General features: G+C 62.5%; 54 protein-coding genes, 1 tRNA gene and 1 riboswitch (2 of these 56 cut by a window edge). Of the genes, 19 read left to right on the top strand and 36 right to left on the bottom strand.

The annotated features are described in order from the left end of the window. On the top strand, positions 1-169 hold the final stretch of the coding sequence (gene tnpC / locus H2LOC_RS13445; RefSeq protein ID WP_246206786.1) for an IS66 family transposase. It extends 1,418 nt beyond the left edge of the window; 169 of the gene's 1,587 nt are visible here — the last part of the coding sequence; its start codon lies beyond the left edge, outside the window; it ends in the stop codon at positions 167-169. Between the two features lie 501 nt (positions 170-670). Here the strand turns inward: tnpC and H2LOC_RS13440 are convergent. From H2LOC_RS13440 to H2LOC_RS13395, 10 genes are all read right to left on the bottom strand, one after another. Then, positions 671-967 carry a hypothetical protein gene (locus H2LOC_RS13440; protein WP_136496846.1) on the bottom strand — a complete coding sequence of 99 codons (297 nt, stop codon included), beginning with the start codon at positions 965-967 and terminating at the stop codon, positions 671-673. Positions 968-1,017: 50 nt separating this feature from the next. Next, entirely contained in the window at positions 1,018-1,476 is a 459-nt protein-coding gene (locus H2LOC_RS13435; RefSeq protein ID WP_136496845.1) for a hypothetical protein, read from the bottom strand. Between the two features lie 125 nt (positions 1,477-1,601). After that, positions 1,602-2,804 (bottom strand): tyrosine-type recombinase/integrase, encoded by a 1,203-nt coding sequence (locus tag H2LOC_RS13430; protein WP_136496844.1) that lies wholly within the window; start codon positions 2,802-2,804, stop codon positions 1,602-1,604. 180 nt (positions 2,805-2,984) lie between these two features. Beyond that, positions 2,985-3,074, bottom strand: a tRNA-Ser gene (locus H2LOC_RS13425). Positions 3,075-3,186: 112 nt separating this feature from the next. After that, the gene (locus tag H2LOC_RS13420) at positions 3,187-3,885 is read right to left on the bottom strand and encodes a fumarylacetoacetate hydrolase family protein (RefSeq protein ID WP_136496843.1); all 699 of its coding nucleotides are present in this window, start codon (positions 3,883-3,885) and stop codon (positions 3,187-3,189) included. 43 nt (positions 3,886-3,928) lie between these two features. Beyond that, positions 3,929-4,924, bottom strand: coding sequence for a heparan-alpha-glucosaminide N-acetyltransferase (locus tag H2LOC_RS13415; protein ID WP_246206834.1), 996 nt, complete (start codon positions 4,922-4,924; stop codon positions 3,929-3,931). A gap of 7 nt (positions 4,925-4,931) precedes the next feature. Then, positions 4,932-5,933, bottom strand: coding sequence for a hypothetical protein (locus tag H2LOC_RS13410; protein WP_136496842.1), 1,002 nt, complete (start codon positions 5,931-5,933; stop codon positions 4,932-4,934). Positions 5,934-6,008: 75 nt separating this feature from the next. Beyond that, positions 6,009-7,811 (bottom strand): hypothetical protein, encoded by a 1,803-nt coding sequence (locus H2LOC_RS13405; protein ID WP_136496841.1) that lies wholly within the window; start codon positions 7,809-7,811, stop codon positions 6,009-6,011. Further along, positions 7,808-8,287: a GtrA family protein gene (locus H2LOC_RS13400; protein ID WP_246206833.1), complete on the bottom strand. Its 480-nt coding sequence runs from the start codon at positions 8,285-8,287 to the stop codon at positions 7,808-7,810. The genes H2LOC_RS13405 and H2LOC_RS13400 overlap by 4 nt, the downstream gene beginning before the upstream one ends. Positions 8,288-8,289: 2 nt before the next feature. Beyond that, on the bottom strand, positions 8,290-9,786 hold the full coding sequence (locus H2LOC_RS13395) for an NAD(P)/FAD-dependent oxidoreductase (RefSeq protein WP_136496840.1): 1,497 nt from the start codon (positions 9,784-9,786) through the stop codon (positions 8,290-8,292). 240 nt (positions 9,787-10,026) lie between these two features. Here H2LOC_RS13395 and mepA point away from each other — a divergent pair, with 240 nt between their 5' ends. Together mepA and H2LOC_RS13385 are read left to right on the top strand one after the other, a co-directional pair. Next, positions 10,027-10,914: a penicillin-insensitive murein endopeptidase gene (gene mepA, locus H2LOC_RS13390; protein WP_343040027.1), complete on the top strand. Its 888-nt coding sequence runs from the start codon at positions 10,027-10,029 to the stop codon at positions 10,912-10,914. Between the two features lie 146 nt (positions 10,915-11,060). Continuing rightward, positions 11,061-11,504, top strand: coding sequence for a hypothetical protein (locus tag H2LOC_RS13385; RefSeq protein WP_136496838.1), 444 nt, complete (start codon positions 11,061-11,063; stop codon positions 11,502-11,504). A 104-nt stretch (positions 11,505-11,608) separates the two neighbouring features. Here the strand turns inward: H2LOC_RS13385 and H2LOC_RS13380 are convergent, their stop codons facing one another. The 4 genes from H2LOC_RS13380 to H2LOC_RS13365 all read right to left on the bottom strand — a co-directional run bounded on the left by H2LOC_RS13380 (position 11,609) and on the right by H2LOC_RS13365 (position 13,595). Continuing rightward, positions 11,609-12,031, bottom strand: a complete 423-nt coding sequence (locus tag H2LOC_RS13380) for a bactofilin family protein (RefSeq protein WP_246206832.1) — start codon at positions 12,029-12,031, stop codon at positions 11,609-11,611. Positions 12,032-12,418: 387 nt separating this feature from the next. Then, complete coding sequence (locus H2LOC_RS13375) at positions 12,419-12,709, bottom strand: DUF2795 domain-containing protein (protein ID WP_136496836.1); 291 nt, start codon at positions 12,707-12,709, stop codon at positions 12,419-12,421. A gap of 153 nt (positions 12,710-12,862) precedes the next feature. Continuing rightward, on the bottom strand, positions 12,863-13,093 hold the full coding sequence (locus H2LOC_RS13370; protein WP_136496835.1) for an Em GEA1 (EM1): 231 nt from the start codon (positions 13,091-13,093) through the stop codon (positions 12,863-12,865). 94 nt (positions 13,094-13,187) lie between these two features. Next, positions 13,188-13,595, bottom strand: coding sequence for a KGG domain-containing protein (locus H2LOC_RS13365; RefSeq protein WP_136496834.1), 408 nt, complete (start codon positions 13,593-13,595; stop codon positions 13,188-13,190). 676 nt (positions 13,596-14,271) lie between these two features. Here H2LOC_RS13365 and H2LOC_RS13360 point away from each other — a divergent pair. The 6 genes from H2LOC_RS13360 (at position 14,272) to H2LOC_RS13335 (ending at position 24,068) form a co-directional block, all read left to right on the top strand. After that, positions 14,272-15,843: an efflux transporter outer membrane subunit gene (locus H2LOC_RS13360; protein WP_246206831.1), complete on the top strand. Its 1,572-nt coding sequence runs from the start codon at positions 14,272-14,274 to the stop codon at positions 15,841-15,843. Between the two features lie 31 nt (positions 15,844-15,874). Further along, positions 15,875-17,080 carry an efflux RND transporter periplasmic adaptor subunit gene (locus tag H2LOC_RS13355; RefSeq protein WP_202620460.1) on the top strand — a complete coding sequence of 402 codons (1,206 nt, stop codon included), beginning with the start codon at positions 15,875-15,877 and terminating at the stop codon, positions 17,078-17,080. Next, on the top strand, positions 17,077-20,247 hold the full coding sequence (locus H2LOC_RS13350) for an efflux RND transporter permease subunit (RefSeq protein ID WP_136496831.1): 3,171 nt from the start codon (positions 17,077-17,079) through the stop codon (positions 20,245-20,247). Before H2LOC_RS13355 ends, H2LOC_RS13350 begins: the two co-directional genes overlap by 4 nt. A gap of 643 nt (positions 20,248-20,890) precedes the next feature. Next, on the top strand, positions 20,891-21,823 hold the full coding sequence (locus H2LOC_RS13345) for a hypothetical protein (RefSeq protein ID WP_136496830.1): 933 nt from the start codon (positions 20,891-20,893) through the stop codon (positions 21,821-21,823). Then, positions 21,807-23,240 carry a hypothetical protein gene (locus tag H2LOC_RS13340; RefSeq protein ID WP_136496829.1) on the top strand — a complete coding sequence of 478 codons (1,434 nt, stop codon included), beginning with the start codon at positions 21,807-21,809 and terminating at the stop codon, positions 23,238-23,240. Before H2LOC_RS13345 ends, H2LOC_RS13340 begins: the two co-directional genes overlap by 17 nt. A 36-nt stretch (positions 23,241-23,276) precedes the next feature. Continuing rightward, positions 23,277-24,068, top strand: coding sequence for an ABC transporter permease (locus H2LOC_RS13335; RefSeq protein ID WP_136496828.1), 792 nt, complete (start codon positions 23,277-23,279; stop codon positions 24,066-24,068). Positions 24,069-24,143: 75 nt separating this feature from the next. Here the strand turns inward: H2LOC_RS13335 and H2LOC_RS21595 are convergent, their stop codons facing one another. The 4 genes from H2LOC_RS21595 to H2LOC_RS13325 form a co-directional block, all read right to left on the bottom strand. Next, a complete protein-coding gene (locus H2LOC_RS21595) occupies positions 24,144-24,527 on the bottom strand; it encodes an ISAs1 family transposase (RefSeq protein ID WP_202620459.1) in 384 nt (127 codons plus the stop codon). Continuing rightward, positions 24,487-24,738 carry a hypothetical protein gene (locus tag H2LOC_RS21590; RefSeq protein ID WP_202620596.1) on the bottom strand — a complete coding sequence of 84 codons (252 nt, stop codon included), beginning with the start codon at positions 24,736-24,738 and terminating at the stop codon, positions 24,487-24,489. Before H2LOC_RS21590 ends, H2LOC_RS21595 begins: the two co-directional genes overlap by 41 nt. Continuing rightward, positions 24,656-25,081, bottom strand: coding sequence for a transposase family protein (locus H2LOC_RS22115; protein WP_202620458.1), 426 nt, complete (start codon positions 25,079-25,081; stop codon positions 24,656-24,658). Before H2LOC_RS22115 ends, H2LOC_RS21590 begins: the two co-directional genes overlap by 83 nt. A gap of 630 nt (positions 25,082-25,711) precedes the next feature. Beyond that, positions 25,712-26,431, bottom strand: a complete 720-nt coding sequence (locus H2LOC_RS13325; protein ID WP_136496827.1) for a methyltransferase domain-containing protein — start codon at positions 26,429-26,431, stop codon at positions 25,712-25,714. A gap of 1,459 nt (positions 26,432-27,890) precedes the next feature. Here H2LOC_RS13325 and H2LOC_RS13320 point away from each other — a divergent pair. From H2LOC_RS13320 to rsmA, 4 genes are all read left to right on the top strand, one after another. Beyond that, positions 27,891-31,589 carry a glycosyltransferase gene (locus tag H2LOC_RS13320; RefSeq protein WP_136496826.1) on the top strand — a complete coding sequence of 1,233 codons (3,699 nt, stop codon included), beginning with the start codon at positions 27,891-27,893 and terminating at the stop codon, positions 31,587-31,589. A gap of 327 nt (positions 31,590-31,916) precedes the next feature. Further along, positions 31,917-32,720, top strand: a complete 804-nt coding sequence (locus H2LOC_RS13315; protein ID WP_136496825.1) for a coiled-coil domain-containing protein — start codon at positions 31,917-31,919, stop codon at positions 32,718-32,720. A 204-nt stretch (positions 32,721-32,924) separates the two neighbouring features. After that, the gene (gene pdxA, locus H2LOC_RS13310) at positions 32,925-33,932 is read left to right on the top strand and encodes a 4-hydroxythreonine-4-phosphate dehydrogenase PdxA (protein ID WP_136496824.1); all 1,008 of its coding nucleotides are present in this window, start codon (positions 32,925-32,927) and stop codon (positions 33,930-33,932) included. Then, positions 33,929-34,795, top strand: a complete 867-nt coding sequence (gene rsmA, locus H2LOC_RS13305) for a 16S rRNA (adenine(1518)-N(6)/adenine(1519)-N(6))-dimethyltransferase RsmA (protein ID WP_136496823.1) — start codon at positions 33,929-33,931, stop codon at positions 34,793-34,795. The genes pdxA and rsmA overlap by 4 nt, the downstream gene beginning before the upstream one ends. Positions 34,796-34,798: 3 nt before the next feature. On the opposite strand, the gene fabI is transcribed toward rsmA, so the two are convergent. The 9 genes from fabI to H2LOC_RS13260 form a co-directional block, all read right to left on the bottom strand. After that, a complete protein-coding gene (gene fabI / locus H2LOC_RS13300) occupies positions 34,799-35,620 on the bottom strand; it encodes an enoyl-ACP reductase FabI (protein WP_136496822.1) in 822 nt (273 codons plus the stop codon). A 51-nt stretch (positions 35,621-35,671) separates the two neighbouring features. Next, on the bottom strand, positions 35,672-36,895 hold the full coding sequence (gene fabB, locus H2LOC_RS13295; protein WP_136496821.1) for a beta-ketoacyl-ACP synthase I: 1,224 nt from the start codon (positions 36,893-36,895) through the stop codon (positions 35,672-35,674). 61 nt (positions 36,896-36,956) lie between these two features. Next, complete coding sequence (fabA, locus tag H2LOC_RS13290; RefSeq protein WP_136496820.1) at positions 36,957-37,478, bottom strand: 3-hydroxyacyl-[acyl-carrier-protein] dehydratase FabA; 522 nt, start codon at positions 37,476-37,478, stop codon at positions 36,957-36,959. A 243-nt stretch (positions 37,479-37,721) separates the two neighbouring features. Further along, positions 37,722-38,330 (bottom strand): thiamine phosphate synthase, encoded by a 609-nt coding sequence (locus H2LOC_RS13285; protein WP_136496819.1) that lies wholly within the window; start codon positions 38,328-38,330, stop codon positions 37,722-37,724. Then, entirely contained in the window at positions 38,327-39,118 is a 792-nt protein-coding gene (locus tag H2LOC_RS13280; protein ID WP_136496818.1) for a thiazole synthase, read from the bottom strand. The genes H2LOC_RS13285 and H2LOC_RS13280 overlap by 4 nt, the downstream gene beginning before the upstream one ends. A 3-nt stretch (positions 39,119-39,121) precedes the next feature. Then, complete coding sequence (gene thiS / locus H2LOC_RS13275) at positions 39,122-39,319, bottom strand: sulfur carrier protein ThiS (RefSeq protein WP_136496817.1); 198 nt, start codon at positions 39,317-39,319, stop codon at positions 39,122-39,124. Beyond that, entirely contained in the window at positions 39,303-40,298 is a 996-nt protein-coding gene (locus H2LOC_RS13270) for an FAD-dependent oxidoreductase (protein ID WP_136496816.1), read from the bottom strand. Before H2LOC_RS13270 ends, thiS begins: the two co-directional genes overlap by 17 nt. Before the next feature lie 38 nt (positions 40,299-40,336). Beyond that, positions 40,337-40,471, bottom strand: a riboswitch (TPP riboswitch). A gap of 129 nt (positions 40,472-40,600) precedes the next feature. Beyond that, on the bottom strand, positions 40,601-40,816 hold the full coding sequence (locus H2LOC_RS13265) for a hypothetical protein (RefSeq protein ID WP_136496815.1): 216 nt from the start codon (positions 40,814-40,816) through the stop codon (positions 40,601-40,603). A gap of 111 nt (positions 40,817-40,927) precedes the next feature. Next, the gene (locus tag H2LOC_RS13260; protein WP_246207182.1) at positions 40,928-44,080 is read right to left on the bottom strand and encodes a bifunctional diguanylate cyclase/phosphodiesterase; all 3,153 of its coding nucleotides are present in this window, start codon (positions 44,078-44,080) and stop codon (positions 40,928-40,930) included. Between the two features lie 497 nt (positions 44,081-44,577). Between H2LOC_RS13260 and ffh the strand changes: the two genes are divergently transcribed. The 4 genes from ffh to trmD are packed head-to-tail and all read left to right on the top strand — an operon-like array spanning position 44,578 to position 47,805. Beyond that, complete coding sequence (ffh, locus tag H2LOC_RS13255; protein WP_154331666.1) at positions 44,578-46,119, top strand: signal recognition particle protein; 1,542 nt, start codon at positions 44,578-44,580, stop codon at positions 46,117-46,119. Positions 46,120-46,167: 48 nt separating this feature from the next. Beyond that, positions 46,168-46,515 carry a 30S ribosomal protein S16 gene (gene rpsP, locus H2LOC_RS13250; RefSeq protein ID WP_154331665.1) on the top strand — a complete coding sequence of 116 codons (348 nt, stop codon included), beginning with the start codon at positions 46,168-46,170 and terminating at the stop codon, positions 46,513-46,515. Then, positions 46,512-47,075 carry a ribosome maturation factor RimM gene (gene rimM, locus H2LOC_RS13245; RefSeq protein ID WP_246206829.1) on the top strand — a complete coding sequence of 188 codons (564 nt, stop codon included), beginning with the start codon at positions 46,512-46,514 and terminating at the stop codon, positions 47,073-47,075. Before rpsP ends, rimM begins: the two co-directional genes overlap by 4 nt. 40 nt (positions 47,076-47,115) lie before the next feature. After that, positions 47,116-47,805, top strand: a complete 690-nt coding sequence (gene trmD / locus H2LOC_RS13240) for a tRNA (guanosine(37)-N1)-methyltransferase TrmD (protein WP_154331664.1) — start codon at positions 47,116-47,118, stop codon at positions 47,803-47,805. A gap of 55 nt (positions 47,806-47,860) precedes the next feature. Here the strand turns inward: trmD and H2LOC_RS13235 are convergent, their stop codons facing one another. Beyond that, a complete protein-coding gene (locus H2LOC_RS13235; RefSeq protein WP_136496812.1) occupies positions 47,861-48,103 on the bottom strand; it encodes a hypothetical protein in 243 nt (80 codons plus the stop codon). A gap of 259 nt (positions 48,104-48,362) precedes the next feature. Here H2LOC_RS13235 and H2LOC_RS13230 point away from each other — a divergent pair, with 259 nt between their 5' ends. Further along, positions 48,363-48,680 (top strand): hypothetical protein, encoded by a 318-nt coding sequence (locus tag H2LOC_RS13230; protein ID WP_136496811.1) that lies wholly within the window; start codon positions 48,363-48,365, stop codon positions 48,678-48,680. A gap of 47 nt (positions 48,681-48,727) precedes the next feature. On the opposite strand, the gene H2LOC_RS13225 is transcribed toward H2LOC_RS13230, so the two are convergent. From H2LOC_RS13225 to H2LOC_RS13190, 8 genes are all read right to left on the bottom strand, one after another. After that, on the bottom strand, positions 48,728-49,609 hold the full coding sequence (locus tag H2LOC_RS13225) for a 3-hydroxybutyryl-CoA dehydrogenase (RefSeq protein WP_154331663.1): 882 nt from the start codon (positions 49,607-49,609) through the stop codon (positions 48,728-48,730). Positions 49,610-49,772: 163 nt separating this feature from the next. Continuing rightward, on the bottom strand, positions 49,773-50,717 hold the full coding sequence (locus H2LOC_RS13220) for an electron transfer flavoprotein subunit alpha/FixB family protein (protein WP_136496810.1): 945 nt from the start codon (positions 50,715-50,717) through the stop codon (positions 49,773-49,775). Positions 50,718-50,719: 2 nt separating this feature from the next. Then, positions 50,720-51,466, bottom strand: a complete 747-nt coding sequence (locus H2LOC_RS13215) for an electron transfer flavoprotein subunit beta/FixA family protein (RefSeq protein ID WP_136496809.1) — start codon at positions 51,464-51,466, stop codon at positions 50,720-50,722. A 105-nt stretch (positions 51,467-51,571) separates the two neighbouring features. Next, positions 51,572-52,306 (bottom strand): rhomboid family intramembrane serine protease, encoded by a 735-nt coding sequence (locus H2LOC_RS13210; protein WP_136496808.1) that lies wholly within the window; start codon positions 52,304-52,306, stop codon positions 51,572-51,574. Positions 52,307-52,690: 384 nt separating this feature from the next. Next, positions 52,691-54,088, bottom strand: coding sequence for an NAD(P)(+) transhydrogenase (Re/Si-specific) subunit beta (locus tag H2LOC_RS13205; RefSeq protein WP_136496807.1), 1,398 nt, complete (start codon positions 54,086-54,088; stop codon positions 52,691-52,693). Between the two features lie 5 nt (positions 54,089-54,093). Then, positions 54,094-54,546, bottom strand: a complete 453-nt coding sequence (locus H2LOC_RS13200) for an NAD(P) transhydrogenase subunit alpha part 2 (protein WP_136496806.1) — start codon at positions 54,544-54,546, stop codon at positions 54,094-54,096. 35 nt (positions 54,547-54,581) lie between these two features. After that, positions 54,582-55,718, bottom strand: coding sequence for a Re/Si-specific NAD(P)(+) transhydrogenase subunit alpha (locus tag H2LOC_RS13195; RefSeq protein WP_136496805.1), 1,137 nt, complete (start codon positions 55,716-55,718; stop codon positions 54,582-54,584). 76 nt (positions 55,719-55,794) lie between these two features. Further along, the gene (locus H2LOC_RS13190) at positions 55,795-55,929 is read right to left on the bottom strand and encodes an aa3-type cytochrome c oxidase subunit IV (RefSeq protein WP_136496804.1); all 135 of its coding nucleotides are present in this window, start codon (positions 55,927-55,929) and stop codon (positions 55,795-55,797) included. A 345-nt stretch (positions 55,930-56,274) separates the two neighbouring features. Here H2LOC_RS13190 and H2LOC_RS13185 point away from each other — a divergent pair, with 345 nt between their 5' ends. After that, positions 56,275-56,671, top strand: partial view of a hypothetical protein gene (locus H2LOC_RS13185; protein WP_136496803.1) — the 5' portion only. The gene runs 269 nt beyond the window's last position; 397 of the gene's 666 nt are visible here — the first part of the coding sequence; its start codon is at positions 56,275-56,277; its stop codon lies beyond the right edge, outside the window.

Genomic DNA, 56,671 nt, shown 5'->3' with positions numbered 1-56,671 from the left:
TTCCGACGGTGGTGGCCGGACGTGGGCAACTTTGGCGACCCTGCTGACCACCGCGAAAATGAACGGCGCCGATCCATTCGCCTGGCTCAAGCAAACCCTCGAGCGCATCGCCAACGGCTGGCCAAACCGCGACATCGAGGCTCTCATGCCCTGGAATTACGTCGCCTAAACGGCCTCGGCTTTGCGCTTACCTTGTGCCGACCCTCCTGTTCTGTGGCAGCTTTCTCCACGAAAGCATTGAGCATTCCAATTCCTCTGGATGCTGCGTTGAGAGCGCCATTCAGTGTCTCTGCGGTCGTGACCACAGTGCCGAGCACAGAGCCGAGAGCGTGACGAGTGGTAGCCATGGTAGTTCTCCAGTTACTGGGCAAGATTACCCACACCATGCGAAGCATGGGGATGTGTACTGAAGTCTAGCCAAGTGTACCGGGGGGGGTGGTTGGTGTAGAGAGAGTGTAAAGAGTGTACACTGCCACAAGACATAACTAAAAAATGCGCCTAAAAGCTTTCGATCTACAAATATAATATTGAATATTTTCTCTATATCGCTGGTACATTTGAAGTGGCTTATTGGATTATTCCTGAAATTATTAATGAAGCTTCGCATCACTTAGTTTAGAATAGGAGAGACACAAGGGGAAGTGTGGTGCTTCCCCTCACTGGTTCAGCGTTATGCGTCTCGGTGCTTCAGCTTTCTCCAACCACTGCGGAATACGGGGAGAAGGATTGCTGCAAGGCAGGTCTGAACAACGAGTGATGGAGCAGGGCTAATGCCCTCACCGTTCGGGATGATAAAGAGGGCAGCTACTGCGCAGAAAGCAAGAGCAGAGCCGACCCATACCTTGGCAAAAGGGTTCATCAAAAAGCGCTTTAGCAGAACCCATTCAATGAGGCGGCTGAGGAGGTAGAGAACAAGCATGACTCCAAGAATGCCTCCTGCATGGTAGGCGATATTGTCTATAAGCAATTGGGGTCTTCTTTCCTGGTTCAAAGGCTGCCGATAGGCATGGCTTCTTTTCAGAATGGGATATCGCCACTCCGAACGATAAAGTGTTGGCGCTCCTCACTAGGCAGGCCCTGCCACATCTCTACCACCTTTTTGCCAACTGAGTCCTGCTGCTCGATGAAGGAAGCGCCTTCGGCTTCCATTGCTCCAGCGTAGCGCAACAAGATTTCGAACTGGCTCGCCGACATAACCGCGTGGGAAAATGCGAACGGAACGCCGTGTCTTTCGGCGGATTTCTGAACTACCTCAATGAAAATGAGAACCTCGCCTCGATCCTTTATCCAGGAAGGGAAACGTCCACCGCCAGATTTAATAGCCTTTTCAGCGTGGCGCTCGTTGGCGTAATGCATCCTCGCTCTGGCTCGAATGTAAGCGTGGACGAAAAAATACACCGCATACGCCAATAGCGAGAGCCCTGACGTTGGGATCGCGAAAAGCAGCGCCACCAAAAACAGAAGAGTTAAGCCCATAATTTTTCTGCCTCTATTTCTACAAAAACCACATTGACGCTAGCGCAAGCCCTGGAAGGGTGCCCTGCAGAATTGCTGGCTGGATACCCTGTACAATGCGCTCCGTTCCGGCTGACTGACAGTTATTAAACCGCCCGCGCGTGCCTGATCGGCACAATCTTCGTCAGTGAGGTATCATTGGTGCAATATGCGCCCCATGCCTGCATCAACTTCCGGCGCTTATCGAGCAAGCCGCCCCGCTGATAGGCGCGCTCAACCTCGTTGGGGTTCTGGTGCGCCAAAGCTGCTTCCGCCACCTCTCCGGAGAAAGTCGTAGCCTCGGCTACCCATGTGCGGAACGAGGAGCGAAAGCCATGCACCGTTACCGGCTCCTCCATCCGGCGGAGAACGGCCAGCAAGGTCATGTCAGACATGGCGCGGCCGTTCGAGCCGGGAAATACAAGATCGGTTGTAGTCAGCCGGACAGCCGCCACGCTTCGCAGTACGGCCAAGGCTTCCGGCGATAGTGGCACGATGTGCTCACGCTTCATCTTCATGTGCTCGGCCGGGACGGTCCAGAGGCCGCTTTCAAGGTCGAACTCATTCCATGTCGCCAACCGTACTTCCTGCGAGCGGGCGGCGGTCAAAATGACGAATTCCAATGCCAGCCTTCCCCACACCCCGCCGCTTGCTCTGAGCCGCGTTAGGAAGGCCGAAACTTCAACGTAGGGCATGGCGGGATGGTGTTTGCCGCCCGACTGCTTGGGCAGGCTCTTGCCGGCAACAAGGGAGCGGGTCGGGGCTTCAGTCGTCCGCCAGCCGCGAGCATGGGCATAGTCCAACACGGTGCATATCCGCTGACGCACGCGCCGCCCGGTTTCAGGCTTGGCCGTCCATACCTCGGAGATTGCCGCGATAATGTCACCGGCAGATATGCTACCGACGTGCTTGGAGCCAAGCGTGCGGAAGGCGTACGTTTCGAGTGTGCTGATCCATTGTTCGCCATGCTTGGCGTTGGCCCATTGGTCCTTATGCACCTCAAGATAGGCCAATGCCGCTTCCCGAAAGGTGACAGCTTCCGCCTTAGCCTTGCGCTTCTCGGCAACAAGGTCGCGCCCGTCTTCGCGGGTTGCCTTGCGGGCTTCTGCTGCTTTTGCCCGCGCGGCTGCCAGTGTAACCAGCTTGGCGCTGCCCAATCCCAAATCCCGGCGCTTGCCTTCATGTTGGACGCGCAAGAGCCAGCTTGCGCCCCCGCTCTTGCTCACCTTCAGGAAAAGGCCGTCGCCGTCGCCATAGGTTCCGGGTTTCGCGAACGCTGCCTTAACTTCGTTTGCCGTCAGCTTTCCCATGCCCGCCCCGCATCTTGGGGCAGCCCTTCCCCACACTTGGGAACTTCCCCACGCCATTCCCCACATAATAACGCGGTTGCAGGCGTCCGGCAACGAACAGCAGCGGACTGCTACGATTAACTCATCCGTGGAAATTCAGGGCGTTAGGCGATTAAGGGCGAAGGCTGGTGAACGGGAGACTGGCGGAGGAGGCGGGATTCGAACCCGCGATACGGTTTCCCGTATACACACTTTCCAGGCGTGCGCCTTCAACCACTCGGCCACCCCTCCGCGAATTCCCTGCCCGGCGCGCCGGGCGGAATCGAGGGGCAATATATTCAGAAGCCGGCAAGTTGCAAATGATTCTACGCGCCTGTCAGAATATGCCCCGGATTTTTTGGTTTTACGACGCTATGGCCAGCGACGCGGCGCCTACCCCGGCGATCTCTCCCTCGATGCGGTCGCCCGGCCGCAGCGGGCCGACGCCGGCGGGCGTTCCGGTGAAAATCAGGTCTCCCGGCGCGAGGCGCACATATTTCGAAATCTCGGCGATCACCTCGGCGACGCCGAGGATCATGTCGGAGAGATCTCCCGCCTGGCGGGGCTCTCCATTGACCGAAAGCGCGATTCGCCCGCTTTGCGGATGGCCGATGCGGGCGGCGGGGCGCAAGGCCCCGATCGGCGCGGACTGGTCGAAGCCCTTGGAGAAATCCCACGGCTTGCCTTCGTCCCGCGCCTTTTTCTGCAGGTCGCGCTTGGTCAGGTCGATGCCGGCCGCATAGCCCCAAACATGTCCGAGCGCCTCTTCTACGGGAATGTCGGCGCCGCCGGAGCCGAGCGCCGCCACCAGCTCGATCTCGTGGTGCAAATTGCCCGTCATCGAAGGGTAGGGGATGGTCGCGCCGCTCTCGACCACCGCATCGGCGGGCTTGGTGAAGAAAAACGGCGGCTCCGCGCCGGGGTCCTTGCCCATCTCGCGGGCATGGTCGGCGTAATTCAGCCCCACGCAGAAAATCCGCCGCACCGGGAAGCGAAGGCTTCCGCCTTCCACGGCGACGCTCGGGACAGGGGGCGGGGCGAAGACGAATTCGGAGCGGTTCATGTCGATCCTATGCGGTTTGGGGGAGCATGCTTTCTTGAAGCGCTCAGCGCGCCAGCCTGTCGGAGAGGCAGGCCTGCGCCAGACGATTGACGATCAGCGCGCGTTCGCCCTCGTCGGCCGCCAAGGCGAGAGACGCGTCTCGCGACGCCTTCTCCTCCGTGCAGGAGCAAATGTCCCGGCAAGCCGTCTTTTCGCCTCCGCCCTTTTCGCACTGGGCGGAGCAGGCTTCAAGGAAGCCGCCGGAAACCCGCGCGGCGGGCGCAGCGCCCAGCAGCGCGAGGAGGCCGAACAGCGCGAACAGCGCCGGCTGATGCAGGAGATAGACCGCAAGGCTGCGGCGCCCGAGCCAGCAGGCGGCGCCTAGCGTGTTTTCGAGCGAAGCGGGCGCCGCTTCGCGCGACGAGAACACCGACGAGTCGGGATCGCCGGAGAAACGGGCGCTCCAGAACTTCGCCGCGGCGACGCCGGCGAAAAGCGCTGCGGCCCAGGGCGCGAGCGGCTGATAGTCGTTGGTGAGAGGCTCCACGCCGGCGAAGCCGATCCAGGCCAGCCAGCGGGTGTTGAAGATCGGGCTGCTGTAGAGGAGGGGCGCGAGGCCGAATGCGAGCGCGGCGGCGGCGGCGGCCGGCCAGGGCGCCGTCAGCAGGGGCGCGGCGAGCAGGCTCGCGGCCGCAATGCAATGAAGTATCCCGAAAAAGACGAAAGCCTGCGGATAGGCCAGCCAGGTGCCGAGCGAAACCAGCGCGGCCGCGCCGGATATGATGAAGAGCCGGCGCCGAAAGGGACGCCATCCCGCCTTTTGCCGGTGCGCCAGCACCAGGGAAACGCCCGCGATGAACAGAAAGCTCGTCGCTATGGCGTGGCCGATCAGCTTGAAGCCGGGCGAAAAGGGGATGTCGGGATCGATATAATTGAAATTGCCGAGGTCCCAGACGAGGTGAAAGGCCACCATGGCGACCACCGCCGCTCCCCGCGCGGCGTCGAGCGCCGCGACGCGAACGGCGGCGCTCGTCTTTTGTTCACCCGGCGACGTCGCCACGCGCCGCCTACCGGGCGTCCGTGCGGGCGGCGACGGCGGGAGGCCCCTGGAACTTGCCGAAGACCATGTCGGGCGCCGAGAGATTATGGCGGGACGGCAGATGGCGGCCGACCCATAATTCGGTGGCGTTGGCGCCGGGGAAGCCGATCACCTCGGCCTCCTGCCAATTGGCGCCGCGCTTGGTGCGCCAGGCGACGCGCGCGGCGTCGCTCATCGTCTGCATCGCGTACATCGAACGCAGCGAAGCGAAAGGCAGATCGTCGGGCATCGCGCCGCTGTAGCTGACGTCGAGCGCGATCCGCTCCTGGTCGATCTTGTCCAGCCGGATGCGAGCCGAGCCGCCGCCCCGCTTGAACTTGAGGACGAAGGTGCGGGTCTCTGGCTCGAACGCGATTTCCTGGAAATCGACGATCGGGCGCTGCTGGACCTCGACGGGGCCCACGAGAAAGGAGGAGCCGTATGCGGTCCAGCGCATGTCTTCGAAAGGCAGCGGCCGGGCGCGCCAATAGCCGTCCGGCGGGTAGAACACCAGGATCTCCTCCGCCCGCTCGCGGTAGCTCATCCAGAGCTGGACGAGATGGAAGCCGGTCTCCACGCGATCGCCGACCCGCACCGGAACCGCATTGGGACGCCAGAAGCTCGGGAAAGTATAGCCCGTGAGCCAGAATTCGGGCGTTTCCCAAAAGGTGAGGCGGCGCGCCTGGGCCGCGAATTTGGGGTCATGGGAAAGATCGCAGCTCGACCAGTCGGGGGCGTAGCGGTCGGTGCCGATCATGCTGATGTAGGACGGGTGGACGGCCTGGATCTGCATCCGGCGCAGCCGCTCGGAGAAGAAATCGAGCTCGATATTGTCCTTCTCGGCGCAGAGCTCGGGGACCGAATTGTTCTCGATCCGGATTTGCAGTTCCTCCTCGGCCTCGGTCGCCGTCGGCGACGCGAAAGCCTTCGGGCCGGCGAGCGCGGCGCTCGCCGCGCCGAGCATGAAGTGACGGCGGCCAATCTGCGTCATCTGGATTTATGTCCTTTGGGTTCGACTTTTCCGGCGGGCCGCGCGAGGAGGCCGGCTCCGGGCGCGCTATACATCTTACGGCCGTAGGGCGAAAACAAGGAGGCGTTCGCTCGTTTGCGGCAGGGGAGCGAGCCAGGAGGGGATTTCCCCGCGCGCAAGCGCGGCGCCGAGGCCGTCCGGCGCCTTTTTGGCGAAGCCGCCCGGCTCATAGTGGCACCAGAGCAGGAGGCGGGCGCCCGCCGCGCGCAGGATGCGCTCCGCCTGGTCCGGCGGCGCAAGGAAGGCGTCGATGACGATGCGGTTGCCGTGATTGTCGCGGTGATAGGGGCCGGCGAAGGCGCTGTGCGGCGTGTAGGCCAGCAGATAGGGGCCGAGATCGAAGGGCGCGGCGACGGGCGCCGGATCGAGCGCGGCGAGCGGCTCCAGCGTTTTGGGCTGGAGACAAGCGGCTTTGCTCTTTTGCTGCTCCGCCATTTCCGCGGTCCCCTCGCCGACGGGGAGAGCCGCAGCGACGCCCATGGGCGAGACCGCGAAGCAGATGATGGCTGCGGTCAGTCCGCGGGTGACGGCGCTGAAACCCCGCGTGAGGAAGCCGGCGACGGCGCCCGCCGTTCCCGCAAGGGCGATCATCGCGATGGGCATGGTGGAGGTGAACACGCGAACCTGCCACAGACCGGCCGCGAAACCGGCGGCTATGACGCCGGCGAGGACGAGCCGGCGTCGCCGCGCCGCCGCCTGTTTCGCCGAGAACGCCTCCCACAAAGTCGCCGCCAGACCAATTGCGACCGGGAGCGCGATCATAATCACGACATTCGATTCGCCGTCCCGGAATTTCAGCAGCGGCGTGGCTTCGGTCACATGGGACAGCCAAAATTCGCGGACCAGGGGGTCGATGCCGGCGAGCGGATCGCCGAGGCATTTCGGCGCAACGGCAGCCATCGTCGCGACGACCGCTGCGCCGGCCGCCGCCGCCGCCGCGGCGCGCGCCGCCGGCGTTCGGGCGTAGGGCGCAAGGGCGGCCAGCGCGGCGAGGCCGAGGAGGCCCGTGAACGCGGCGGCGAGATAGACCCATGAATAAGCGTCGCAGGCCGAGACGAGGTAACGCGCGGGCGCGACGGTCGCACCGTAGAGTAGCGGAAAGCAAAGGAGCCCGCTTGCGGCGAACCACGCCAGCGGTGCGCGCATTCTTTCGCCGTCGACGACGAAGAGCGCTGGAAGCGCCGCCAGCATGACTGCGAAGAAGGGCGCGTTCTCGAGGCTGATTGCGATGGAAACGCTCATTGCGAGGCTCGCCCCCGCCATGGCGCGCGCTTTCTCAGCTTCGATTCCTTTCAGGAAGAGGCCCAGCGCGGTCAGCAGCAGGACGATCTGGGGCGCATGATGGTCGATCCGGCCGGGAATGAATTGGGTCAGTGCGGCGCCGGACAGAAAGGCGAGCAGCACCGCGAGATGCTGCGAGGCCGAAGGCGCGAGAATATAGGAGAGCCACGCCGCGAGCCGCAGCAGGGCGGCGAGCAGGGCCAGCGGAAAAAGCAGCCGGACGATCCGCTCGGCGTATTGCGGCGCGAGGAAGAGGCGAAAGAAAGATTCCAGCGCCGCGAGCGGAGCGTCGACGACGCGGGACCAATGGCTGACGACCCCGTTGGGAGGATCCAGTCGCCAGGCCGTCATGTCGAACCAGGACTGGCCCGCGAGCAGGTCGCGGACCTGCACCGCGCGCATAGCGTCGTCGGAATCGAAAAAGGCGCCGCTGCGCCAGATTTCCAGCGCACGGGACCAGGTCAACGCCACAGCGCACAAAAGCGCCAGCGCGACGCTCGCCCAAATCGGGAAACCCCTGGCGGGGGAGTGAGCCGGTTCCGCCCCGGGCGCCGTCACGGCCGGGGCTCGCGGCCCGCCGCGCGCGGCTTGGCCTTCTGCGAGAAAAGCAGAGTGCGGCGCGCGGTGAAATTGAACAGAAACACAATGCCTGCCGTGGGAATCTTGGCGAGGGCGACGGCAAGCCCGACATGCTCGACGAAGACCAGCATCAGCACGTGGTTGATTAGCAGACCGGCGAGGCCGGTGAGGAGAAAACCCATCGCCTCCTGCGACGGACGAAGCACGCGGCTGTCGTTGAAGACATATCTGACGCTCAGAACGTAGATCAACGCCAGTCCTGCGCTGAAACCGGCCGCGGCGGCGACGAGATAATGCACGCCGAGGAGCTTGTTGAGAATCAGCAGCGTCGCCGCGTCGAGAGCGAGCGCAAAGGCGCTCGCCGCGCCATATTTCATCAGATCGAGACAGAGTCTGCCGATCCGGCCGTATCGCGAACGAACGAGCAGAAGGCGCGCGTCAAGCGAATGCGTCACTTTCAGGCCACTTTCCGAGGCGTGAGGCGTTCGCTGGACAGGGCCTCCCGAGCGCCCGACATGCCGGCCTCGGAATATTCGGCGTCCTCGTTAACGTTCCAGACGTCGTATAGATCGGCTCCCGCCATGATGTTGAGCGCGGTCAGCATTCCCGTCATCATGGCGTGGTCCTGGTTGTTGTATTTGTGCATGCCGTTGCGGCCGATCAGACGCAGGCCCGGAAAGCGGGTCGCGATCTCGCGTCTGATCGATTGTACGTTCTGCGCATAGGAGTCGTCATAGACCGGATAGGCTTTCGGCTGGCGAACGACGCAGGCGTCGAAGACGTCGGAGGGGTTCATCAGTCCGATCTTGCCGATTTCGTCCTTGGCGAGAGCGATCAGCTCGTCGTCCGGGGAATTCCACAAGCCGTCGCCCTCAAAGCAGAAATATTCGAGCCCGAGGCAGGTCGAAACCCCGTCGGCGATCATCTCCGGGGACCAGGAGCGGAAGTTCTGCACGCGGCCGACCTTGACGGAAGGGTCATGGATATAGACCCAATTGTCGGGCAGCTCCTTCTGAGGGCGTCCAATCAGCACGACCGTCAGGAAGTCTCGGTATTTCAGGGCGCGGGCGTTGAACAGCGTCAGCGGCTTGGGCTCTATGGCGCTGATCAGTTCGCGCATCGGCGCCGAGGACAGGACGTTGCGGGCGGTAAAGGTCTCGACGGCGCCGTCGCCGCATCTCGCCGTGACCGTCCAGAGTTTGCGCGCCTCGTCGAAGTGGAGCTTTTCGACAGTGCGCCCCATCAGCAGTTCGCCGCCGAAAGCCTGGACCTTGCGGGCCGCGGCCTCCCACATCATGCCGGGCCCGCGCCGCGGATAGCGGAAGGATTCGATCAGCGTTTTGGCGCCGCCTTCGCCGGAGCCTTTGCGTATGCCGAGCGAGCGGCGCAGGCCGTCGACGACGGCGGCGCCGAGGCTGAGGCCCTTGATGCGTTGCGCGGCCCAGTCGGCGGATATCTCGTCGCATCCCATGCCCCACACTTTCTCGGTGTAGGTCTTGAAGAAGATGCCGAACAAGCGCTCGCCGAACTGATTGCGGACCCACTGGTGAAACGAGCGGGGGTCCTTGATCGGGAAAAGCTTGGCGAGGCCGAAGGAGGCGACGCAGCGGGCGCTTTCCGCCAGGCCGAGGTTCCTCAGGGCTTCGAAGGCCTTGAGCGGATAAGCGTAGAACCTGCCGCGATAGAAGATGCGCGAGAGCCGCGGCCGCTCGAGGAAGTCGTCGGGCAGGATCTCGTTCCACAGATCCACGATCTCCTTCGACTTCGAAAAGAAGCGATGGCCGCCTATGTCGAACAGAAAGCCTTTGTAGTTCGCCGTTCGGCTGATGCCGCCGACATAAACCGGATCATGTTCCAGGACGAGCACGTCGCGACCATTCTTGGCCAGCGTATAGGCGGCGGTGAGGCCGGCGGGGCCGGCTCCAATGACGAGCGTTTCGTATATGTCGCGCATGTAAGCCCTAATGGCGGAGCTGTTGCTGCCAAGCTTCGCTTCGTGTCCGACCTTGAAGCAGGGAGGTTAATTTCGCACTTACGGCGCCTCTTCCGCCGTCCCGCCGCCCTAATTCCGCCGCGCCTGGGCCCTGAATTACGGGCGCGGACATGGTTGACAGCCGTCTCAGAATCAGACCGCATAATTCCTCCAACAGTCGCCAAGTCAGAGCCGATGCATCTTCCAAAGCTCGTTCCGCTCATGCTCGCATTAATTCTGGCGCCGCCGGCGGCTGCGCAGGAGAAGGGGACCCTCAATCCGAGGCCGCTGCCGCCTCTTGCGAACCCGTCGGACCCGAAAACGCCGGCCAAGGAGCTGTTCGGCCGCGCCAGGGAGCCGGCGGCGCTGGAAGCGGAGCCGATCGGGTTCTATTCCAAAGGCTGTCTCGCCGGCGGAGTCGCATTGCCGGTCAACGGGACCAACTGGCAGGTGATGCGCCTTTCGCGCAATCGGAACTGGGGCCATCCCGCGCTGGTGGCCTTCCTCAAGCGCTTCGCGCCAGCGGCGGCTCAGGCTTCGGGCTGGCCGGGAATATTGATCGGCGACATGTCCCAGCCGCGCGGCGGTCCGATGATCAGCGGGCACGCCTCGCACCAGATCGGACTCGACGCCGACATATGGCTGACGCCGATGCCCGCGCGCGATCTCAGCCGGGAGGAGCGCGAGGAAATGTCCGCAGCCGACATGGTGCGGGAGGACAGGCTGGACGTCATCTCGGACGTATGGACTCCGGGCCACCTCGCCGTGGTGCGCGCCGCAGCCGAAGATCCGGCGGTGCAGAGAATATTCGTCAACGCAGCGATCAAGCGCGCCATGTGCCGCGTCGCGGCGGGCGAATCCTGGATGCACAAGGTCCGGCCCTATTACTCGCACAACTATCATTTTCACGTCAGGCTGTTCTGCCCGAGAGGCGCGGAAAGCTGCAAGGATCAGGATCCGACGCCGACGGGCGACGGCTGCGATTCCTCTTTGGCGTGGTGGTTCAGCGACGAAGTGCTGCACCCGAGGAAAACGCCCGCCAAATCATGGCCTCCCATGACCATGGACAAGCTGCCGTCGGAATGCCGCGAGGTGCTCAAGTCGGAGTAGGGCGGCGGGCGCGCAGCGGCGCAAAATGCGGCAGGCCTTCGTTTACTCGTTCTTAAAGGCTGAAGGCTCAGTTTGCCAGAAAATGGGGCGCATTTTCGGAGAAGCTCGCGAAAAAGCACAGCATGCCCCGCGCGCGAGAGGCGGCAATGCCGAGTTTTGGGGCGATACGTCGTGATTTGGAGAAGCAGGCGGCTTCAACAAACGCCGTCGACGCCGCCGCTTGCGCCGACCGGTGGATTGCTTGCCTCGAGGAATTCGAGCGCTCGACGCCCCAGGGACGTTTTCAGCAGGTGCAATGGCTGCGCGCGCTGGCCAAGCTGGTCGGAAGGATGGGGGTCCCCACTGCGCCGGAGGCGGCGGACCTCGCCGAACTGTGCCGTCGCGCAATGATCGCGTTGCACCGCGGCGCGCCGGAGGCCGGCCATTTGATCCGGCTGGCGGGCGCCGCCACTCCGATATTGGCCCCGGGGTGCCTGAGCGCGCGCTCCATCGCCGAACGCCTTTCGCAAAGCCTCGGCCCCACTGCCCGGCTGCAGCAGCGCGGCGATGGAAAAGCCTTTGACGCGACGAGAGCAGGCGGGCGATACTGAGCGAAACGTCGCGAAAGTCACAGGCTTTTGCGATTCAGGCGCTCCCGATAGGAGCGATCGCCCGAACAATCTGGTTCGACCGCAGAACGCGCCGCCCTCTTTTTTTAAACGAGCTTCCTGCGCTCGCGAAGGGTGCGGCTGGCCACACTGGCGACGCGCAGGTTCGCGGCCTCGACCTCGTCTTCCTCTTCGGCGCGCGCGTTCACGACGGAAACGCGCGAGACGCTCTGTTCTTCTTCCTCGAAAAGGAGACCGGTCGATTCGCCCTGGCCGGAGAGGACTCCGCCCTTTTCGACTTCGATTTCGCCATAGCCCCATTTTCCTTCGACGCGGCCGGTGGCGCGCACCACGAGCAATTGCTTCACGGTGATCTCGCTGCCGACTTTGCCGTGGATGTCCGCGTCCGTAACCGCGACGGTTCCCTGCACGACTCCGGTGGGCCCTATCACGAGACGCTCGCAGGCGATTTCGCCCTCGACGATCCCGTCGACGACAACGGTGTCCTCTGCGCTGATGACACCCGTCACTCTAACTCCTTCGCCAATATATACAGCGTTTTTTTCTTCAGGTCTGAAGTCCGACATTTCCAAATCCTTGACTTTTTAGATGACGCAGGCTGCGACCTATAGCCGCAGGCCGCATGGCCAAGCCACCCCTTGCCAACATGGTCTGGAGTTCAAGTCAAGACAAATCGACGATGGGCGTCCGGGCGGCGGAACCCCCTGATTGCGCCGGGCGACGCATCCCCTTGCCGAGACGATGCTTTTCAATTTGCTGGTCTAACACCCACACCCTAGGCGCTTTCTGGCCCCGAAGGCGCTTCGGGCCCTCGTCGCCCGCGACCCGCTCGCACGAAACGCGCGGGCCTCATGCCCGCGCGGATTGCGGCGTTCCAGCCGGTGTGCGCTCGACGATCAATCGCTTCCGCTATGGTGGGATTCCGAGACCGCCGAAGCCACTTCCGCAACCGAAGCGAACTCTTCCTGAGGCAAGCGCCCGAGTATGTCGGATAGATGCTCGGTGCTCTCCTTCGTCCAATGGACCTCCGCCTTGCCGTGCTTGCGCTGGAGCTCCTTCTTTGAAATGGGAAAGCTCACTCCCGCCAGCGCCTGCGTGACCGAAGCCACGCCGAAGGCGAAGCCCCGCGCCGGCCCCCTGTGGCCGCTGCCGCGCCCTTCGCCGGTGTTTTCGCTTCTGCTGATCATGCTCGTCCCTCCGGCGGATTTGACGAAAAGCCGGGATTGCGTCCTTGCCCGGGACGCTCGGGGCGCCGTGTTGCGGCGAGGGAGTCGCCGGAGCGGACCCGCTCCACCGGGTCCACTCCCGCTTCATCACGAGAGCCGCGACAGGAGTCCGACTCACTCTTCCTCGCCCGGCTCGCCCTCGTCTCCGATGTCCTGGCCTTCGGCGCGCTTGCCTTCCTCGATCAGTTCCTTGACGCGCTGCCCGCCCTTGTGTCCGAGTTCGGAATAGCCTTCGGGACCAAGCTGCTCCTTCCGGGTTTCACCGCCTATTTTTCCGGCTTCCTGAACCGTCATTTTTCCGGGTTGCCGCGCGGGTTCCTTCGAATGTTCCCTTGTCTGCGCCATGATCGTCTCCTGCTGCAGTCCTGCCGGAGAGCGCTTCAGGCAAAAGCCACCCGGGCTCCCGCGATGAAAATGCGCTCCCGGAAAAGCGGGCCGGCTAATGCTTGCCGCGTCCTCCGCCGCTCTTGCCTTCGGTCTCGCCTTCGGCGCGCTTGCCTTCCTCGATCAGTTCCTTGACGCGCTGTCCGCCTTTGTGTCCGAGTTCGGAATAGCCTTCGGGACCAAGCTGCTCCTTGCGCGCCTCTCCGCCCATCTTGCCGATTTCGGAGTAGCCTTCGGGACCGAGCTGTTCCTTGCGCGCTTCTCCGCCACGCTTTCCGAGTTCGGAATAGCCCTCGTGTCCGAGCTGCTCCTTGCGGGTCTCCCCGCCCATCTTGCCGATCTCGGAGTATCCTTCGTGGCCGAGCTGCTCCTTGCGTATTTCGCCGCCGAGCTTCCCTGCTTCCTCGACCGTCATGCTCCCTTTGTGTTTCTTCGTTTCCTGCTCATGTTTTCCGCGTTCCATGACGTCCTCCCTGGAAATCGCGCACTCACGGCGTCGGCGATCGGGACCTCCATCGAACCGGGCAGTCGCCGATCATTCTTGATCGTTTCTAGGTGGCACAAGCGGCGATGGTGGGAAGGCGTCGAGAAAATTATTTTTAAACATAGGTTTAGGTAAATCTGAGCCTCAGTCGTTCGGGTTGGTCGGGAGGCTTCGACCGATCGCGGGAAAAGAGCGCCGGATGTGATTTCAGCAACCTGGGGCGCGCTTGCCCGCTCGCCTAATTCCCGCTGAAACATGTCGTCTATTCGCGATTTCCGCCGCCGCGGCACGCGACGTTCTTTTGTGATCGCGACGAAAACATCTCGATGCGCAAGGATCGCGCGGAGAGGCGCCGGATCGGCCTTCCCGATCGACGAGAGGCTTCGGAAAACGGGAGAAGGATTTGAGAATTACGGCGTTTAGGCCGGTGCGGGCGCAGCACGCATGTTGTAAGCTGAAGCCGGAGAGTCGACTCGGGCGATTCGCTTTTATCATGCGCGGCGGAAAGCTTGCCGGAAGGAAGTTGATCTTCGGTTAAGGGCCGGACTTCGGGGCTGCGGCGCAGCCTCGATTCGCCGTAAAGCTTTGTGCGGTCGGAACTGGGGTCTCAATGGGGGCGGTTGAAGCGAAGAGCCGGGGCGCGGCTTGTTTCGCGATGATCCTTTCATCGATGCTGGCGGGATGCGCCGTTGGGCCTGACTTCGCCGCGCCGCAAGCGCCGGTCGCCGACGCCTGGATTGAATGGCGCAACCGGTCGCTGAAATCCGGTCCCGGGGAATATCGGGACTGGTGGCGGGTGTTTCACGATTCTGCGCTCGACCGGCTCATAGACGCCGCCTACGCCCAAAACCTGACTCTGCTGAGCGCCGGGACGAAAGTGCTCCAGGCGCGCGCCGAGCTGGGCGTCGCGATCGGCGAACTGTATCCCCAGCAGCAAATCGCCTCCGCGTCGACTTCCTGGGTCCGCTCCAGCAACGCGACGACGCCGTCCCAGGGCGGAAGCTCGTCGAGACTCGGAAATTTCTGGGTCGACGGCTGGGGCGCTTCCGCGGTGTGGGAACTCGATTTCTGGGGGAAGTTCCGGCGCGGCGTGGAATCCGCCGACGCCGCCTATCTGGCCTCGATCGCGACCTACGACGACGTGCTCGTCACTTTGCTGGGGGATGTGGCGCAGACCTATATCGGCATTCGCACGCTCGAGCGCCAGATCGCCATCGCCCGCGAAAATATCGTGCGGCAGCGTGAGGCGGTCCGCATCGCCCGCGATCGTTACAAGGGCGGCGCCGCCACCATGCTCGACGTGCATCAGGCGGAGAATGTGCTCGCCACCACCGAGGCGAGCGTGCCGCAGCTGACGCTGCAGTTGCGCATGGGGCAAAATGCACTGGCCGTGCTCCTCGGCCTGGCGCCGGGCCAGTTGGGCGGCCTGCTCGCCTCTTCCAGCGGCGGAATTCCCGCCGCTCCAGGCAAGGCGGCAGTCGGCGTTCCGGCGGATCTGTTGCGCCGCAGGCCCGATATTCGCGCCGCCGAACTGAAGGCGGCCGCGCAAAGCGCGCAGGTCGGCGTGGCGCAGGCGGAGCTCTTTCCGGCGATCAGCATAACCGGCAGCTTCGGCGGGCTCGCGTCGACCGCCGGCGGGCATAATCTGGCCCAGGCGTTCCATCCCATCGGCAGGGCGTTCGCGGTTGGTCCGGCGTTCAAGTGGAACCTGCTCAACTACGGCCAGATCACGAACAACGTGCGTCTTCAGGACGCGACCCTGCAGCAATATCTGATCGACTATCAGAACGCCGTGCTCAAGGCCCAACAAGAGGTCGAGGACGGCATATCCAAATTCACCCTGTCCAGGGAGCAGGCGCACTATCTCGCGCGAAGCGTCTCGGAGGCTCGTGGAGCAGTCGAAATTTCTCTGCTGCAATATCAACAAGGGACGCAGGACTTCACCACGGTCCTCACCTCGGAAGAAAATCTTCTGTCCGCCGAAAACAACCTCGCCGCGGCGAACGGCGCCGCCGCGACCGGATTGGTCGCGGTCTTTCGCGGTCTCGGCGGCGGCTGGCAAATCCGCGAGGGCAGAGGATTCGTCAACGAAGCGACCGCGTCGGAGATGCGCAGCCGGACGAATTGGGGCGAGCTGTTGTCGCCGGCGGGAGAAACGCCGCCGCCGCACGTCGGTCTGCCTGGGCCCGAGGATAAAGGCCCTGCGGTCCGCCCGCCGGAATGGTGAAGGCGACATGGGAATGCAAGGGGCGATTGCGATGAAGACGATTTTTCATCTGGCGCGAAGCGCCGGCCGCTTCTCCGCGCGCAGGGGGGCGCCGCATACCGGGGCGGCGCTGGCTGTCGCCGTCGCGCTGCTCGGAGGATCGGCGCAACCCTGTTCGGCGGGATCGGATGCGGCCGCTCCCCCGGTCCCGGTGGCGCTGCCCAAGATCCAGAAGGTGACCGAATATATCCAGCTCACCGGCAACGCCACCGCGATCAATACGGTCAACATCATCGCCCGCGTCGAAGGCTATCTGGAGAAGATCCATTTTCTCGACGGGCAGATCGTGAAGAAGGGCGACCTTCTGTTCACGATTCAGCAGCAGCAATACAAGGATCAGCTTCAACAGGCCGAAGCCCAGGTCCGCGCGCTGGAAGCGGCGCTGGTCTATGCGAAGATAGAAGCCGCACGTTACAGCGCCTTGCAGAAGAAGGGCGCAGCGGCGCAGGTCGTCGTCGATCAGTGGAATTTCCAGACCAAGAAGACCGAGGCCGACCTCGCCTCCGCCAGGGCTCAGGTCGACATCGGCAAGCTCAACCTCAGCTACACCGAGGTTCGAGCCCCTTTCGACGGCCAGATGAGCAAGCATTACGTCGATCTCGGCAATACCGTCGGGGGCACGGGCCAGCGCACCGTCCTCGCCGACATCGTCCAGCTCGATCCGATCTACGTCGTCGCCAATCTCAGCGAAACGGAATATCTCACGATCCGAAAGAACCTGAACCAGCGCATGCCCAACCTCGCGGAACTCCTGCAGGTTCCCGTCGAGGTCGGGCTGGAGAACCAGGACTCTTACGCCTACCGCGGGACCATTCAATATGTCGCGCCCGGCATCGATCCCAAGACGGGGACCCTGTTCGTGCGCGGAGTCCTCGACAATCCCGACCACAGGCTGCTGCCGGGCTTCTTCGTGCGGATTCGTCTGCCCAAGGCCCGGATATTGCCGGGGGCGTTGCTGGTGCCCGATCGCGCCGTGCAGTCCGACCAGGTCGGGCGCTTCCTGTTCGTGCTCAACCAGGAAGACGCGGTCCAGCAGCGCTATGTTCAGCTCGGCGAACGGGACGGGGCCCTTCGCGTCATTCTCTCCGGCATTCAGAGCGGAGATCGCGTTGTCGTCGGGGATTTCTGGCGGGTCTCGGCCGGAGCGAAAGTCGCGCCCAGGCTGACGGCGATCGAGGGGAGCGCCGATCAGCAATGATGTCGAAATTCTTCATCGAGCATCCCATTCTCGCAAACGTCATCGCGATCGTGATCGTGGTTATCGGGCTCGTCGCGATAAAGAGCCTGCCGGTCTCCCAATATCCCGATATCGTTCCGCCGACCGTCGTCGTCTCGGCGAGCTATCCCGGCGCCAGCCCGCAAACCGTGATCGACAATGTCGCCCTGCCGATCGAGTTGCAGGTCAACGGCGTCGACAACATGCTCTATATGTCCTCGACCTCCGCGGCCGACGGCAGCTACCAGCTGACCGTCACCTTCAAGATCGGCACCGATCCCGATACGGCGCAGGTGCTGGTTCAGAACCGGGTGTCCAATGCGATGGCGTCGCTTCCTCTCTCCGTGCAGTCTCAGGGCTTGACGGTTCGGAAGAGATCGACCGCGATATTGCAAATCATCACGCTGGATTCGCCGAAGGGAAGCTTCGACGCCTCTTTCCTGAGCAATTACGCGACGATAAATCTCGTCAACGAGCTCTCGCGTCTGAATGGCGTAGCCAATGTCACCGTATTCGGCGCCGCCAAATACGCCATGCGGGTCTGGATGGATCCGCGCAAGCTCTATGCCTTCGGGCTTGTTCCCCAGGACATCATCGACGCCGTCAAGCAACAAAGCCAGATCGTGGCCGCCGGTCAGGCAGGCATGCCGCCGGCAGCCAAAAATCAGGATTTTCAATACACCGTCGACATCCAGTCCCGCTTCGACGATCCCGAGGAATTCGCCAATATCATCGTAAAGTCCGAAGACCTGGGCCAGGGCGGCCGCCTCGTGCGCGTGAAGGATATCGGCAGAGTCGAACTCGGTTCGCAGAACTATTCGCAGCAATGCAGGCTGGACGATCGCCCCGCCGGCTGCATCGCGATCTTTCAGGCCCCGGACGCCAATGCGCTCGCGGTTTCGCGAGAGGTTCGCGCCAAGATGGGGGAGCTGGCGCGGCGGTTTCCGCAGGATCTGCGATACAGCCTTCCCCTCGACACCACGGATTTCGTCAATACCTCCATCGACGAGGTCTATTCGACGCTCTATGAGGCCGGCGCCCTCGTTCTCCTGGTCATTCTTGTGTTTTTGCAGAATTTCCGCGCGACCCTGGTGCCTGCGACGACAGTGCCGGTCACGATCATCGGCGCTTTCGCCGGCATGGCGGCGCTCGGCTACAGCATCAACATGTCGACCCTGTTCGGCGTGGTGCTGGCGATCGGCATCGTCGTCGACGACGCCATCGTCATCGTCGAGGGCGCTTCGAAATATATCGAGCAGGGCCTTTCCGGCCATGACGCCGCCGTCCGCGCCATGAAGGAGCTGTTCGGGCCGATCATCGGCATCACGCTCGTCCTGATGGCCGTTTTCATCCCGCCGGCCTTCTTGCCGGGGCTGTCCGGAAGAATGCTGGCGCAATTCGCGGTGGTGATCGCTGCGACGGCGCTCATCAGCGCGATCAACGCCGCGACCCTGAAGCCCACCCAATGCGCCCAGTGGCTGCGGCCCCAGCGCGCCGAGGGGACCAATCTTTTCTATCGCGGCTTCAACATCGCCTATAATTACATCGAAGCGCGTTACCTTCGCTTCGTCGGCGCGCTGCTCGAGCGTTCGAGAACGGTTGTGCTGGTCGGGCTTGCGATCTCGGCTTTGGCGGTATGGGGAATCGCCCGTTTGCCCAAGGCCTTCATCCCCAACGAGGACCAGGGCTATCTGATGGCGGTGGCGCAGCTGCCGGAAGGCGCGTCGCTCGAACGCACCGCCAACGCCTTGAGCGAGGCGGCGAAAGCTGCGCTCTCGACGCCGGGCGTGAAGAATGTGATCACCATCGCCGGCGTTTCCGTCCTCGACAACAACGCCGTTCTGGCCAATGCCGGCATCAACTATTTGACCCTGGACGACTGGGGGAAGCGCGAAAAGGCCAAAGGCCAGGACCTCGCTACCCTTGCAAAAACTCTGCAAAAGAAGTTCGAGGCCATCTCCGACGGACTGGCGGTGGTGGTGGCCCCGCCCGCCATCCAGGGCGTCGGCAACGCCAGCGGCTTTCAGATGCAGGTCAATCTGCTCGGCGGCAGCTTCGATTATGCGAAACTGGGCGTGGTCTCGCAAAACTTGGTGAAGAACGCGCGGGCCGACGCCTCTCTGCAGCGGCCCTCCACCACCTTCCAGGCCAATTCTCCGCATGTCGAGCTGAGCGTCGACCGCGTTCAGGCGGAGACGGTCAAGGTTTCCGTCGGCGACGTCTTCTCGGCTCTGACGTCCTATGTCGGTTCGACATATGTCAATCAATTCACCAAGTTCGGGCAGGTCCTGCAAGTCTATGTGCAGGCAGACTCCCAGTTTCGTCTCCAGCCGGAAGACCTCTTGAACATGTATGTCCGCAGTAAGGACGGAAACATGGCGCCGATCGGAACGCTCGCGCAATTATCGCAAAGCTCCGCGCCTCCCCTGATCACGCTGTTCAATCTCTATCCTTCCGCCACCATCACGGGGGGGCCCGCTCCCGGTTCCAGCTCGGGCCAGGCGATGGAGGAGATGGAGTCCATCGCCGCCAAAACCTTGCCGAGCGACATGGGCTTCGAGTGGAGCGCGGTCTCCTTTCAGGAGAAGATCACAGGCAATCTGCTTTACCTGGGTTTCGCCATGTCCGTGCTGCTCGTCTATCTCGTGCTCGCCGGACAATATGAAAGCTGGCTGCTGCCGCTTGCGGTGATCGCGGCGGTTCCTTTGGCCCTGGTCGGGCCGGCGCTGGTCCTGGCCAGCCTCGGCATCGACAACAATCTCTATGTTCAGATCGGGCTGATGCTTCTGATCGCCCTTTCGGCCAAGAACGGCATTTTGATCGTGGAGGTCGCACGCGAGTTGCGGCTTTTCGAAGCCAAGCCGATCCTCGAGGCGGCGCTCGACGCAGCGCGCACGCGTTTTCGCCCCATCCTGATGACCTCCATCGCCTTTATTCTGGGGGTGCTGCCCCTGGTTCTGGCGACGGGCGCAGGCGCCAATGCGCGCAGGTCGCTCGGAACCAGCGTCTTCACGGGGATGATCTCCTCGACTGTTCTCGCGGTCGTTCTCGTGCCGGCTTTCTTTGTCGTGCTGCAGACTCTGGACGAGCGCTGGCGCGGGAGTTCCCCAAAGAGGGCGCAGGAAGAGACCGAGACGGAGGCCGCGTAATCGGCGCGAGTCGCTTCAAGGGGGAGGGGTAGTCAGCGGCGACGCCGCCGTCCGCGCCTCTCGCGCTGCGATCGCCGGCTGAATTTCAGCCTGCCCTGAATAAGACCGGCCAGAACGAGCGGGCTGCTACGTTTCAGCATCGGAAAAACGCAACGAATTCAGACGATGTTTGCGGAAATGCGACGTTTTCCCCACAGGCGGAATTTGGCTTTTCGATTTCATGCCGGATCTATATTGTAATTTACTCAGAGGCTCCGGGATGATTCCTTACGCCCGCATGACCGCAGCGCCCCTCCAAAGAAATAGTGAATATATGGCTATGAATTCAAGCGAAATGTCAGAGATAAAGTCCGGCGACGTAGAAGAAAAAACAACAGATGCCGGGCGAAGAGTAAAATTGCAGAGATGCCTCTCTACAGGCGAGCTTACCATCGTAAATAACTCTATCAGCACGATCGATGAGAAGACCGTAATTATTTTTGGGTGTGGGAGAGGAGGGACCTCGGCTCTTTCCGGCTGTCTCAGGAATCTGGGCGTCGCTACGTCGGAGGAACTCGTCCATCCATTGAAACACGAATGGTCGCCCGTGGAATATACGGATGGAGCGGTCGACCGGAGAGCCACAAAGCGAAACATAGATTACATGAACGCCAAATTCCCGGTGTGGGGATGGAAGTCTCCGAAGGATCTGTTCTCATTCAACCAATATGCGTCCTTCCTCCGTAATCCGCACATCCTCGTCGTGTTCAGAAACGTCCTCGACGTCTGCAAAAGCTCGGAACTCAAGGAGGGCGTTCCACCGATCGTCACCTTGCTGGACGCATCCTCGGTTTACGGCGCCCTCGCCGAAATCGCCGCTTCGACCGAATTCCCCCTCGCCATGCTGACCTATGAAAGCCTCGTGAAGAACTCGGAGGCGGTTGCGAAAAACCTGAGCGACTGGCTGGGGTTGAACGCGGATTGCCAGGCCTTGATGGACGCCGCCGGCTTTGTTTCCTCGGACGCCGGCTATCGCCCTCTGAAGGGCGCCGACCACGACGGCTTGTTCGACGAATTGGAACTCGAAAAGGACCGATGCCGGCAGCAGATACAGTCCTATTCGTCCTTCGTCGGGCGCCTCGAGCGCACCCGCGCGATCGTCGAAGAAGATCTGCGGAACGCGCGAGAGTGCAGGAACCGGATCATCGGCGAACTCGCCGTCGCGGCTCAGCGATGGGCCGGCGAGGACGATGAGCTGTTCAAATATATCATCGGCCTGGATTTTGTCCGCGACCAGGATATGCGCGCCGCCATCCGCAACAAGCGAAGCGCGCCCCAGCCCGACCAAACCGAAGCGGGAGCTCTCGAAGGGATGCGGGAACAAAGCCGGGAGCTCCAGAGCCGTTACGAAGCGCTTCGCGGACATATTTTCACCATGTTGGGAGAGCGTCTTCGCCTGCAGCGCAAAATGGACCAGGCGCAGGACTCGCTCGACCTGCTCTCGAGCCTCGCCGAAAAAGAGATTCAGTCGGGCGTCGACGAATTGCGACGATTGATTTCGCTTCGCGAAGAGGATCTGGATGGCGGAGAAGAGTGATCGGAAAAGCTTATCGATTTTGATCCTCGGCGCTGCTCTGGCCATCCTGGCCGACCTTCTTGCGCCTCCAGGACGGCAGGGGATCGCAGCTCCAGGGAAGGAGCCGCCCGCCGCCGGGTCTGAAAAAACGGCTTCGATTCTCGCCAGCCCGGGCAAGTTCGGGAAGCTTACTTTTGCACCGAACCAGCTCGCCGCCAATAAATGGTACAGGCCGCTCGGCGAACTCATAAACGGCCATATCGAGGAAAGCTTCGCCGTTGAGTCGCTGTGGCCGCGCCTCGAGAGCCTGCTCATCGCCGAGCATGGCGCGTTTGGCCTGAATGCCGCCGAGATCGGGCACATGTCGAGCCAGACGCTCGCCCGCTTCCGGAGCAAGGGGCTCGCGATCAGCGTGGAGACGCCGGCCTTCACGCAGTGTCTGAGCGGAAGGCAACTGGGAGAGCTGGAGTTTTTCGGGCGTTCTCCGCCCGGGCCGGATCTGTTTCGCTCGATCTTCAAATTGTCCCCGGAGACCGACAAGCGTTTCGACCCCAAAGACAAGGGATGGTTCTACACCCGGGACGGACTATCCTTCACGCCCGACGAAATCGTGCTCGACGAAAGAATCCCCAACCTGCTGCCTCGCTTCGATCTCGACGAACTGCTGCAGGAGCCCTCGGCGGGCTGGGAGGCGCGCAAGTCGAATGCGCTTCACGACGACTGTCCGGGGGCCTCGCAATTCCATTCCGGCGAAGATCGGATAACCGGCCTCATCGAGGATTTTCTCGAATATCACGCCGAAATGACCAAGCGCTTCGAAAAGCCGCCAGCCTTCTCGTTTCACTGGAATGTGATCGCCGGCTGGGAATGGCGCGACGAAGCCTGCCTGGACAGGCTCGCCGCAAGCGATCCCGACCCCGCCAAATTCGAGCATGATTATCGCTATCTCGCACATGCCTGCTACAACGACAGCGCTGTTCTCTCGCAGCTGCTGGATCGTCTGTGCAAAGCGGGCGCCTGCCCCCGCGCGGTGTATCTCGATATGGATATCACATACCTTACCGAATATGCGCTCGAGGCCATAAGGCGCGACAGGGCGGCGATCCGCGCCCATGGCGTGGGTTTTGGCGTCGACCTCACCGACGAGTGCAACGAGCGCGCTCACTGTGTGATGAGGGGCGCGGGGCCCGACCGGATGATTTTGCAAGAGGATGAGGGTAAGGAAGCCGGCGGCTCCGAAAGCGCGGCCGCGCAGAAATCGGTTTTGAACAAGTTCGCTTTTCTGCGCTTGCACGACGTCATTGACGGCGACGCTTTCATCAGGATGCAGAGCTGGTCGACGAAGCCGAAGGAAACGGGAGCGGAAATCAGCGAGAGCAGAGCCGATTCTCTGCCCGATACGGCCCTGAAAATCTTTACGAAACAGCAGACGCGGTGACGCGGCGTCCATGACGAACAGCGAGAGACTCGTATAGTGCTTACGGAAAACCTCACGGCCCTTGAAGCTCAGTTCGAAGCTCACTGGCGCATCATTCACGCCGTGATCCTTCAAGACATGCGCACGAGGTTCGGCAGAACCTATTTCAGCTATCTGATCGCGATCATCTGGCCGCTGGCGCATCTGGGATCGGGCATTTTCGGCTATGTCCTCGTCAACAAATTAGCGCCCGTCGGCGAGGACCCGACCATATTCCTCGGCTCTGGCCTTCTGCCCTACATTCTCTGTATTTACCCCGCGCGAATGATCGGCATGGCGGTAATGCAGAACCGGCAGTTGCTCTCGATTCCGCGGGTTCGGCCGATGCATCTGATCGTCAGCCGCACGATTCTCGAAATCATGTCGAGTTTCGTCGTTTGCATGATCTTTTACACGGTGCTGTGGGCGGCCGATTACGATTTCATGCCGCGCAGCATGGATATCGCGGCTGCCGCGGTGTTTGCCTCAGTGTATTTTGGGGTGGCGCTCGGGCTTTTTACCGTAATGCTGGTGGCGTTGGCCGGGCCTTTCGCCGCAACAATCGTAATTATTTTGATGATTCCGCTGTACCTCGTATCCGGCGTGTATATCGTGCCATGGATGATGTCGCCGGCCATGCTGGATTACGAATCCTACAACCCTCTGTTCGGTCTGGTTCAATGGTTGCGCTCGGCTTATTACGCCAGCTACGACGAGATTGTCGTCAACAAAATGGGGGTGATTTGGATGTCGACGGGGATGCTGTTTTTGGGGTTGCTCGGGGAGCGCTTTCTGCGCGGAAGATTCTGACTGGGAAGGAATAACCCCAGGGGAATCGGGTGAAGGATTTTGAGCGGCGACGAGGCTTGCGAGGAAGTCGTCGTCTCAGGCTGCGGTCATGCGCTTGAGGCGCTGCGAATCCTTGCCCGGCGCCCTTCGGATCAGATTGTTGGCCATGTGCTTGAGCGTGATTAAGTTGGTGGGGGCGTTGTCGGTCTGCACCCGGCATTCGTCGTCGCGGAAGACCATGTCCTTGATCCAGTGCAGGCTGTTCTCGATCGCCCAATGGTCGCGGATCATTGGACCGACGGTCTCGGCCGGCAGGGTCAGCGAGGTGATGTAAAAGCGCGTTTCCCGCTCGGTCCTGCCAGGCAGTTCGCGCGTGCTTTCGATCATGAGCATGCCAGCGAGGCCCGGCCAGTCATGGCGCTCCTGCAGCCAGCCGACATCATGGATCGCCGTATACTTGCGGGGTTTCGATGCGGCCATGATCGCCGTCGAGCGTCTCATGGCGCGAGACGGTTGCCTCCTTGAAGTCCAGGGCCTTCTGCTCGGCGGCGAAGAGCTGGACATCCTTGAGCAGCGTTCCCTGATTGCCCTTGAGCGCGATGATGGAGTCAGCCTTCTTGTCCTTGATCTTCTTGGCGATGGCGACTTGCCCCATCACCAGCCGCTGCCTGGCGGCGAAGGCCGAGACCATATGGATGGGCTCTTTGGCGTTTTTCTTCGAGCCGGGGCGGCGCGAGGTCTTGCCGTCGATGGGCGATGACGTCGGCCGGCGTCTTGATGAGCGCCGAAACCGAGGCGACGAAGCAGTGCCGGAAGGCTTCGGCGTCGAGCGTGGCGAAGATGTCGCCGAGGTGATCATGTGCCGGCATTCCATTGGCGAAAGGCCGCAAGCGGCGCAGGAGGGCGAGCTTCTTCTCGCCAAAGCGCGCGATGTCGGTGAAGGTCTCGGCGCCGGCCAGCACCGCGAGCAGGCACAAGAACAGGATCTCATCGAGCGGATAAATGACCTTGCCGGGCTGACGAGGGTCAGACATATCTTTGAAATATATAAGAAAAATCGTCGCTTCGACCAGAGCCGCATAGTCCGCGCCCGTATGGTCCGTCGCCCATTCTCCGTTTCGAATCAGAGGATGTCGACAGATTCAGCTCAATTTCGTTCTGTCACCTACTTCTTCACCCGATTGCCCCTGGCGGAGTCGCCGAGACGGCTTGCCGGGGCGCGAAATTTTCGGCGGCATGCACCGCCGCCGGACTTGGGATGCCACGAAGAGCGTTCAAAACCTTTGCGCGAGTTAGCCTTGAGGCCCGCCCACTGAGAATGATCGGAGTCTAGAGAAAATAAATGCTTCAAAGAAACAGGATGGGCTGACCATCATCGAGCATTCTTGTTTTTCATGAGTTATTATAGGAAAGATCACGCTTATGTCTATGCTCGTAAATACATTTATGTAAAAGAAATAAGTTAATATTAGGCGATCATCTAATTGAAAGCTTGTGATGTAGATCCATAAAAAGCTTATAATATCAAATGAATTGGCATTTTTAGCTTAACTGAATCGGTCCGCTGCCAGTAGTTTTCTGACAGAAACATTCTCTCGTGACGCCGTTACATTAAGTTACAATATAGTAGTCGACACCGACATGACATCGTCTCGAAAAACGGCCTATGCGTTAGAATGTTTTTTCTTTAGCACAAAAATATTTTCGTTTTCTATCGGTATAGCAAATTCTACCTCGAAGGGCGAAAATGCTCGGGTAGCCTTTAACAAGTCGCCGAAGCCCGCCATCGTCCAGGCGTGTACATGCACATCGAACTTGCTTCGATTAACGGCACAGATCGAGGCTTGTCGCTCAATCTCGGCCTCGCTGTAATGCTGCCCCCCCGTCATGATAGGATGGCAATAGCGTAGGTGTTCGGTATACGCTTGTTTCGCGGTTCCGGCGCCGCCATCGGTATAGTCCGCCAGCACGTGTTCTGTCGTTGTCTCAGGTCGGTCCCGATCAAAGGTAAAACGCATATCCGGGACGGCAAGAATAAAGACTCCGCCTGGTTTCACGGCCGAAATCGTGTTTACAATCGATCCAATCGGGTCCCATAAATGCTCCACCACATGCCCCGAAAGAACGAAATCCAAACTATTAATTTCGAATCCAGCCATCGTCTGTGCGTCAAAAACGCGGTCGCCGCCAACTATCTTGTCGCTCTTGAAATAAGCTTCGAGCCGCCCAGAGTCTCGAATGTCGCCGTAAAGAACCTGGACGTGATCGGGAACGGGAAAAGGCCGCGAGCCTGCGCCTACCTCAATGCCTAGGCCGCGAATGAAGTGGTTTGTGACGGCGGCGCGAGCCTGCATAACGCGTTCAAAACTGAGAGTCGATTCCACAAGAGAATTCCTTTGCTGTCGGTTCCTTACCGGATGAATCAAATCTCGGGTTCAGGGCGGTTGGAGGCTTTGATCTGGCCGTTTTATAAGGCTCCGTGATATAGGAATAGTCCCTATTGAGATGCCGATTTTGCTCAGGCGCCGTAGGGCATCCCCTGCCAGCGCGAAGGCGAAAGCAAAGATAGGGGCAGAACATTGATGATTCGCGCTGATAGCATCCGGGCGCTTTGGCATCCGCAAGTCGAAAATCACGAAACCGGCGCCGCTTCGGCGACGATGACTGGATTTCTAAAGGCGGAATGCGACGAGATGTTGTTGGGCATTTGAATTGTCTTGGCGCTCTAGAATTTACGGCTGTCCCCGGGGGAGTCGAGCGAGGATTAGCGCATCTTGGGCTTGTTCCCGGCAGACACGATGCGGAGAATAAACGCTGTCCTGCCGCCATCGGCGCATAACGACTACTTTCTTGCGTCGCTGGAAGCAGCCTCGACAATCCCTCGCGTAGTTTGATTCTTCCTTGGGAGACTCTGCCGAGGATCGGATCGTCGCGAACCATCGGCGAAGTCAGCCCGGCGAGATGGGCGGCGGAAGTCGTGGTCTTCCGAGTGTAAACTGAACTGTTTCGCTGCATAATCCCGCGAGAGGCGCTGGCGCCCGGAACCCAACCTCAAGCGCGGCTGTAGGCGCCGAGGCCTATATCAGCGCGTGTAATAATACAACTTGCACTCTTACCATTCCCGGCGCTGCTGGTTCAAATCTAAGCTGGAATTGGAAAGTCGGACATTTCGGAATAAAGACGCTGATCGCCTGTCTCTGCGCGCGGAAAAGCATGTATCTTCCGGTCCACGGTGGAGGCGTTTGACGCCGATGGTCTCCCTTGGCTCCGGAATGAAATCACCGCTGAGCGCTCCCGACTACAGCCCTTTCATTGGGCTGCGGAATCAGTGCTGGGGGGCGCTGAGAATTACGAATTCGCTTCCGTTTGAGGGGAACAGGAACGCTCGCGAATCGGCTATATTCCAGTCGCGGTCGGCGGAATGCGCCTAGTCCTTGCTGTCTTCGCAGGACAGAAGTAGTTCTGGACACAAATATCGCTGCAAAACGTGCTGCTGAAATTTAAGTCACCATAAAATAATACATTGATTTTGCCCCCTCTCTTGTCCTCCGCCCATCCCAGGAACAGCGAGGCGAGCCCGGTCGAGGCTCGGAGGCGTTGCGAGGACCGATTATTGCAAGTAAAACGTCCTGAAAATTGATATATCGCCCAGGATGAGGGTTCCGATCGGAGCCCTAAAAAATTCGAGTTTATGGTTTCAGGGTGGCCGAGGGCGCATTCCGCAAAGCCGACTTCTGCGCTTGGAATGCGCTCTAGTCACCGAAGGACGCGCTGTATCGCTCGAACGTTCGAGTTCGGGCGGAGCGCGCCCTCAAGCGACCGGCGCGAGGACAAAAAGGCTGCATGAACATCAACATCATCCCTGCTTCCGGCTTCGCGGGCGCTAACGCCGCCCCCCATCCGCTTTTCAATCGCGAGTGGTATCGGAGGGAAAATTCCGATCTCCAGGAAAGCGAGATTTCTTTCCCGCATTACATCTCCAAAGGCTGGAAGGAAGGGCGCGCGCCCCATCCGTTGTTTTCGGTTCGGTTTTATCTGGCGATGCGGCCGGACATCAGGGACGCCGGGGCCGAACCGCTGGATCACTTCGTTCGCCGGGGGTGGAAGGAAGGAACCCGGCCGCATCCTCTGGTCGACATAGGCTTTTATCTGTCCCAGGGGCCCAGCCTCGGCGGCCTCGATCCCTTGACTCATTATCTGACCGTCGGTTGGCGGCAGGGCTTTCGGTTGAACAATCTGTTCAATGCCGACTGGTATCTGAGCGAGCATCAGGACGTCGTCGAGTCGGGGCACGAGCCCCTCACTCATTTTCTGATCCGGGGAGAACGCGAGGGACGACGTCCCACGCCCACTCACGATCCGCATGAGTTTCGTGAGGTCTTCGAGCCGGCTTTCAGGCGATATTTCGGCCTGGATCAAATAGAGACCTCGGCCTACGCCGCGCCGGCTCCCAAAGAGGAGCCGCCATCGAAACCCGCCGAACCCGGCATCAAGCCGCCTCGGCTTCAGCCGATCGCCGAAGCCGGCTGGAACCATGCGACGCTGTCGAGCGTCGAACTGTTCAAGGCGTTTCGCACAAAAAGCGCCAATAGCCCCTTCCGGGATTCGCCGCCGAACGAGATTCCGCTGCTCCTCGCCAAGCTCAACGCCGTGGGGCGGGATGAATCCTTGCCGCAGGAATGGGTTTCCGGCGTCGTCGAATCCAAGGCCTCGCTCGATCTTGCCGGGATGGCGGCGCGACTCGCCGCGCTGGGGCTGTCCCCGCAGCGCGCGCCGCAGAATCCGCCGGCCTATCCGGTTCCGATCCTCAACAACTACAATCGCGGCCGCCATGATGCGACGCAGCGCTTCGTCATCGATCCGTCGCTGGCCGGCATTGTGTCGGGCGGGCCGAAGATCAGCGTGCTCATACCCGTCTACCGGCCGCCGCTGGCTTTTCTCGAGCGCGCGATACTCTCGGTCATGGGGCAGACTTACGCCAACTGGGAGCTGCTGCTCGTAGACGATTGCTCGAAAGACCCCAATCTCAAGACCTTGCTCGAATATTATGCGGGCCTCGACAAGCGCATCAAGGTTTTCTTTCCGCCGCAGAACGGCGGAATTTCCGTAGCGACGAACATCGCCTTCGACAATGCGTCCGGGGAATACGTAGCTCTTCTGGACCACGATGATATGTTCACGCGCGATGCGCTCGAATGTTTCGTCGAGCTCATCCAGAAAAATGGCGACTATGATCTCATCTACTCGGACGAGTGCAAGATCGACGCCTACAACATCGCCGACGACCTTTTCTTCAAGCCGGACTGGAGCCCCTTTCTGCTGCTGAACTCGATGTATACGGGGCATCTCTCCGTGTACAGGAAGTCAACGGTGGCCGCTGTCGGGAAATTCCGCAGCGAATTCGATTTCTCGCAGGATTACGATCTCGCCCTGCGGGTCGCCGAACGGAACCCCAAGGTCGGCCATATCGAGCGGATTCTCTATGGCTGGCGCATGATTTCGGGTTCGGCCGCGGTCGGGGACAAGCCCACGGCGCGAAACACCAATATTGCGGCGCTTCAGGACGCCGCGATCCGGCGGGGCTGGGGCGGCGAAGCAATCGCCTTGCCCACCGCGAACCGACTTAAACGAACGATCGACGCCGCCACCGGACCTTTGGTTTCGGTGATTATTCCGTCCGACAATGTCGACAACATCAAAGCAACGGTCGTTTCGCTACGGGAGGCGAGCTCATATGGAAAATATGAGACCATCGTCGTAACCAACTCCGGCATTGTCGGCGAGTTGAAGGCTTTTGCGGACGAACAGGACGTCCGCTTCAGCGCCTACGACAAGCCCTATAATTTTTCGGACAAATGCAATCAGGGCGTCCGGGACAGCAAAGGCGAATATGTCGTATTTTTCAATGACGACGTCCGGGTCATCAGCCGGGACTGGATCGAATGCATCCTCGAATTTCTGACGCTGCCCGGCGTCGGCGCGGTGGGTCCCAAACTCCTTTATGAGAACGAGACCATACAGCATGCGGGCATGGTCACCGGCGTGCGGCGGCTGTTCGGCACCGCTTTTCACGCCTATCCGTCGAACACCACGGCCTATTTCAATCTGGCTCAGTGCGTTCGCGAGGTCTCGCTGATTTGCGGAGCCTGCCTCGCCATGCCGCGGCGGCTGTTCGACGAAATCGGGGGATATGATCCCCTGAACGCGGGCATAGCCCATTCCGACGTCGATCTATGCTTTCGCATTCGCGCGGCGGGCTATGCCTGCCTCTATACGCCGCATGCGGAACTCACGCATATCGGCCATGTTTCCATCGGGGCCGTGGAGAAGAAGCCAAAGCCTTTCAAAAAGGACAAGGCCGATATCTACGCCATGAGGCAATGGGGCGACTATTGCGTTCGAGACCCCTATTTTCCGGCGAACATGCGGGACCTGGTCTATATCGACAGCCAGGAGCCGTTCTCCTACCAAATGGCCAAGCGTCCGCGTAAGCCGGAGGGCGGGAAGGACATATTGCTCGTCTCGCACGATCTTTCGGGCAGCGGCGCCCCGCGCGTGCTGTTCGAAATTGCGAAAAACCTCATCCGCGAGGGGCATTTCGTCGTTGTCGCATCGCCGGAGGACGGCGTTTATCGGGAACGGCTGCTGGAAATTGGCGTAGACGTCATCATCGATCCGCTGGTGTTGCCCGCTCATGACATATTCGTCGCGATGGCGAAGAACTTCGATCTCGTGATCGGCAACACCATCCTCACCTGGTCGTTGGCGGCGGCGCTATCCCCCTTTGTTCCGGTCTATGTCTTCTGCCATGAAACCGATCTCGTGAACCACTTCTGCGACAATGTAAGGGGATTTCGGGAAGGACTGGCGGCTGCGACCAAAGTGTTCGCAGCAGGCCCCCGCGCGGCGGCCAGCATCCGCAGGCGGTGCGATATCGAACCGATCGAACTGGAGTGCGGCGTGGAAGCCCTGCAGGTCGGCGCGGGGAAGGAGCGCGGCGACAAGAAACTGACCATCGCCCTGACCGGCACTTACGAACCGCGAAAAGGGCAGGACATCGCCGTCATGGGCTTTTTGGCGCTTCCGGAAGAATACAGAAGCAATTGTAGACTGGTGCTGGCCGGTCGGACGAACGACGAAGGTTTCCGCAGGGCCATCGAGGACATCGCCGCCGAGGAAAAAAGCATCGTCTTCAGGAATGAACTGAACGCCGAGGAAGTCGCCGACCATATGGCCGCCGCCGACATCGTGCTGGTGCCTTCGCGCGACGATGCGGGGCCGCTGGTCGCCATGAGCGCCCTCAGCGCCGGAAAGATCGTCGTAATAAGCTCCACATGCGGCGTTTCCTCTTACGTGACCGATTCCGAATCCGGCTTTGTTCTGGCGCACAACGGCCCCAGGGATGTGGCCGAGACGCTGCAGAGAGCGCTCGACATGCGGGATAAATGGCCGGAAATCGGGGCGAACGCGCGGAAGGTCTACGACGAGCATTTCTCGCCGGCGCGTTTCAGCGAGCGCCTTCGCCAGGCTTTGGAACTCTAGAGCGCGTTCGGTTCAAACGCAGTCGAACGCGCTCCAAATCTCATTGACGGAGCATGTTTTTTTCCAAAAACCGCTTCGCACTTTTTGGGGACATGCTCTGGAAACCGTGGAAAATATAAGGGGTCCGAGTCCGCAAACCCGGACGGCGGCGGTCTAAGCGGAGGCGATTGGCGCAGTTTTTGATAAGCTGGCGCGCCTATCGTCGAACGGGGGCATTCTCGAATGAAGTCGAGTCGGGCCGGCCCAATCAATTGGAGCGCATTCCTGTCGCAAAAGCGTGTGAAGCTTTGCGGCGATGCGCTCCAGCGCAGCTAATGGAGCGGTTGCATGTTTTTCGAGGCTACAACCAGAGGCGCGGACGCGAACAAGGGCGTATCGCGAAGCTTTGGGGCCAGGCTCCGCGCCCTTTGGTCGCGTGACGGCGCCAAATCCGATGCGCATCCGGCAAAGCAAAATCCCGGCGGCGCCGGAGCCGGGGAGAAAGCTGTTCTGCTCGCCCAGCTGCGGGCGGCCGAGCAGGAGTGCATTTTCGCGCGCGAGGAAATCAAGTCTGCGCGAGAAGAACTTATGCGCATCAATGCGCTACTGGAACAGGAAAAGGCCACCTCGAAAAGCTATCTGGACCATATCGCCGAACTGGAAGGCCAGATCACGCGCCTGGCCGCCGATATGACCGAGGCGAGAAATCTCATTCATGCCCAGCGGCTCGAGCTGAACGCCCTGGCGAGGCTCCGGCAGCCGCTCCTGCGCAGGCCGCTCAAAGCGCTCAGAAGAGCGCTTTTAGAAATCGGCAGGAAGCCGGTTCCGGTGTTCGACGAGCGATATTATCTGGAGCACAATCCGGATGTGCGCGTTCTCGCTGCGAGCGCCTACATGCATTATTTGAAACACGGTTTCCGTGAAGGGCGCAATCCCAACGCCATGTTCGACTCCGCCTGGTATCTGGAAATGAACGAGGATGTCCGAGAGGCGGATATAAATCCTCTCGTCCATTATTACTTGCATGGGGCCTGGGAGGGACGGGACCCCCATCCGCTGTTCTCGACCTCCTGGTATCTCGATCAGCACCCGGAGCTCAAAGATAAGAAGCTCAATCCGCTGGAGCACTACCTCAAAACCCTGCGTTCCTGAGCCGGCTGCAGGGGCCCCGGCGAGGGGGCGCCTCCCTGGCGGGGAAACCCCCAAAGGAAAAGCTGTTTTTCTTGGGCTTGAACTCCAGGAATGGCGCGCAGCTGCTGGCGACGGGCGCATAAAGCCTGTAAACAGCGCTAGGATTCCTGGCTTGGTCGTGTTTTCTACAGGCGAACCGGTATCCACTTCGCTCGAAAACACTCTATGACCAGCCACGCCGCGCTTCCTCTCGCTCTCACGCAGGGCGATCCTTCCGGCATCGGGCCCGAGATCGCCCTAAAAGCCTATTCGCGACGGCGCGAGGAGAATCTCGCGCCCTTCTTCGTCGTCGGGGATCCCGGGCTGTTCGAGCGGCTCGCGCGCGCGCTCGGACTTGAAATCGCTGTCGAAGAAGCGATCCCGCAACGGGCCGGCGAGATTTTTCCGACCGCGCTCCCGGTCGTTCCATTGGGCTTGAACGTAAGCGGCCAGCCGGGGCGGCCCGACCCTGGCGACGCGGCCTCCACGATCCGCTCGATCGAACGCGCCGTGGAGCTTGTGGCCTCCGGCGAAGCCCGCGGCGTCGTCACCAATCCGATCGCCAAGCATGTGCTCTATCATGCCGGCTTCAAGCATCCCGGACACACTGAATTTCTGGGCGAGCTTTCGCAGCGATGCTTCGGCCGCGCCGCGACTCCGGTGATGATGATATGGGCGCGTGAACTCGCCGTCGTGCCGGTGACGATCCATGTCGCCCTGGCGAGGGTCCCGGAGCTTCTGACGCGGGAATTGCTCGTTGAGACCGGCCGCGTCGTGGCGCGCGACCTCGCGGCGAGATTTGGCCTGCCGCGCCCACGCCTCGCCTTTTCGGGATTAAATCCCCATGCAGGCGAAGGCGGCTCGATGGGGTGCGAGGAAATTGACGTGATTTCTCCCGCGATCGAAATCTTGCGCGCGGAGGGAATCGACGCGTCCGGCCCTCATCCGGCCGATACGATGTTTCATGAAAAGGCGCGCAGAAACTATGATGTGGCCCTTTGCCCGACCCATGATCAGGCTCTCATCCCGATCAAGACGCTCGCCTTCGATCGCGGGGTCAATGTCACGCTCGGCCTGCCCTTTGTGCGCACTTCTCCCGATCACGGAACCGCCTTCGATATCGCCGGCAGGGGAATAGCCGATCCTTCCAGCCTGATCGAAGCGATCAGGCTCGCGGATCGCATCTCGGCATGATCGACGATCTCCCGCCACTGCGCGAAGTCGTCGCGCGCCACGGATTGGACGCCCGCAAGTCGCTCGGGCAGAATTTCCTGTTCGACCTCAATCTGACCGGTCGCATCGCCAGAGCCGCGGGGCCCCTGGAAGACGTCACGGTCGTGGAGGTCGGTCCCGGTCCCGGCGGCTTGACCCGCGCCCTGCTCGCGGGCGGCGCGGCCAGGGTGATCGCCGTCGAGCGCGACTCCCGATGCGCGCCGGCGCTCGCGGAGATCGCCGAGCGCTATCCGGGACGCCTCACCGTGATCGAGGGGGACGCGCTCGAGCTCGATCCCGCCGAGCTGGTCCGCGTCCATGGAGCGGGCGGCCCAGCGCGGATTTGCGCCAATCTTCCCTACAATGTCGCGACCGCGCTGTTGGTGAAATGGCTGGAGGCCGAGCCCTGGCCAAGCGTCTTCGACCGTTATGTGCTGATGTTCCAGCGCGAGGTTGCCGAGCGCATCGTGGCGACGCCGGCGCAACGGGCGGATTACGGAAGGCTCGGCGTGCTGTGCGGATGGCGGACGCGAGCGCGGATTTTATTCGACGTCTCGCCCGCGGCCTTCACCCCGCCGCCAAAGGTCGTTTCATCCGTGGTGGAATTGACGCCCAATCCGGAGCCGCCGCCCTGCGACCGCCAAGCCTTGTCGAAGGTCGCCCAGGCCGCTTTCGGCCAGCGCCGCAAAATGCTGCGCCAGAGCCTCAAGGGCCTCGGCGTGAAGCCGGAACTTCTGCTGGCGAGCGCAGGGATCGTAGAGACCCTGCGCGCCGAAGAGGTCGACGTCGCCGGCTTCGTCGCCCTGGCCCGAGCGCTTCGGGAGCTTACGGTTCGCCCTGACTGAACATCAAAGCGCGTTGCCGGGGTCGCCGCTTAGATCCTCGGGGCGCGGCTGCAGCATGATGTTGTAGCCGGCGTCGATGAGGTGGACTTCTCCGGTCACGCCGCCCGAAAGCTCTGAAAGCAGATAGAGCGCCGAGCCGCCGATTTCGTCGAGCGTGATGAAACGGCGCAGGGGGCAGTGCGACTTCTGGAACGCGCCCATCGCGCGGGCGCCGGTGATGCCGGCTCCCGCCATGGTGCGAACCGGGCCGGGAGAAATCGCGTTCACCCGAACGCCGCGCGCGCCGTAATCGGCGGCGAGATAGCGCACGGAGGATTCGAGCGCCGCCTTGGCCACGCCCATGACATTGTAATTGGGCATTACATGGGAGCCGCCGGCGAAGCTCACCGTCAGCATGGAGCCCGAGCCCTTCATCATCGCGGCGGCGCGTTTCGCCGTCTCGGTGAAGGAAAAGCAGGAGATCACCATGGTGCGGATGAAGTTCTCGCGGCTGGTGTCCGCGTAGAGGCCCTTGAGTTCGCTCTTGTCGGAATAGGCGATCGAGTGAACCAGAAAATCGAGTTCGCCCCATTCTTTCTCCAGGCGCGCGAAAACCGCGTCCACGGTGGAAAGATCCTCGACGTCGCAGGGGATGACGAGATTCGAACCCAGTTCCCCGGCGAGCGGCGCGACACGCTTCAACAGCGTGTCGCCCTGATAGGTGAAAGCGAGTTCAGCGCCATGCTCGGCCAGTTTCCGAGCAATTCCATAGGCGATCGAATGGTCGTTGGCGACGCCCATGACGAGGCCGCGCTTGCCCTGCATCAAACCCTTGGCAACCGTCATCTATTATTGTTCCTTCAGATCCTCTTTTCGCAACTGGCGAAAGGCGCCGCTTCAGGCGTCGGGGTGCTTGAAAACCAGCGTCGCGTTGGTGCCGCCAAATCCGAAAGAATTGGAGAGCACGGCGCGAAGAGACACATTGTCCCGCCGCTCCCGCAGGATCGGCATGTCGGCGAAGTCCGGATCGAGTTCTTCGATATTGGCGCTTTCGCAGATGAAGCCGTCCCGCATCATGATCAGCGAATAGATCGCTTCCTGAACGCCGGTCGCGCCGAGCGAGTGGCCGGTCAGCGATTTGGTGGCGGAGATCGGAGGGCATTTTTCCCCCGCCCCGAACACTTCGCGAAGGGCTTCGATTTCCTTGATGTCTCCGACCGGGGTCGAGGTCGCATGGGGGTTGATGTAGTCGATCGGGGTCTTCACGGTCGCGAGCGCCTGACGCATGCAGCGCACCGCGCCCTCGCCCGAGGGGGCCACCATGTCGTAGCCGTCGGAGGTCGCGCCATAGCCGGCGATCTCGGCGTAGATTTTCGCGCCGCGCGCCTTGGCGCGTTCATATTCCTCCAGCACCAGCACGCCGGCGCCGCCGGCGATCACGAAGCCGTCGCGGTTCTTGTCATAGGCGCGCGAGGCGGTGGCGGGCGTATCGTTATAGGAGGAGGACATTGCGCCCATGGCGTCGAAGAGCACCGAAAGCTCCCATTCGAGCTCCTCGCAGCCGCCGGCGAACATGATGTCCTGCTTGCCCCACTGGATCTGCTCGAAAGCGTTGCCGATGCAGTGGTTCGAGGTCGCGCAGGCCGAGGAGATCGAATAATTGACGCCCTTGATCTTGAACCACACGGCGAGCGTCGCCGAGGCGGTCGAGGACATCGTCTTCGGCACTGCGAAAGGACCGACGCGCTTGGGTCCCTTGGTGCGGGTGAGGTCGGCCGAGTCGACGATCACCTTGGCCGACGGGCCGCCCGAACCCATCACGATGCCGGTGCGCTCGTTGGAGACCTCGTCTTCGCCGAGGCCCGAATCGGCGATCGCCTGTTCCATGGCGACATGGTTCCAGGCGGTGCCGGCGGCATGGAAGCGCATCGCCCTGCGGTCGACCACCTTGCTGGCGTCGAGCCTGGGCATGCCGTGAACCTGCGAGCGAAATCCGAGTTCGGCATATTTTTCGGCGCGGACGATGCCCGATCTGGCGGCGCGCAGGGAGGCGGTCACCTCCTCGACATTGTCGCCGATGGACGACACGATTCCCATACCGGTGACGACGACTCGTCTCATAGTTTCGACTCCCCAGGCGGCTGTCTGCCGCTTCTATTGCGCCGGGCTTGTTCCCGGAGGCTTATTGCGCCGGAGCGGCCTCTTTGGCGAGGCCCACGCGCAGATCCTTGGCCTCGTAGATGCGGACGCCGTCCGCCGCCACCCAGCCGTCGGCGATGCCGAGCACGAGCTTGCCCTTGAAGACGCGCTTGAAATCGATGCCGTAGGCGACGGTCTTCACGGTCGGGCGGACCTGGCCGGTGAACTTCACTTCGCCGACGCCGAGCGCCATGCCGCGTCCGGGATTGCCCAGCCAGGCGAGGTAGAAGCCGACCATCTGCCACAGCGCGTCGACCCCGAGGCAGCCGGGCATGACGGGATTGCCCTTGAAGTGGCAATCGAAGAACCACAGGCTAGGCTTGATGTCCAGTTCGGCCCGCATATAGCCCTTGCCGTGTTCGCCGCCGTCTTCGAATATTTCGGTGATGCGATCGAACATGAGCATGGGCGGCAACGGAAGCTGGGCGTTGCCAGGGCCGAACAGCTCCTCGCGGCCGCAGGCCAGCAGATCTTCATAGCCAAAAGACGAGCGCCGTTCGCTCATGGGTCGCGTTCCCTCTGATTCCTGGGGCTTTTCGCCCGCTTTTTATGGCCGGCCCGCCGCACTCGAAGCGCCGGCGGGCCGGCGGTGGATTTTCCTCGTAACATAAGGGCTGGCGCCGTCAAAGTCTCGAGGAGGGCGGCTCGCATCCGAATCGGCGCGCCTGCCGCCCCTGCGCGTGGAGCGGGAGAGGGCGCTTTTTTTAAAGAAGCTCTTGAGCTTCCTGACATTCGTGGCCGCGCCCCGTTAGCCGCGCCGGTCGGCCGTGGCCTGTAGCCATTCCCGCGTCCGGGCCTCCGGGTCGGCGTTGCGCAGGATGTCGGTCACGACGCAGGCGCTGTCCGCGCCGGCGGCGAGGCAAAGGCGGGCGCGTTCCGGCGTCAGCCCGCCGATCGCGACCAGCGGCGTCGCGCCGCAGCGCCGCCGCCATTCGCCGAGACGATCGAGCCCCTGCGGCCCAAACTTCATTTGCTTGAGCAGAGTCGGGTAAATGGGCCCGAGGGCGATGTAATCGGGCGAAAGCGCCAGCGCCAGATCGAGTTCGGCCTGGTCATGGGTTGAAACGCCCAGCCGCACTCGGTTTTCGCGCAGAGCGGAAAGATCGGCGCCGCCCAAGTCTTCCTGTCCGAGATGAACGAAGTCGCATCGCTCCTCGATGGCGAGGCGCCAATAGTCGTTGACGATGAGCTGCGCGCCGTATCGCTCGCAATGGCCGCGCGCCGCGCGGATCTGCGCCCGAATCTCGCTTTCCGGGCGATCCTTGACGCGCAGTTGCACGAGCTTCACGCCGACGGGCAGCAGGCGCTCGAGCCAGGAGGCGTCGTCGACGATGAGGTAGAAGGGGTCGAGCGTCACGCCGCGCCCTCGTCGAAGGCGCGGCCGATGAGCGGCGTCGAGGGCTCGGCGAGATCGCGCGGGGTCATCGGTTCGGCGAGCCAGGCCGCGCGTCCCGCTTCGATTGAAAGCGCAAAGGCGCGGGCCATCGTCGCCGGATCGCCGGCCCGTGCGACCGCCGTGTTGAGCAAAATGGCGTCGTAGCCCAGCTCCATCGCGGCCGCGGCGTGGGAGGGCGCGCCGATCCCCGCGTCGACGATCAGGGGGGCCTCGGGAAAGCGGGCTCTCAAAGCGCGCAGGCCGTAAGGGTTGTTGAGCCCGCGCCCGGAGCCTATCGGGGCCGCCCAGGGCATCAGCACCCGGCAGCCGGCGCCGAGCAGCTTTTCCGCGAGGACGAGGTCTTCGGTCATATAGGGAAAGACCCGAAAGCCCTCGGCGGAAAGACTGCGGGCCGCTTCCACCAGCCCGAAGGGATCGGGCTGAAGCGTGTCCTCGTCGCCGATGACCTCGAGCTTGATCCAGTCGCAGCCGAAAACCTCGCGCGCCATCTGCGCCGTGGTGATCGCCTCTTTGGCGGTGCGGCAACCGGCGGTGTTCGGCAGGACCTTCGCGCCCGACTCGCGGACGAGGTCCCAAAAGCTTCGGCCCGCGCGCGAGCCGCCCGCCTCGCGGCGCAGGGAAATGGTCACTATCTCGGCTCCCGAGGCCTTGATCGAATCGGCGAGAATCGCCGGGGAAGGGTAGCGCGCCGTGCCGAGCAGCAGCCGCGAGGCGAATTTTTCACCATAGAGGGTCAGCGGATCGTCCAACGCTCAGCCTCCCTGTTTCGGAGCGAGAATTTCCACTGCGTCGCCTTGCTTCAGCCGGGCATCGGCGCGGTCTTTCGCGCGCACGAAGTCCAGATTGAGGGCCGTGCCGACCAGCTGATCCCCATAGCCGAGTTCGGCCAGCAGCTCTTCGAGCGTGGCGGCGGCGACCTCGCGCTCTTCGCCGTTAATCCGAATCTGCATCGCAGACCTCCGGAAACCATGCGTCTTCGAGAACCACCCGGGCGGCGCGGCGCGCGAGCGCCGGCGCGAGCAAAAAGCCGTGGCGATAGAGTCCGTTGATATAGAGAGCGCGGCCCCGCCGCGTAAGACGCGGGAGATTGTCGGGATAAGCGGGCCGCACGTCCGAGCCCATTTCGACGATTTCGGCTTCGGCGAAGGCCGGGTGAATGGCGAAAGCGGAATTCACCAGCTCGACCACCGATCTTGCCGTGACGCGCGCGGCCTCCTCGTTTTCGATCATCGTCGCGCCGATCATGAAGATTCCGTTTCCGCGCGGAACGACATAGACCGGCCGGCGCGGATGGAGCATGCGCACCGGGCGAGAGAGTTTCAGCTCCTCGCTGCGCAGCACCAGCATCTCGCCCTTGACGCCCCGCAGCCGGGCGAGCTGGTCCCGGGCGGAAAAGCCCCGGCAGTCGATGGTCCAGTCCGCTCCGCCGCGCGGCTCGGCGCCGAAGCGCAAGGTTACGTTGGCCAGATGCGCCAGCCGTTCGCCGAGCGCGGCCATGGCCGCTCGCGGATCGAGATGCGCCTCTGTCGGAAAATAGAGCGCGCTCTCGAATCGTCCTTCGAGGTCCGGCTCCAGCCGCGCGAGGCCGGCGGCGTCGAGCGCCTCGAAGTTTCTGGTGCGCCGCGAAAAATCCCGCAGCTCGGCGGGCTCGCGGGGCGGGGCGACGACGAGGCTGCCGCGGATCGTCGCAAGGCCGAGGTCCGCCCAGAAGTCGATCGCTTCCGCGCCGAGTTCGGCCACGATGGGCTCGGCCGTCTCCAGCTCGCACCAGGGAGCGATCATGCCGCCGGCGAAGCGCGAACATCCCATGCCGGCCTGAGGCCGGGTCTCGACCAGCTCGATCTCGACGCCGCGTTCGGCGCCCTGGCGCGCAAGCTCGAAGGCGGCGGTCAGGCCGGCGACGCCTGCGCCCAAAATTTCAATGCGCATGACGAAGCGCTTGCCCGCCGAGCGGGCGCTGGTCGATTCTTCGGGGCATTCTTCCTCCCTACGCCAGTATGAGCTGGATCAGGTTATAAGGGTCGCCGCGCCGCGCCGCCTATGGCGCATTCTCGGCCTCTCAGCCCCAAACGTCGCCGGGCGGGGCTCCCCTGGCGTCTTTCAGCATAGAGTGTTTTCGGGCGAAGTGGGAACCGCTTCGCGTGAAGAAAACGCGGTTCAATTTGAACCGGAAAGACTCTAGCGCCGCGGACCGGGCGGGTTCAAGCCGCAACAAGGTCGCGGATTGCGGGTTACGACCGCTCGGCGCTTCTGCGCTCTTTGCGCTTGGCGATGATTTCGTCCGGGGTTTCCCTGACCCGGGCGTAGCCTTCATCGCCGGAATCGGCCCGGAACCAGATCTCCGCGCCTCCTTCGAACGACCATATGGAGCTGGCCCGGTTCAGATTCACATAGACGATCTGGTTGGGCTTGCCCTGCGGGGTCAATTTGACCCATTCCGAGCTCATCTGCGTCTCCGTCGCCTGGGTGGAACATAGCTTTGGAGATTGGCCGCTCGGGACGGGCGTCAAGGGCCGTCGTGGCTGCGAGGGTCGGCCTGAAACTAAACCGAACGCGCCCTAGCAGGAGGCCCCGGATGCGAGAACGAAGTCGAGGAAGTCTTTTTCCGGCAACGGCTCCGCATAGAGGAATCCCTGCGCCAGATTGCAGCCGCCCGCAGCCAGTAAATCCGCCTGTTCGCGGGTCTCGACGCCTTCGGCGATAAGTTCGATGCCGAGCCGCTTCGCCATGGCGATGATGGCTTCTACAATGGCGCGGTCATGCTCGTCTTCGACGATGTCGCGGACGAAGGAACGATCGATCTTGAGATAGTCGATGTCGAATTTCTTAAGATAGGACAGCGCCGAATAGCCGGTGCCGAAATCGTCGAGCGATACGGCGACGCCGAGCGCGCGCAACTGCTTCAATTGCGCAAGAACTTCCGGCTGGTTTTCGAGCAGCAGACCTTCGGTGATTTCAACGCCGAGCAGTTCGCCGGGAATGGCGTTGTCGATCAGGTGCTGCACCCAAGGGGCCACGCCGTCGCGGCCGAAAAACTGGCGGGGCGAACGGTTGACGCTGATGCGCGGATGTCCGCAGGCCGGCGCGCCGGCGCATTTGCTCCAGCTTAGGGCGACGCGCGCGGCCTCTTTGAACACGAAATCCCCGATCTCGTGGATCAGGCCGCCGGTCTCCGCGATCGGAATAAATTCAGACGGCGAGATCACGCCCTGCACGGGATGGCTCCAGCGCGCCAAAGCTTCGGCCTTGACGATGCGCCCCGTCTTTACGTCGATGATCGGCTGGTAATGTACCGAAATCTGGCCCTGGTTCAATCCATGGCGCAGATCATGAACCATCTGATTGTCGCCTCTTATCTTGCTTCGCGCCTGCGAACCAAAGAAGACGAATTGATTGCGCCCCGACGCCTTGGCGAAATACATCGCCTGATCGGCGTAGCGAAGCAGCATGTCGGCGTCGTCGCTGTCGTCGGCGGGGTAGAGACTGACGCCGACCGACGCCGAAAGGGAAAAGCAATTGCCGTCGATTGCGATAGGGCTGTTGATGACATCCAGCAGGCGACGAAGCGTGTTCTCGCATTCCCGCGTATCGCCGACCCCAATCAGAAGCGCGACGAATTCATCGCCGCCGATGCGCGCGACCATATCCCCCGCGCGCAAGGTCCGAGACAAACGCTCACCGACGTCGATCAGAACCTGGTCGCCGATCCCGTGGCCGTGATTGTCGTTGATCGGCTTGAAGCCGTCGAGGTCGAAATAGAGCACCGCCAGCATGTCGCCGGAACTTTTCGCCTGGGCGATCGCCCGCGTCAGCCTGTCGGTCAGAAGCCGCCGGTTCGGAAGTCCGGTGAGCGCATCGTGATGCGCGATGTGCTGAAGATATTCTTCATGCGCTTTGAGCTGGCTGACGTCGGAAAAAATTCCGACGTAGTGTTTCACCTTGCCCGCTTCGTCGCGCACGGCTTCGATGTGAAGGTTTTCGACAAAGAGATCGCCGTTCTTGCGACGGTTGGTCAACTCGCCGTTCCACGAGCCCTCGGCGAGCAGAGTCGACCACATGCTCTGATAGAACGCCGTGTCCTGGGCGCCGGATGAAAGCAGGCTGGGTCGTTTGCCCAGAACCTCGTCGCGATCATAGCCGCTGATGGTGGTGAAGGCTGGATTGGCGTCGAGAATGCGCCCGGCCGGATCGGTAATGAGAATGCCTTCGCGCGCGGTCCCGAACACGCTGGCCGCCATGCGCAGCTGAGTGTCTATCCCGCGTTTGGCGGTGACATTGCGCGAAACGGTGAGGATGCCGCTCACTTTGCCGTCGGAGCCGAACTCCGGCACGCCGCGCACTTCGACGGCGCCCAGGCTCCCATCGGGGCGGATCCAGTTGACTTCCCACTCTCTGGGTTCGGCGGAATCCCTGACGTCCGCCAGTTGCGCCTGAAACGCCGCTGCGCCTTCGGGGCCGTTCGGCGCGGACCAGAGTTCGACCGGCGTTTTGCCCAGCAGCGACTGGGTTGGGATGCCGGTGAGCGTCTCATGGGAGCGGGTCAAAAAAGTGCGGCGGAAATCGCTGTCGTAGCGAACCACCATATCCGGCAAATTCTCTGCGAGGCTGCGAAAGGTTTGCTCGCCCAGCCGCAATTGCCGATCGCTCTCCGAACGCTCCAGCTCCGCCGCGGCGCGCGGCGCGACGAGTTGCAGGATTTGCGTCGCGGCCGCAGGATCGGCGAGGGGCGACGTGTCCATGACCGCGATCAAGCCGAGCGGTTTTCCGGTCGAATCCCACAAAGGCGCGCCCGCATAGCTCTCGACGCCCATCTCGACGAGCAGTCTGTCTTTTGGGAAGAGCTCCTGCACGCCGGAAGGATAGCAACAGGTCCGCTTGGCGGCGACCCCTTCGCAAGGCGTGCCCGCCAGCTCATAGCTCACATTGGGAGCGATGTCGCCTTTGGCGTAAAACGCGATGGTTTCGGCGACGCCCGAATTTGCCGACAACAGATCGATCACGACATAGGCGACGCCGAGCGCTTCGCCGATATGACGCGCGAGCGCAGCAAGAAAATTAGGCTCGCCGGGATCGGCGATGAAACGCAGCGTGTTCTCCATACGCTTGCGCGCGGTGATGTCGTGCGCCAGGGCGACGATGTGTTTTTCGCCGTTCGTTTCGAAAACGGCGCCTTTGACCTCCACCGGAAATATCCGTCCGTCCTTGGCGCGATGCCTTGTTTCCAGGGCGAAATCGCCTGGCGGCGTCAATAGTTTTTCGATCGCCTCGTGCGTCACGTCTGGATCGATGTCCAGCGGCGTCATTCCGAGAAGTTCCTCGCGGCTGTATCCGAGCGAGCGGCAAGCGGCGGCGTTCACGATAATGAAGCGAGTCCGGCTATCGGTCACGAACAATGCTTCGGACGATTGCTCGCAAGCGCTCTGGAGGAGCGTCAACTCGAAATCGGCCAATTGGCGCGCCGTGATGTCCTTGCCTATGGGGACGATCGGCGCAGGCTCGACGCCTGGAACGTGGGCGGCTGCGGATTCACAACGCTCTCCGCACTTCGTCAGCAGACCGGGATCGCAGGCGTTCGGCGCGGGCTCGCCGGCCGCGCGCGAATAGAGGATACTGCCGTCACGGCCGAGGAAATCCGACGAACTCTCCGCAACGCTCAAGAATTTTTGCTCATGCAAAGTCGGTGAGGATTTCGGCGGCTGGTCCGGCAGCATGATCAATAGGTCTCGTTTAAAGCGATATTGTCGCAGTGCGCCCCGGCTCCGATGCGGTTTGCGAAGGCCAACAAGTTACGTTATTTAGTTGAGATAGAAATATCAATATTTTGCGCGAAGAACGCGCGCCCAAAGTAAAATAAGGGTTATCCGGGTTGGAGACTCATGAACGTCGGCGTCTCACATTACGGCGCTTGGCGCTCGCAATGCTGCTTTTACTATATTTTTGTGAGGCGGAGCCGTTGCGATTCGCGAGTTCAACCCGCGAGCGATTGAGAAATGGTGGTTTGGTCTCGAAGATGCTGAACCCGCTCCACCCCATTGACTCGGGCCGCCCTGCTGCGTAAACCTCTCCCAAAATCTCGCAAGAGGTGCTCAAACAAAACCTGCGTCGCCCAAGGGAGCGCAGGCCCACGTCCGGCGGCGCGTCGCGCTCCCGGGCGCGTTTTGCTTTGAGCGATCCTGTTTCGCCCGCCGGCCGGGCAAAGGAGAACAGCATGTTCGAGAGCCTTTCCGATAAGCTCTCCGGCATTTTCGACAAGCTCACGCGGCGCGGCTCGCTCACCGAAGCCGACGTCGAAGAAGCTTTGCGCGAGGTCCGCCGCGCTTTGCTCGACGCCGACGTCGCGCTCGACGTGGTGCGCTCCTTCTCCGACAAGGTGCAGAATCGCGCCGTCGGCGCCAATGTGATCAAGTCGATCTCCCCCGGCCAGATGGTCATCAAGATCGTCAACGACGTTCTGGTCGAGACCCTGGGCGAGACCGCCGAGCCGCTCAACACCGAAGAACGCCCGCCCGTCATCATCATGATGGTCGGCCTGCAGGGCGCCGGCAAAACCACCACGACGGCCAAGATCGCCAAGCGCCTCAAGGAGCGCAACAAGAAGCGGGTGCTGATGGCCTCGCTCGACGTCAAGCGCCCGGCCGCGCAGGAACAGCTCGCCATTCTCGGCCGTCAGGTCGAGGTCGACACCCTCCCCATCGTCCCCAATCAGACGCCCTTGCAGATCGCCCGCCGTGCGGCCGAGGCGGCGCGGCTCGAAGGCTATGACGTCGTTCTGCTCGACACCGCGGGCCGCACCCATATCGACGAGCCCCTCATGCAGGAGATGGCGGACATCAAGTCCTACGCCAGCCCGCATGAAATCCTGCTCGTCGCCGACGCTCTCACCGGCCAGGACGCGGTCAATCTCGCCAAGAACTTCGACGCCCGCGTCGGCATCACCGGCATCGTCCTCACCCGCATGGACGGCGACGGGCGCGGCGGCGCTGCGCTCTCGATGCGCCACGTCACCGGCAAGCCGATCAAGCTGATCGCCACCGGCGAGAAAATGGACGCGCTGGACGAATTCGCCCCCAAGCGCATCGCCGACCGCATTCTCGGCATGGGCGACATCGTGGCGCTGGTGGAGAAGGCCGCCGCCACGATCGACCAGCAGGAGGCCGAACGCGCCGCCATGCGCATGGCCAAGGGCAAGTTCGATCTGCAGGACCTTTGCGATCAGCTCGCCATGGCCGAGAAAATGGGCGGCCTCACCGGAATCATGGGCCTTTTGCCCGGCGTCGCCAAGATGAAGGACCAGCTCGCGTCCGCCAATATCGACGACAGGATCATCAAGCGCCAGCGCGCGATCATTCTCTCGATGACCCCCAAGGAGCGCCGCAATCCCGACATCCTGAAGGCCTCGCGCAAGCGCCGCATCGCGGCCGGCTCGGGCGTCAAGGTCGAGGAGATCAACAAGCTGCTCAAGCAGCACCGCGGCATGGCCGACCTCATGAAATCCATGGGCGGCGCCAATAAGCGCGGCGGCGGTCTCATGGGCCGCGCCGCCCAGATGATGGGCCTCGGCGGCATGCCGACCCCCAGCAAGGAAGAAATCGCCGAGATGCAGAAGAAGCTCGGCGCCGGCGGCTTCACGCCGCCTGCGGGCCTTCCCGAGGCGCCGCCGGCGGATCTGTTCGCGTCCAAGCCCTCTTTGCCGGGGCTGGGCGGCAAAAGTCTTCTGGGCGGGTTCAATCCGTTCGGGAAGAAAAAATAAGGCGCGCCTTCAAGGCTGCGTCCCCTTCGCAAAACAAAGGAAGCATAGATGTCGCTCAAGATCAGACTGTCCCGCGGCGGCGCCAAGAAGCGCCCCTTCTATCGCGTCGTCGTCGCCGACTCCCGCTCGCCGCGCGACGGCCGTTTCATCGACCGGCTCGGCACCTTCGATCCCCTGAAGGCCAAGGACGCGGCCGACCGTCTCGTGCTCGACGCCGAGAAGGCCAAGGAATGGATCGCCAAGGGGGCGCAGCCGACCGATCGCGTCGCCCGCCTGCTTGAGACCGTGGGCGTGGGCAAGCGCGAGGCCCGCAACAATCCCGTCAAGGCCCAGCCGAAGAAGAAGGCTCAGGAGCGCGCCGCCGCCGCCGCGGCCGCTGCTGAAGCCGCCGAGTGATCGACAAGGCGCCTCCCGCCCCGGGCAAGGGGCGGGATATGGTTCTGCTCGGGCGTTTCGGCGCGCCGCATGGCGTGCGCGGCGAAATCCGCCTGCAAAGCTTCACGGCGGACCCTTTGTCCATCGCGAGCTACGGTCCGCTCTTCGACAAGAGCGGCCGGCAAAGATTCGTGCTGGCCAATGTGCGGCCACAGGGCAAGGACATGCTGGTCGCCCGCGTCGAGGGCGTCAACGACCGCAATGGCGCCGAACAGCTGAGTCGCCTCGAGCTCTTTGCGCCGCGCTCCAGCCTCCCTCCGCCCGATGAAGACGAATTCTATCTCGTCGATCTCGAAGGGCTGCGCGCGGAAACGGGCGAGGGTTTGCTGCTCGGCCAGGTTCTCGGCGTGCGCAACTTCGGCGCCGGAGACATTCTGGAGATCGCACCGCCGGTCGGCGGCGAGACCCTTCTGTTTCCTTTCACCAGGGCGGTGGTTCCGGTCGTCGACATCGCCGGCGGGCGCGTGATCGTCGCTCCGCCCGAGGAGATCGAGGAAGAAGGTCCCGAGCCTGCAAAATAGAAGCTTTTCGGCTTGCGCGCCGTCGTGCCATAAGCCCTTCATGTGGCGCGCAACCATCCTTACGCTGTTCCCGGAAATGTTCCCCGGCCCGTTGGGCTTTTCGCTGGCCGGAGACGCGCTGTCCCGCGAGGTCTGGCGGTTGGAGGCCCTGCAGATACGCGAGCACGGTCTCGGCCGTCACCGCGCGGTGGACGATACGCCCGCGGGCGGCGGCCCCGGCATGGTGATGCGGGCCGATGTGCTCGCCGCCGCGATCGACGCGGCTGCCGCTGCCGACGACCCCCGTCCTCGCCTGCTGATGAGTCCGCGCGGCGCGCCGCTCACCCAGGAGAGGGTGAGGCGGCTCGCTGAAGGGCCGGGCGCGATCATCCTCTGCGCCAGATTCGAGGGCGTCGACGAACGCATCATCGCGGGGCGCGGCCTCGAGGAAATCTCGATCGGCGATTACATACTCTCGGGCGGCGAGGTCGCGGCTCTGGCTCTGATGGACGCCTGCGTCCGGCTCCTGCCCGGCGTGATGGGCGAAGAAGCCTCCGGGACCGAGGAGAGTTTCGAGGACGGCCTGCTGGAATATCCGCAATATACAAGGCCTAGAGGGTTCGAGGGCGCGGAGATTCCGGAAGTCCTGCTGTGTGGAGACCACAAGAAAATCGCCCAGTGGCGGCACGAGCAGGCTTTGCGCCTGACCAGGGAACGCCGGCCCGATCTGATCGCGAGGTTCAAGCGGTAGACGCCCGAGTCCTGTCGCGCCGCCGGAACGGGAGCCCATGCTCGTCGACCCCTGGTCACCGCCGCGCCGACGCCAAAGCGTCGTAGAGGAGGCAGCCGAGCAGGGCTCCGCCCGATTCCGCTCCGAATACGCCCAGGGAGGCGGCTTCCGGGGCCAGGGCTTCGAGGAGAGGAGGCGCCGCGAAAGCCCCCGCCACAGCAGCGGCGGCGCAAAACCAATCGAAAAAGCCATAGCGCCAGCCCGACCAGAATCTGGTCAGGAATAAAGCCGTAACTATGGTGATCAAGGCGTCGAACATGCCGTGTCCGCCGAAGTGAGTTTCACGCGAGAAATTAGCGGGAGGCGGTTACCCAATTGCTTTGCTGGCAAACTTTCTCGAAGGATTATGCGGGACTTGGACAGGGGCGCGGGAAAAAGGCTAAACCATATCCTGACGCCAGACTATTTCTTGCAAAATAAAAATACAGTCGAGGATCGGCTACGATTCGTTGTCAATAATTGCTCAGCTTCTATATTTTATCCGAGCCTCGTTTCGCGATCCAGTAAAGGAGAAGCCGGTGAAATACTCCAGCGTCGCGATTTTTATTTCGTCTGTCGTGATCCTTGCTTCCGGCGCGGCTTTCGCGCAGCAGCATCCGTCCGGAGGCGCGCCTGGCCACTCCGCGGGCAGCACGACCGGACCCGCCGCCGGCGGCGACGTCGAGCCGTCCACGGCGATCCAGAAGCAAAATCCCAATATCCCCAACGCCGGTAAGCAAAAGGAGAGCGGCGTCAGCGGGACTACGGCGGGCGCGCCGGCCATCGAAGGGCGTCCCGACACCCAGAGCGGTAAAGCGCCCTCCGGCAAGGAAAAGCCTGTCAAGCCGGGCTCGTAACCGCGCATTTGCCCGCGGGCGCTTTCTTTGGAGGCGCCTGAAGCGCTTCAGCGCGTCGGGATCGGCTGGCCGCTGCGGTAATCGTAAAAGCCGCGCTGGGTCTTGCGGCCGAGCCATCCGGCCTCGACATATTTCACGAGCAGAGGGCAGGGGCGGTATTTCGAATCCGCCAGCCCCTCATGCAGCACCTGCATGACGGAGAGACAGACGTCGAGACCGATGAAATCGGCGAGCTGAAGCGGACCCATAGGGTGGTTCGCGCCCAGCTTCATCGCGGTGTCGATCGCCTCGACCGACCCGACGCCCTCATAGAGCGTGTAGATGGCCTCGTTGATCATCGGAAGCAGAATGCGGTTCACGATGAAGGCCGGGAAATCCTCCGAAACCGTGATGGTCTTGCCGAGCTTCGCGATAAAGCCGCGCGTCTCCTCGAATGTGCGATCCTCGGTGGCTATGCCACGGATCAGCTCGACGAGCTGCATCTTGGGCACCGGATTCATGAAATGAATGCCGATGAACCGCTCGGGCCGTCCGGTGACCGAGGCGAGGCGGGTGATCGAGATCGAGGAGGTGTTGGTGCCGATGATGGCGTCGGGCTTCAGTGCGAGCGCGACGTCGGAAAGTATCCTGCGCTTGATCTCCTCGTTTTCCGAGGCCGCTTCGATCACGAGGTCGGCGTCGCGAAAATCCTGGACTGCCGGAGCCGGGGAAATGCGGGCCAGCGCTGCGCTCTTCCCCGAGGCGTCGATCGTTCCGCGCTCGACCGACTTTTGCATTTGCGCTGCAATATCGTCTACGCCCGCAGCGATACGTTCGTCGCTGACGTCGTTCAATGCGACGTCAAAACCCGCCAGCGCGCACACATGGGCGATGCCCTTGCCCATTTGTCCGGCTCCGATCACGCCGATCTTGCGAATTTCAAGGCTCATGTTTCGGGGCGCCCCCAGCGAGATTTCAGACCCTCTTATGCAGTGCAATATAGCGCGCGTTTGGCTTTTATGAAAACCACCATCTTTTCAAATCGGGTCGGGGCCGAAAAGAAACGGGTCCGGGCCTTTGAAACGGCCCGGACCCGCCTGCTTTCTTTGAAGCTCAGCGGCCGCTTTTGGCGAGTTCCGCGTCGAGCTCCGGCAGGGCGTTGAAGAGATCCGCGACGAGGCCGAAATCCGCCACCTGATAGATCGGGGCCTCTTCGTCCTTGTTGATCGCGACGATGATCTTGGAGTCCTTCATGCCCGCGAGATGCTGGATCGCGCCGGAAATGCCGACGGCGACATAGAGGTCCGGCGCCACGGCCTTGCCGGTCTGGCCGACCTGGAGGTCGTTGGGGGCGTAGCCGGCGTCCACCGCAGCGCGGGATGCGCCGATCGCGGCGTTGAGCCGATTGGCCACCGGCTCGATATATTTGGCGAAGTTCTCGGCGCTTCCGAGCCCGCGTCCGCCGGAGACGATGATCTTGGCGGCGGTGAGCTCGGGCCGTTCGGACTGGGCCAGGGCCTCGCTCTTGAAGCTGGAAAGGCCGGGGTCGGCCGGACCGGCTATGGTCTCGATCGCGGCCGAGCCGCCCTCGCCCGCCGCCGAAAAGGCGGTGGTGCGCACCGTGATCACCTTTTTGGCGTCCTTGGAGCGGACGGTCTGGATCGCGTTTCCGGCATAGATCGGGCGCTCGAAAGTATCCGCCGCGACGACCTTGATGATGTCGGAGATCTGGGCGACGTCGAGCAGCGCCGCGACCCGCGGCAGCACGTTCTTGGTCGTGCTGGTCGAGGGCGCGAGGATGACGTCATAGGCGCCGGCGAGCCCGAGGATCAGCGCCGCGGTCGGTTCGGCCAGCACATGGTCGAAGGTCGCGGAGTCGGCCAGGAGGACCTTTTCCACGCCCGCGAGCTTGGCGGCCTGTTCGGCGGCGGCGGCGAGGCCCGAGCCGGCGACGAGGATATGGACAGCGCCGCCGATCGCCGTGGCGGCGGTGAGCGCTTTCGCGGTGGCGGGAGCAAGCGCGCCGCCGGCGGTTTCAGCGAGAAGGAGCGTCGCCATGATTAAAGAACTCCCGCTTCTTTGAGTTTCGCGACCAGTTCCGGAACCGAGCCGACCTTGACGCCGGCCTTGCGAACCGGGGGCTCAGCGGTCTTCAGCACCTCGAGGCGCGGCGCGATGTCGACGCCGTAATCAGCCGGCGCCTTGACGGCGACCTCTTTCTTCTTGGCCTTGATGATGTTCGGGAGGCTGGCGTAGCGCGGTTCGTTCAGCCGCAGATCGGTGGTGACGATCGCCGGCAGCTTCACCGTGACGGTCTGCAGACCGCCGTCGATCTCGCGTGTCACGTCGACGCTGTCGCCGCCGATCTCGACCTTGGAGGCGAAGGTGCCCTGGCCCCAGCCGAGCAGCGCTGCCAGCATCTGGCCGGTTTGATTGCTGTCGTCGTCGATCGCCTGCTTGCCGAGGATGATCAGCCCCGGCTGCTCTTCGGCGGCGATCTTGGCCAGGATCTTGGCGACGGCCAGCGGCTCGACCGTTTCGTCGGTCTTGACCAGAATGCCCCTGTCGGCGCCCATGGCGAGGCCGGTGCGCAGGGTTTCGTCGGCCTTCGCCGGCCCGATCGAGACCACCACGACCTCGCTGGCCTTGCCTGCCTCCTTGAGGCGCAGAGCCTCCTCGACGGCGATTTCGTCGAAGGGGTTCATGGACATTTTCACATTGGCCAGATCGACGCCGGAGCCGTCGGCCTTGACCCTGATCTTTACATTGTAATCGACGACCCGTTTCACGGGTACGAGAATCTTCATCGCTCAACTCCCGGCGAGCGTGACGCTTGGTCACCTAATGCGGCAAAAGCTGGATTGCGCTCTGGTAACGGGCGCGCCGGTTCAAGTCAAACCCCCTTGAAACGCTCAGAACCCCGGCGGCGCGTCGATGTTTTCGGGCAGCGGCGGGGGCGGCGGAGGCGGAGGGGCGAAAAGCCGCACGCTGCGGCGCTTGAACAGGGGCGTGAGGGCGAGGCCGGCGAGGATGCCGCCGACATGGGCGAACCAGGCGACGTGCCCCTGCTCGCCGAAAAGGGCGTTGAGGAATTGCAGCACGATCCAGGTGCCGACGAACATCCACGCCGCCGCGCGGATCGGAAACACGCCGGCGACGAGGCCGAAGATCGTCGACCGGGGGTGCAGAAGCAGAAAGGCGGCGCAAACGCCCGAGATGGCGCCCGATGCGCCCACCAGCGGCGTGATCGTGTGGGGTGAGGCGTAGGCGAAGAAGACTCCCGAGGCGACCCCGCAGCTCAGATAGAACAGCAGGTAATGCAAGGACCCCATCGCATCCTCGATATTGTCTCCGAACACATAGAGGAACAGCATGTTGCCGAGCAGATGGAGCACGCTGGAATGAAAGAACAGCGAGGTCACCAGCGTCAGGGGCGCGGGCGGCCCGACGACCCAATTGGCCAGCGCCGCCTCTCCGAACAGCACGCGGGGTATGACCGCAAAGCCGCGCGTGATCGTCAGCGGGTCGCCGAACAACTCGCTGTGCACCAGCACAAAGACCAGGATGTTGAGGCCGATCAGCGCCCAATTCACGACCGGTCGGCGCAGGTAGCGCATCGGCGTATCGTCGTAGATCGGCATCACCATCGAAGGATATCCCCTTGTTGTTTTTGGGCGCCGGCGGGCTGGCCCCGTTCGCGCCGGGCCGTTTTCCGCGGCGCCGCCGTTGTGACGTGGGTTCCGACTGGCGGGCTCGCGTCATTGCTGGCGACGCGAAGCAAACCGGGGCCGCGCCAGTCTTCCTGGATCGCCGCGTCGCAGCGCTCCTCACGATGACGGCGCAAAACCGCGTCTTCGGTCGGAGTATGACATAAGAACGCCCGGAGCGCTTGGCCGGCGCTCCGGGCGAAACAGGCTTTCGCCTGAATTTTTAGAGCATGTTCCCAAAAAGTGCGAAGCGGTTTTTGGAAAAGAACATGCTCCGTCAATCAGATTTGGAGCGCGTTCGACTGCGTTTGAACCGAACGCGCTTCAGTGAGACAAGGCCTTCACGATCTGCTCGACGGTTTTCTTGGCGTCCCCGAACAGCATCATCGTATTCGGCCGGAAGAACAGCTCGTTCTCCACGCCGGCGTAGCCGGAGCCCATGCCGCGCTTGAGGAACAGGACCGTCTTGGCTCTCTCGACATCGAGGATGGGCATGCCGTAGATCGCCGATTGCGGATCGGTCTTGGCCGCCGGATTGGTCACGTCGTTGGCGCCGATGACGAAGGCGACGTCGGCCTCGGCGAATTCGGAGTTTATGTCCTCGAGTTCGAACACCTCGTCGTATGGGACATTGGCCTCGGCGAGGAGGACGTTCATATGGCCGGGCATGCGTCCGGCGACCGGGTGGATCGCATAGGACACATCCACCCCCGCCTTCTTGAGCAGATCGGCCATCTCGCGCAACACATGCTGGGCCTGGGCCACCGCCATGCCATAGCCCGGCACGACGATGACCTTGGCGGCGTTCTGCATGATGTAGGCGGCGTCGTCGGCGGAGCCCTGCTTCACCGGGCGCTGCTCTTTAGCCCCGCTCGCCGCCGCGACCTCGCCGCCGAAGCCGCCGAGGATGACCGAGACGAAGGAGCGGTTCATCCCCTTGCACATGATGTAGGAGAGGATCGCGCCGGACGATCCCACCAGCGCGCCGGTGATGATCAAAGCCAGATTGCCGAGCGTGAAACCGATGCCGGCCGCCGCCCATCCCGAGTAGGAATTGAGCATCGACACCACCACCGGCATGTCGGCGCCCCCGATCGGAATGATGAGCGTCACGCCCAGGGCCAGCGAGACCAGGATCAGCAGGAACAGCCAGAAGCCGCTTTCCGTGCCGACGAAAAGCGCGATGAAGGTGAGTAGCCCGAGGCCGAGCATGATGTTGATGGTGTGGCGCTCCGGCAGGAGGATCGGCTTGCCGGTCATCCGCTCGTCGAGCTTCAGGAAGGCGATCACCGAGCCCGTGAAGGTGATCGCGCCGATCGCCGCGCCGAGCGACATTTCGAACAGGCTGCCGCCTTCGATTTGGCCGCGGGAGCCGATGCCGAAGGCCTGAGGGGCGAAAAAGGCGCTTCCCGCCACCAGCACCGCGGCAAGACCGACCAGCGAGTGGAAGAAGGCGACCAGCTGCGGCATCTTGGTCATTTCGATGCGCTGGGCGACGGTCGCGCCCACGCCGCCGCCGATCGCGGCGCCGATCAGGATCAGAGTGAGGCCCCAGAGGGTCGGCAGATGAAGCAGGAGCGTCGTCGCCACGGCGATCGCCATGCCGATCATTCCGTAGCGGTTGCCCTGCCGGGAAGTGGCCGGAGAGGACAGTCCGCGAAGGGCCAGGATGAACAATATTCCGGCCGCGAGATAAAGCAGGGCTGTAAGATTGGCGCTCATTGCCTTCAGCCCTTCTTCTTGTACATCGCCAACATGCGTTCGGTGACCAGGAAGCCGCCGAAAATGTTCACGCTTGCGAGAATGAGGGCCAGAAAACCGAACCAGCGCGCCCATCCGGCGCCGTCGTCGGAAGCCGTGGACGCTTCGACCCCGACCGAAAGCAGCGCGCCGACCACGATCACAGAGGAAATCGCGTTGGTGACGGACATCAGCGGCGTATGCAGCGCCGGCGTAACCGCCCAGACCACATAATAGCCCACGAACACGGCGAGGGCGAAGATCGCGAGCCGGAAGACGACGGGATCGATCGCGCCGCCGCCGAGGCCGTGGGCGGCGGCCGCCGCGGCGGTCTGGGCCAGCTGTTCGGAAAAGTGCTGGGTCTGCTCCGCGAGATGGCGCGCGGCCTCTGCGGCGGCTTGCGCCCTTTCAAGCAATTGCTGCGTCGAGTCGTTGGCCATTTCTCAGCCCCTCGTTTGGAATAGCTTCGGTTTTTTCAGGCTTTCGGCTGGAAGCGCGGATCGACCACCGCGCCGTCGCGGGTGAGGCATGTGGCCTTGGCCAGCTCGTCGTCCCAATTGATCGAGAGCCCTCCGCTTTCCTTCGAGACCAGCGTCTCCACGAAAGCGAGCAGGTTCCTGGCGTAGAGGCTGGAGGCGGTCGCCGGGAGGCGTCCGGCGAGGTTGAGAGCGCCCACGATCTTGACGCCGTCGACGACCACGGTCTCGCCGGGCCTCGTCAATTCGCAGTTGCCGCCCCGTTCCGCGGCGAGGTCGACGATCACCGAGCCCTGCCGCAGGGAACGCAACTGCGCGGCGGAAATCAGCCGCGGGGCAGGGCGTCCGGGAATGAGCGCGGTGGTTATGACGATGTCCTGCTTTGCGATATGGGCGCTGATCAGCTCCGCCTGCGCGGCCCTGTATTCCGCGGACATCTCCTTGGCGTAGCCGCCCGTCGTCTCCGCCTGTTTGAACTCCTCGTTCTCGACGGCGACGAATTTGGCGCCGAGCGACTCGACCTGTTCCTTGGTGGCGGGACGCACGTCCGTCGCCGTCACGATCGCGCCGAGGCGCTTCGCCGTGGCGATGGCCTGAAGGCCCGCGACCCCGACGCCCATTATGAAGACCTTGGCGGCGGGGACCGCGCCGGCGGGCGTCATCATCATCGGCAACGCGCGGCCGTATTCGGCGGCGGCGTCGATGACGGCGCGATAGCCGGCGATATTCGCCTGTGAGGAAAGGACGTCCATGGATTGCGCGCGGGATATGCGCGGCATCAGCTCCATGGCGAAGGCGGTGACGCCGGCGCCGGCGAGTTCCGCGAGTTCGCGCTCATGGCCGAAAGGATCGAGCATCGCGACGACCGCGGCCCCGGGCCGGGCTCCGTCGACTTCGGAGGCCGCGGGGCGTCGAACCCGCAGGACGATATCCGCGGCGGTCAGCGTCTCCTGCGCGGAGGCGCCGATCTTCGCGCCCGCGGCCGCATAATCGGCGTCCGAAAATCCGGAAGCGGCGCCGGCCCCCGCCTGAACGGCGATGTCGGCTCCGAGACCAATGAATTTCTTGACTGTTTCCGGGGTTGCGGCGACGCGGAATTCGGATTTGTCGGTTTCGGCAGGTACGGCAATGCGCATGACGGACTCCGATAGCGCCGTGGCTCTTCGTTCCGTCATGGTTTCCCAAGACGGTGCTGCCTTGGGTGGTTGGCGTTTAGCGCGCCAGTGAGAAGAAGAGGATCACCAGCAACGCTACCGTCCCCGCTGCGCTGTAGGTGAGGAGATTCAGGAAACCTTTGTAGGTTTTGAGATGTTCGTTGAAATCGCCCATGGCGTCCGTGCTGCTCATTCGTTTCCCCCAGCCAGTTTTCTAGTAGCTTCGGGCGCTCTGGCCCAAGGCGCTGACTGGCGCGGATGCTAGCCGAGCTTGACCCGTCCTGCAACAGCCGCTTGGCTGTCGAGCGGGCTTCGGGGCGCGACAAAATGTGCTGCGCCCGCTAAGTCCGCGCCGCTTCGGGAATGCGCCAAGGCCTTGCTCCCCCTGCGCTTTCCGGAGCTTATCCAAGCATAGGCGGCTGCGAAGGCCTGGAGCCTCATCGAGCCGAAGGCCATCGCGCCCGAGGCGGCTCGTCCGTCCCCATGCTACGCTCATCGGACGCCTCGCCAAAATAGCGGGGGATAGCGAGAGGGCTTCATGAAGCTGGGGCTGCGACGAACCCATGAAGAGGTCGTCGTTTTTCGAGAGAAATGGGGCGCCTTCGCGTTCGGCCTCGCTTTGGGAGCGGCTTGCATTGCCTTTGCGATAGGGTTTTACGCCCTCGGGGCCGATCGAGCGCCTTCGCTTTTCATCGCGCCTTTTTGTTTCGTTTTCCTCACCGCCGGCCTAGCGGTCTGGAGGCGCCTCGCCGAAACGGCCAAAAGCTGGCTCGCCGAGGACGGCGCCGTTGTTTTTCGCGCTGACGCCAAGGGCGTCGAAGTTGCGCCCTGGCCGGGGTCTGCATCGCAAAGATTTCCCTGGCCTGCAATCAGCGAAGTTGCGCTCGCCGATTCTTTGAGGACCAGGCACGCCGACGAGACGGCGTACAATCGGG

This window comes from Methylocystis heyeri (assembly GCF_004802635.2).
Lineage (GTDB): Bacteria > Pseudomonadota > Alphaproteobacteria > Rhizobiales > Beijerinckiaceae > Methylocystis > Methylocystis heyeri.
This window is presented reverse-complemented; position numbering and strand designations above follow the sequence as displayed.

Bases quoted from the DNA above. Each gene is read 5' to 3' on its own strand.
- H2LOC_RS13320 (WP_136496826.1), top strand. From the start codon at position 27,891: ATGAACATCAACATCATCCCTGCTTCCGGCTTCGCGGGCGCTAACGCC.
- H2LOC_RS13435 (WP_136496845.1), bottom strand. From the start codon at position 1,476: ATGGGCTTAACTCTTCTGTTTTTGGTGGCGCTGCTTTTCGCGATCCCA.
- H2LOC_RS21590 (WP_202620596.1), bottom strand. From the start codon at position 24,738: ATGGTCTCGGCCTTCGCCGCCAGGCAGCGGCTGGTGATGGGGCAAGTC.
- fabB (WP_136496821.1), bottom strand. From the start codon at position 36,895: ATGAGACGAGTCGTCGTCACCGGTATGGGAATCGTGTCGTCCATCGGC.
- H2LOC_RS13215 (WP_136496809.1), bottom strand. From the start codon at position 51,466: ATGAAGATTCTCGTACCCGTGAAACGGGTCGTCGATTACAATGTAAAG.
- H2LOC_RS13370 (WP_136496835.1), bottom strand. From the start codon at position 13,093: ATGGCGCAGACAAGGGAACATTCGAAGGAACCCGCGCGGCAACCCGGA.
- H2LOC_RS13350 (WP_136496831.1), top strand. From the start codon at position 17,077: ATGATGTCGAAATTCTTCATCGAGCATCCCATTCTCGCAAACGTCATC.
- H2LOC_RS13420 (WP_136496843.1), bottom strand. From the start codon at position 3,885: ATGAACCGCTCCGAATTCGTCTTCGCCCCGCCCCCTGTCCCGAGCGTC.
- H2LOC_RS13340 (WP_136496829.1), top strand. From the start codon at position 21,807: ATGGCGGAGAAGAGTGATCGGAAAAGCTTATCGATTTTGATCCTCGGC.
- H2LOC_RS13235 (WP_136496812.1), bottom strand. From the start codon at position 48,103: ATGTTCGACGCCTTGATCACCATAGTTACGGCTTTATTCCTGACCAGA.
- H2LOC_RS13365 (WP_136496834.1), bottom strand. From the start codon at position 13,595: ATGGAACGCGGAAAACATGAGCAGGAAACGAAGAAACACAAAGGGAGC.
- H2LOC_RS13315 (WP_136496825.1), top strand. From the start codon at position 31,917: ATGTTTTTCGAGGCTACAACCAGAGGCGCGGACGCGAACAAGGGCGTA.
- H2LOC_RS22115 (WP_202620458.1), bottom strand. From the start codon at position 25,081: ATGTCTGACCCTCGTCAGCCCGGCAAGGTCATTTATCCGCTCGATGAG.
- H2LOC_RS13190 (WP_136496804.1), bottom strand. From the start codon at position 55,929: ATGAGCAGCACGGACGCCATGGGCGATTTCAACGAACATCTCAAAACC.
- H2LOC_RS13355 (WP_202620460.1), top strand. From the start codon at position 15,875: ATGAAGACGATTTTTCATCTGGCGCGAAGCGCCGGCCGCTTCTCCGCG.
- H2LOC_RS13265 (WP_136496815.1), bottom strand. From the start codon at position 40,816: ATGAGCTCGGAATGGGTCAAATTGACCCCGCAGGGCAAGCCCAACCAG.
- pdxA (WP_136496824.1), top strand. From the start codon at position 32,925: ATGACCAGCCACGCCGCGCTTCCTCTCGCTCTCACGCAGGGCGATCCT.
- H2LOC_RS13345 (WP_136496830.1), top strand. From the start codon at position 20,891: ATGAACGCCAAATTCCCGGTGTGGGGATGGAAGTCTCCGAAGGATCTG.
- H2LOC_RS13195 (WP_136496805.1), bottom strand. From the start codon at position 55,718: ATGCGCATTGCCGTACCTGCCGAAACCGACAAATCCGAATTCCGCGTC.
- ffh (WP_154331666.1), top strand. From the start codon at position 44,578: ATGTTCGAGAGCCTTTCCGATAAGCTCTCCGGCATTTTCGACAAGCTC.
- thiS (WP_136496817.1), bottom strand. From the start codon at position 39,319: ATGCAGATTCGGATTAACGGCGAAGAGCGCGAGGTCGCCGCCGCCACG.
- H2LOC_RS13210 (WP_136496808.1), bottom strand. From the start codon at position 52,306: ATGGTGATGCCGATCTACGACGATACGCCGATGCGCTACCTGCGCCGA.
- H2LOC_RS13360 (WP_246206831.1), top strand. From the start codon at position 14,272: ATGATCCTTTCATCGATGCTGGCGGGATGCGCCGTTGGGCCTGACTTC.
- H2LOC_RS13375 (WP_136496836.1), bottom strand. From the start codon at position 12,709: ATGATCAGCAGAAGCGAAAACACCGGCGAAGGGCGCGGCAGCGGCCAC.
- mepA (WP_343040027.1), top strand. From the start codon at position 10,027: ATGCTCGCATTAATTCTGGCGCCGCCGGCGGCTGCGCAGGAGAAGGGG.
- H2LOC_RS13395 (WP_136496840.1), bottom strand. From the start codon at position 9,786: ATGCGCGACATATACGAAACGCTCGTCATTGGAGCCGGCCCCGCCGGC.
- H2LOC_RS13260 (WP_246207182.1), bottom strand. From the start codon at position 44,080: ATGCTGCCGGACCAGCCGCCGAAATCCTCACCGACTTTGCATGAGCAA.
- H2LOC_RS13385 (WP_136496838.1), top strand. From the start codon at position 11,061: ATGCCGAGTTTTGGGGCGATACGTCGTGATTTGGAGAAGCAGGCGGCT.
- trmD (WP_154331664.1), top strand. From the start codon at position 47,116: ATGTGGCGCGCAACCATCCTTACGCTGTTCCCGGAAATGTTCCCCGGC.
- H2LOC_RS13430 (WP_136496844.1), bottom strand. From the start codon at position 2,804: ATGGGAAAGCTGACGGCAAACGAAGTTAAGGCAGCGTTCGCGAAACCC.
- H2LOC_RS13270 (WP_136496816.1), bottom strand. From the start codon at position 40,298: ATGCGCATTGAAATTTTGGGCGCAGGCGTCGCCGGCCTGACCGCCGCC.
- H2LOC_RS13205 (WP_136496807.1), bottom strand. From the start codon at position 54,088: ATGAGCGCCAATCTTACAGCCCTGCTTTATCTCGCGGCCGGAATATTG.
- H2LOC_RS13410 (WP_136496842.1), bottom strand. From the start codon at position 5,933: ATGACGCAGATTGGCCGCCGTCACTTCATGCTCGGCGCGGCGAGCGCC.
- fabA (WP_136496820.1), bottom strand. From the start codon at position 37,478: ATGAGCGAACGGCGCTCGTCTTTTGGCTATGAAGATCTGCTGGCCTGC.
- H2LOC_RS13225 (WP_154331663.1), bottom strand. From the start codon at position 49,609: ATGAGCCTTGAAATTCGCAAGATCGGCGTGATCGGAGCCGGACAAATG.
- H2LOC_RS13220 (WP_136496810.1), bottom strand. From the start codon at position 50,717: ATGGCGACGCTCCTTCTCGCTGAAACCGCCGGCGGCGCGCTTGCTCCC.
- fabI (WP_136496822.1), bottom strand. From the start codon at position 35,620: ATGACGGTTGCCAAGGGTTTGATGCAGGGCAAGCGCGGCCTCGTCATG.
- rpsP (WP_154331665.1), top strand. From the start codon at position 46,168: ATGTCGCTCAAGATCAGACTGTCCCGCGGCGGCGCCAAGAAGCGCCCC.
- H2LOC_RS13200 (WP_136496806.1), bottom strand. From the start codon at position 54,546: ATGGCCAACGACTCGACGCAGCAATTGCTTGAAAGGGCGCAAGCCGCC.
- H2LOC_RS21595 (WP_202620459.1), bottom strand. From the start codon at position 24,527: ATGGCCGCATCGAAACCCCGCAAGTATACGGCGATCCATGATGTCGGC.
- rsmA (WP_136496823.1), top strand. From the start codon at position 33,929: ATGATCGACGATCTCCCGCCACTGCGCGAAGTCGTCGCGCGCCACGGA.